This is a genomic window from Hyunsoonleella pacifica (assembly GCF_004310335.1).
Lineage (GTDB): Bacteria > Bacteroidota > Bacteroidia > Flavobacteriales > Flavobacteriaceae > Jejuia > Jejuia pacifica.
This window is the reverse complement of the sequence record NZ_SIRS01000006.1, coordinates 36,297-93,967: the sequence shown is the minus strand read 5'-3', so window position 1 is coordinate 93,967 and position 57,671 is coordinate 36,297. Positions and strand designations below refer to the sequence as shown.

Annotated in this window: 48 protein-coding genes (1 of these 48 only partly in view); 31 read left to right on the top strand and 17 right to left on the bottom strand. The window is 33.0% G+C overall.

Annotated elements, in window-relative coordinates; all coding sequences use genetic code 11:
- Together EYD46_RS14825 and mnmA are read right to left on the bottom strand one after the other, a co-directional pair.
- Nucleotides 1-26, bottom strand: the 5' end (the start) of a protein-coding gene (locus EYD46_RS14825) for a S8 family serine peptidase (RefSeq protein ID WP_130937954.1). It extends 1,582 nt beyond the left edge of the window; only the first 26 of its 1,608 coding nucleotides appear in the window; the start codon lies at nucleotides 24-26; the stop codon falls past the left edge of the window.
- A 25-nt stretch (nucleotides 27-51) separates the two neighbouring features.
- Nucleotides 52-1,239 carry a tRNA 2-thiouridine(34) synthase MnmA gene (gene mnmA / locus EYD46_RS14820; RefSeq protein ID WP_130937953.1) on the bottom strand — a complete coding sequence of 396 codons (1,188 nt, stop codon included), beginning with the start codon at nucleotides 1,237-1,239 and terminating at the stop codon, nucleotides 52-54.
- Nucleotides 1,240-1,370: 131 nt separating this feature from the next.
- Here mnmA and EYD46_RS14815 point away from each other — a divergent pair, with 131 nt between their 5' ends.
- Both EYD46_RS14815 and EYD46_RS14810 read left to right on the top strand, forming a co-directional pair.
- Nucleotides 1,371-2,774 carry a fasciclin domain-containing protein gene (locus tag EYD46_RS14815; protein ID WP_165454394.1) on the top strand — a complete coding sequence of 468 codons (1,404 nt, stop codon included), beginning with the start codon at nucleotides 1,371-1,373 and terminating at the stop codon, nucleotides 2,772-2,774.
- 415 nt (nucleotides 2,775-3,189) lie between these two features.
- The gene (locus EYD46_RS14810) at nucleotides 3,190-4,581 is read left to right on the top strand and encodes a fasciclin domain-containing protein (RefSeq protein WP_130937951.1); all 1,392 of its coding nucleotides are present in this window, start codon (nucleotides 3,190-3,192) and stop codon (nucleotides 4,579-4,581) included.
- A gap of 515 nt (nucleotides 4,582-5,096) precedes the next feature.
- Here the strand turns inward: EYD46_RS14810 and EYD46_RS14805 are convergent.
- The 3 genes from EYD46_RS14805 to EYD46_RS14795 form a co-directional block, all read right to left on the bottom strand.
- Nucleotides 5,097-5,792, bottom strand: a complete 696-nt coding sequence (locus EYD46_RS14805; RefSeq protein WP_130937950.1) for a toxin-antitoxin system YwqK family antitoxin — start codon at nucleotides 5,790-5,792, stop codon at nucleotides 5,097-5,099.
- A 92-nt stretch (nucleotides 5,793-5,884) separates the two neighbouring features.
- Complete coding sequence (gene yidC / locus EYD46_RS14800) at nucleotides 5,885-7,780, bottom strand: membrane protein insertase YidC (RefSeq protein WP_130937949.1); 1,896 nt, start codon at nucleotides 7,778-7,780, stop codon at nucleotides 5,885-5,887.
- Between the two features lie 88 nt (nucleotides 7,781-7,868).
- A complete protein-coding gene (locus EYD46_RS14795) occupies nucleotides 7,869-9,485 on the bottom strand; it encodes a CTP synthase (protein ID WP_130937948.1) in 1,617 nt (538 codons plus the stop codon).
- A 195-nt stretch (nucleotides 9,486-9,680) separates the two neighbouring features.
- Here EYD46_RS14795 and EYD46_RS14790 point away from each other — a divergent pair, with 195 nt between their 5' ends.
- The 7 genes from EYD46_RS14790 (at nucleotide 9,681) to EYD46_RS18010 (ending at nucleotide 15,022) form a co-directional block, all read left to right on the top strand.
- Nucleotides 9,681-12,128: a T9SS type A sorting domain-containing protein gene (locus EYD46_RS14790; protein WP_130937947.1), complete on the top strand. Its 2,448-nt coding sequence runs from the start codon at nucleotides 9,681-9,683 to the stop codon at nucleotides 12,126-12,128.
- A 70-nt stretch (nucleotides 12,129-12,198) separates the two neighbouring features.
- Entirely contained in the window at nucleotides 12,199-12,744 is a 546-nt protein-coding gene (locus EYD46_RS14785; RefSeq protein WP_229731358.1) for a CIA30 family protein, read from the top strand.
- Between the two features lie 198 nt (nucleotides 12,745-12,942).
- Complete coding sequence (locus EYD46_RS14780; protein WP_130937946.1) at nucleotides 12,943-13,488, top strand: RNA polymerase sigma factor; 546 nt, start codon at nucleotides 12,943-12,945, stop codon at nucleotides 13,486-13,488.
- Nucleotides 13,489-13,525: 37 nt separating this feature from the next.
- Complete coding sequence (locus EYD46_RS14775) at nucleotides 13,526-13,900, top strand: hypothetical protein (RefSeq protein ID WP_165454393.1); 375 nt, start codon at nucleotides 13,526-13,528, stop codon at nucleotides 13,898-13,900.
- Complete coding sequence (locus EYD46_RS14770; RefSeq protein ID WP_130937944.1) at nucleotides 13,890-14,147, top strand: hypothetical protein; 258 nt, start codon at nucleotides 13,890-13,892, stop codon at nucleotides 14,145-14,147. The genes EYD46_RS14775 and EYD46_RS14770 overlap by 11 nt, the downstream gene beginning before the upstream one ends.
- 90 nt (nucleotides 14,148-14,237) lie before the next feature.
- On the top strand, nucleotides 14,238-14,720 hold the full coding sequence (locus EYD46_RS18015) for a class I SAM-dependent methyltransferase (protein ID WP_229731357.1): 483 nt from the start codon (nucleotides 14,238-14,240) through the stop codon (nucleotides 14,718-14,720).
- Nucleotides 14,684-15,022, top strand: a complete 339-nt coding sequence (locus EYD46_RS18010) for a hypothetical protein (protein WP_229731356.1) — start codon at nucleotides 14,684-14,686, stop codon at nucleotides 15,020-15,022. Before EYD46_RS18015 ends, EYD46_RS18010 begins: the two co-directional genes overlap by 37 nt.
- A gap of 296 nt (nucleotides 15,023-15,318) precedes the next feature.
- On the opposite strand, the gene secDF is transcribed toward EYD46_RS18010, so the two are convergent.
- From secDF to gyrB, 6 genes are all read right to left on the bottom strand, one after another.
- A complete protein-coding gene (secDF, locus tag EYD46_RS14760) occupies nucleotides 15,319-18,312 on the bottom strand; it encodes a protein translocase subunit SecDF (RefSeq protein WP_130937943.1) in 2,994 nt (997 codons plus the stop codon).
- 179 nt (nucleotides 18,313-18,491) lie between these two features.
- Complete coding sequence (locus EYD46_RS14755) at nucleotides 18,492-19,109, bottom strand: hypothetical protein (protein ID WP_130937942.1); 618 nt, start codon at nucleotides 19,107-19,109, stop codon at nucleotides 18,492-18,494.
- Nucleotides 19,110-19,133: 24 nt separating this feature from the next.
- Nucleotides 19,134-20,087, bottom strand: a complete 954-nt coding sequence (locus EYD46_RS14750; protein ID WP_130937941.1) for a SecDF P1 head subdomain-containing protein — start codon at nucleotides 20,085-20,087, stop codon at nucleotides 19,134-19,136.
- 71 nt (nucleotides 20,088-20,158) lie between these two features.
- Nucleotides 20,159-21,085: a malate dehydrogenase gene (locus EYD46_RS14745; RefSeq protein WP_130937940.1), complete on the bottom strand. Its 927-nt coding sequence runs from the start codon at nucleotides 21,083-21,085 to the stop codon at nucleotides 20,159-20,161.
- A 385-nt stretch (nucleotides 21,086-21,470) separates the two neighbouring features.
- Nucleotides 21,471-22,487 carry a DUF6588 family protein gene (locus tag EYD46_RS14740; RefSeq protein ID WP_130937939.1) on the bottom strand — a complete coding sequence of 339 codons (1,017 nt, stop codon included), beginning with the start codon at nucleotides 22,485-22,487 and terminating at the stop codon, nucleotides 21,471-21,473.
- A gap of 154 nt (nucleotides 22,488-22,641) precedes the next feature.
- Nucleotides 22,642-24,582 (bottom strand): DNA topoisomerase (ATP-hydrolyzing) subunit B, encoded by a 1,941-nt coding sequence (gene gyrB, locus EYD46_RS14735; protein WP_130937938.1) that lies wholly within the window; start codon nucleotides 24,580-24,582, stop codon nucleotides 22,642-22,644.
- 353 nt (nucleotides 24,583-24,935) lie between these two features.
- Between gyrB and EYD46_RS14730 the strand changes: the two genes are divergently transcribed.
- The 7 genes from EYD46_RS14730 to EYD46_RS14700 all read left to right on the top strand — a co-directional run bounded on the left by EYD46_RS14730 (nucleotide 24,936) and on the right by EYD46_RS14700 (nucleotide 34,509).
- Entirely contained in the window at nucleotides 24,936-25,943 is a 1,008-nt protein-coding gene (locus tag EYD46_RS14730; protein WP_165454392.1) for a T9SS type A sorting domain-containing protein, read from the top strand.
- 78 nt (nucleotides 25,944-26,021) lie between these two features.
- Nucleotides 26,022-27,290, top strand: coding sequence for a porin (locus tag EYD46_RS14725; protein WP_130937936.1), 1,269 nt, complete (start codon nucleotides 26,022-26,024; stop codon nucleotides 27,288-27,290).
- 516 nt (nucleotides 27,291-27,806) lie between these two features.
- Nucleotides 27,807-28,061, top strand: a complete 255-nt coding sequence (locus tag EYD46_RS14720; RefSeq protein ID WP_130937935.1) for an Asp-tRNA(Asn)/Glu-tRNA(Gln) amidotransferase subunit GatC — start codon at nucleotides 27,807-27,809, stop codon at nucleotides 28,059-28,061.
- 3 nt (nucleotides 28,062-28,064) lie between these two features.
- On the top strand, nucleotides 28,065-29,465 hold the full coding sequence (locus EYD46_RS14715; RefSeq protein WP_130937934.1) for an amidase family protein: 1,401 nt from the start codon (nucleotides 28,065-28,067) through the stop codon (nucleotides 29,463-29,465).
- Complete coding sequence (gatB/aspS, locus tag EYD46_RS14710) at nucleotides 29,465-32,806, top strand: bifunctional amidotransferase subunit GatB/aspartate--tRNA ligase AspS (protein WP_130937933.1); 3,342 nt, start codon at nucleotides 29,465-29,467, stop codon at nucleotides 32,804-32,806. Before EYD46_RS14715 ends, gatB/aspS begins: the two co-directional genes overlap by 1 nt.
- A gap of 167 nt (nucleotides 32,807-32,973) precedes the next feature.
- Nucleotides 32,974-33,993 (top strand): 3-dehydro-L-gulonate 2-dehydrogenase, encoded by a 1,020-nt coding sequence (gene yiaK / locus EYD46_RS14705; RefSeq protein WP_206662897.1) that lies wholly within the window; start codon nucleotides 32,974-32,976, stop codon nucleotides 33,991-33,993.
- A 9-nt stretch (nucleotides 33,994-34,002) separates the two neighbouring features.
- A complete protein-coding gene (locus EYD46_RS14700) occupies nucleotides 34,003-34,509 on the top strand; it encodes a hypothetical protein (protein ID WP_130937932.1) in 507 nt (168 codons plus the stop codon).
- Between the two features lie 11 nt (nucleotides 34,510-34,520).
- Here EYD46_RS14700 and EYD46_RS14695 read toward each other — a convergent pair whose 3' ends face one another.
- Nucleotides 34,521-34,826 (bottom strand): DUF202 domain-containing protein, encoded by a 306-nt coding sequence (locus EYD46_RS14695; protein ID WP_130937931.1) that lies wholly within the window; start codon nucleotides 34,824-34,826, stop codon nucleotides 34,521-34,523.
- 201 nt (nucleotides 34,827-35,027) lie between these two features.
- Here EYD46_RS14695 and EYD46_RS14690 point away from each other — a divergent pair, with 201 nt between their 5' ends.
- Together EYD46_RS14690 and EYD46_RS14685 are read left to right on the top strand one after the other, a co-directional pair.
- Nucleotides 35,028-35,573, top strand: a complete 546-nt coding sequence (locus tag EYD46_RS14690; RefSeq protein WP_130937930.1) for a DUF2911 domain-containing protein — start codon at nucleotides 35,028-35,030, stop codon at nucleotides 35,571-35,573.
- A gap of 187 nt (nucleotides 35,574-35,760) precedes the next feature.
- Nucleotides 35,761-36,309, top strand: a complete 549-nt coding sequence (locus tag EYD46_RS14685; protein WP_130937929.1) for a GNAT family N-acetyltransferase — start codon at nucleotides 35,761-35,763, stop codon at nucleotides 36,307-36,309.
- 79 nt (nucleotides 36,310-36,388) lie between these two features.
- Here the strand turns inward: EYD46_RS14685 and EYD46_RS14680 are convergent, their stop codons facing one another.
- Nucleotides 36,389-37,018, bottom strand: a complete 630-nt coding sequence (locus EYD46_RS14680) for a 7-carboxy-7-deazaguanine synthase QueE (RefSeq protein ID WP_130937928.1) — start codon at nucleotides 37,016-37,018, stop codon at nucleotides 36,389-36,391.
- A 95-nt stretch (nucleotides 37,019-37,113) separates the two neighbouring features.
- Between EYD46_RS14680 and EYD46_RS14675 the strand changes: the two genes are divergently transcribed.
- The 8 genes from EYD46_RS14675 to EYD46_RS14640 all read left to right on the top strand — a co-directional run bounded on the left by EYD46_RS14675 (nucleotide 37,114) and on the right by EYD46_RS14640 (nucleotide 43,982).
- Nucleotides 37,114-37,872 carry a discoidin/SUN/FTP domain-containing protein gene (locus EYD46_RS14675; protein ID WP_130937927.1) on the top strand — a complete coding sequence of 253 codons (759 nt, stop codon included), beginning with the start codon at nucleotides 37,114-37,116 and terminating at the stop codon, nucleotides 37,870-37,872.
- Between the two features lie 238 nt (nucleotides 37,873-38,110).
- Entirely contained in the window at nucleotides 38,111-38,839 is a 729-nt protein-coding gene (locus EYD46_RS14670; RefSeq protein ID WP_130937926.1) for a hypothetical protein, read from the top strand.
- Nucleotides 38,840-38,904: 65 nt separating this feature from the next.
- Nucleotides 38,905-40,446, top strand: coding sequence for a helicase HerA-like domain-containing protein (locus EYD46_RS14665; RefSeq protein ID WP_130937925.1), 1,542 nt, complete (start codon nucleotides 38,905-38,907; stop codon nucleotides 40,444-40,446).
- 28 nt (nucleotides 40,447-40,474) lie between these two features.
- Nucleotides 40,475-41,032 carry a hypothetical protein gene (locus EYD46_RS14660; protein WP_130937924.1) on the top strand — a complete coding sequence of 186 codons (558 nt, stop codon included), beginning with the start codon at nucleotides 40,475-40,477 and terminating at the stop codon, nucleotides 41,030-41,032.
- 3 nt (nucleotides 41,033-41,035) lie between these two features.
- On the top strand, nucleotides 41,036-42,010 hold the full coding sequence (locus EYD46_RS14655; RefSeq protein ID WP_130937923.1) for a YitT family protein: 975 nt from the start codon (nucleotides 41,036-41,038) through the stop codon (nucleotides 42,008-42,010).
- A gap of 1 nt (nucleotide 42,011) precedes the next feature.
- Nucleotides 42,012-42,374, top strand: a complete 363-nt coding sequence (locus tag EYD46_RS14650) for a cupin domain-containing protein (RefSeq protein WP_130937922.1) — start codon at nucleotides 42,012-42,014, stop codon at nucleotides 42,372-42,374.
- 3 nt (nucleotides 42,375-42,377) lie between these two features.
- On the top strand, nucleotides 42,378-43,205 hold the full coding sequence (locus tag EYD46_RS14645; RefSeq protein ID WP_130937921.1) for an alpha/beta hydrolase: 828 nt from the start codon (nucleotides 42,378-42,380) through the stop codon (nucleotides 43,203-43,205).
- 18 nt (nucleotides 43,206-43,223) lie between these two features.
- On the top strand, nucleotides 43,224-43,982 hold the full coding sequence (locus tag EYD46_RS14640) for a pseudouridine synthase (RefSeq protein WP_130937920.1): 759 nt from the start codon (nucleotides 43,224-43,226) through the stop codon (nucleotides 43,980-43,982).
- Between the two features lie 99 nt (nucleotides 43,983-44,081).
- Here EYD46_RS14640 and folD read toward each other — a convergent pair whose 3' ends face one another.
- Nucleotides 44,082-44,957, bottom strand: a complete 876-nt coding sequence (folD, locus tag EYD46_RS14635) for a bifunctional methylenetetrahydrofolate dehydrogenase/methenyltetrahydrofolate cyclohydrolase FolD (protein WP_130937919.1) — start codon at nucleotides 44,955-44,957, stop codon at nucleotides 44,082-44,084.
- Nucleotides 44,958-45,037: 80 nt separating this feature from the next.
- Nucleotides 45,038-46,366, bottom strand: a complete 1,329-nt coding sequence (ffh, locus tag EYD46_RS14630) for a signal recognition particle protein (RefSeq protein WP_130937918.1) — start codon at nucleotides 46,364-46,366, stop codon at nucleotides 45,038-45,040.
- A 295-nt stretch (nucleotides 46,367-46,661) separates the two neighbouring features.
- Here ffh and EYD46_RS14625 point away from each other — a divergent pair, with 295 nt between their 5' ends.
- A complete protein-coding gene (locus tag EYD46_RS14625) occupies nucleotides 46,662-47,831 on the top strand; it encodes a tRNA amino-acyl synthetase (protein ID WP_130937917.1) in 1,170 nt (389 codons plus the stop codon).
- 643 nt (nucleotides 47,832-48,474) lie between these two features.
- On the opposite strand, the gene EYD46_RS14620 is transcribed toward EYD46_RS14625, so the two are convergent.
- Entirely contained in the window at nucleotides 48,475-50,205 is a 1,731-nt protein-coding gene (locus EYD46_RS14620) for a hypothetical protein (protein ID WP_130937916.1), read from the bottom strand.
- Between the two features lie 223 nt (nucleotides 50,206-50,428).
- Between EYD46_RS14620 and EYD46_RS14615 the strand changes: the two genes are divergently transcribed.
- The 4 genes from EYD46_RS14615 (at nucleotide 50,429) to EYD46_RS14600 (ending at nucleotide 55,455) form a co-directional block, all read left to right on the top strand.
- The gene (locus tag EYD46_RS14615; protein ID WP_130937915.1) at nucleotides 50,429-50,947 is read left to right on the top strand and encodes an RNA polymerase sigma factor; all 519 of its coding nucleotides are present in this window, start codon (nucleotides 50,429-50,431) and stop codon (nucleotides 50,945-50,947) included.
- Between the two features lie 151 nt (nucleotides 50,948-51,098).
- Nucleotides 51,099-51,998 (top strand): FecR family protein, encoded by a 900-nt coding sequence (locus EYD46_RS14610; RefSeq protein WP_229731355.1) that lies wholly within the window; start codon nucleotides 51,099-51,101, stop codon nucleotides 51,996-51,998.
- The gene (locus EYD46_RS14605) at nucleotides 51,991-54,345 is read left to right on the top strand and encodes a TonB-dependent receptor plug domain-containing protein (protein WP_241657679.1); all 2,355 of its coding nucleotides are present in this window, start codon (nucleotides 51,991-51,993) and stop codon (nucleotides 54,343-54,345) included. Before EYD46_RS14610 ends, EYD46_RS14605 begins: the two co-directional genes overlap by 8 nt.
- Nucleotides 54,346-54,363: 18 nt before the next feature.
- Entirely contained in the window at nucleotides 54,364-55,455 is a 1,092-nt protein-coding gene (locus EYD46_RS14600) for an SGNH/GDSL hydrolase family protein (RefSeq protein WP_130937914.1), read from the top strand.
- Between the two features lie 105 nt (nucleotides 55,456-55,560).
- Here EYD46_RS14600 and EYD46_RS14595 read toward each other — a convergent pair.
- Nucleotides 55,561-57,671, bottom strand: a 2,111-nt coding sequence (locus EYD46_RS14595; RefSeq protein WP_165454391.1) for a T9SS type A sorting domain-containing protein, incomplete at its 5' end; no start/stop codon positions are given.

Genomic DNA, 57,671 nt, shown 5'->3' with positions numbered 1-57,671 from the left:
AGTAAAAAAGTGTGTATCCTTTTCATAGCAAAATGATTTGGAATCACTAAGTTACGAAATAACTCCAGAACCTATAAGCTCGTCGTTAATATACCATGCTGCAAATTGCCCTTCAGTAATAGCCGATTGTAATGCAGTAAATTCTATATATAGTCCATCTACAACTTTATGTAGTATGGCCTTTTGTAACGGTTGCCTGTACCTAATACGCGCAAGAACCTCCATTGTTTCATTTGTATCTAATGTTAAATCTTCACGTATCCAATGTAGTTCTTCATTAGAAATAAAAAGTGCTTTCTTTAAAAGCCCAGGATGATTCTTACCTTGTCCTGTATATATTATGTTATCTTGAATATCAGTATCAATTACAAAAAGCGGTTCAGGTGTTCCACCAACTGCTAAGCCTTTACGTTGTCCTTTTGTAAAGTAGTGTGCCCCTTGATGCTTTCCAACAACTTTACCATTGTTTATAGTATATTCAATTTTTCTCGATAAATGTTGAAGTTCTTTTTCTTTAGAGTTAAACTCTTTTTTCTCGTTGTTATATATAGTATCACTTTCTGGAACCTCTACAATTACTCCTTCTTTTGGTTTAAGCTGTTGTTGCAAAAAGTCAGGTAGTTTTACCTTACCAATAAAACAAAGGCCTTGAGAATCTTTTTTTTCAGCTGTAACTAAATCTAGTTTTGCTGCTATTTCTCTAACTTCAGGTTTTGTTAGTTCTCCAATAGGAAATAAAGCTTTAAACAGTTGTTCTTGTGACAGTTGACATAAAAAATAAGACTGGTCCTTATTATTATCGATTCCTGAAAGCAATTGATAAATCTCTTCGCCTCCTTTTTGTATACTAGCTTTTCTACAATAGTGCCCTGTGGCGACGAAATCTGCTCCAAGCTCTAATGCAATATCCATAAACACATCGAATTTAATCTCTCGATTACATAATACATCTGGATTTGGTGTTCTACCTTTTTCATATTCATCAAACATGTAATCTACAATACGTTCTTTGTATTGCTCGCTTAAATCTACAGTTTGAAAAGGAATATTTAATTTATTAGCAACCAACATGGCGTCATTACTATCATCTAACCACGGGCATTCATTAGATATAGTAACAGAATCATCATGCCAATTTTTCATAAACAAGCCAATAACTTCATAACCTTGCTCTTTTAATAGGTAAGCTGCAACACTAGAATCTACACCTCCAGAAAGACCAATTACAACACGTTTCATTTAATATATTCCTTCGTTTTAAGGGTACAAAGATACATAATCTAATGACTTATATTGTTCAGCACAAGTACCGCATTTAATACAAAAATCATTATTTGTTTAATTTATTTATCTTTGTAAGAAAAATGAAAATGAATAGAATAAATGCTAAAATTGTTAGTTGTTTTTTAACTTTATTTTTAGTCTTATCCTGTACTAATGACAGAAATAGTTCTGATATACCCACTGGTCCTACGCCAAGTACAATCTCAGAACTAGTTTTTGTTAATACAAGATTGAGCCTACTAACTGAAGCTTTAGATAGAACTGGTTTACTCCAAACATTAGACATTGAAGGACCTTTTACCCTTTTTGCTCCCCCTAATGAAGTATTCGAACAATTTTTACGAGAAAATAGCTATACTGATTTATCTGAAGTACCTGTAGACTTATTACGAAACATCTTATTAAATCATGTAATTGATGGAGAGTTTGTTATAACTGATCTTTTTTCATTATCAATTAAAACATTAGCTACTCAAAATAATTCAGATTTAAATCTTAGTATGCTTATAGATGATTCCTCAGGAGGCTTCATTATAAATGGAGAAGTAAGCATAGATATAAATAATTTTGACGTTAGAGCAAGTAATGGTATAATACACATTGTAGATGGTGTTATAAACTTACCTACTGTTGCTACCTTAGTTAATGCAAATCCTAACTTGACTGCTTTAGCAGGAGTATTACCTTCAGAATTAATAAACACACTTAGTAGTGAAAGTAATTTTACACTTTTAGCTCCAAATGATAACGCATTTGCTAATACTTCTGAGATACCATCTGGAGACACTCTTGCTAATTTATTATCGAATCACGTTATTAATGATAATTTATCATCTACAGATTTTGTAGCAATGGGACCTACCTACTCTAAATCTATGGGGACTTATTTAGATACTAATAGTTTAAGTTTATATCACAGAATAGACGATAATGATGACTTAGTTTTTAATGGTATATCAAAAGTTCAACAAGCTGATATTGTTGCTACCAATGGTATTATACACATAGTTGATGAAGTAGTGGCTATACCAACTGTTGTAACATTTGCTACAGCAGATCCTGATTTTTCCACATTAGTCTCTGCTTTAACAACATTAACACCTGAAACCTCTTTTGTAGATATTTTATCTAGAACAGAAACTAATAATGGAGATATGATTAACCCTCCATTTACTGTTTTTGCTCCAACTAACATGGCTTTCGATGCTATTACTGTACCTGAGGAAGGCGTCTTAACCGAAGTATTATTACACCACGTTGCTAGTGAGGTAAATATAACTTCAGGAACATCAACACAAAACGGAAGCTCAACGGTAAGTACTCTAGAAGGTGATAATTTAATAATTACACTTCCAGGAACAGACAGCAACATTGCTGATGTAACTGATGGTTCTGGAAACACAGATTTGGGTATCATAAAAGTAGATATTCAAGCGGGCAACGGTATAATACATGTTTTGAATAAAGTAGCAATACCTAATTTAGATTAAATAATATACTACTATACCAATTTCATTAAGCTTTCCTAAATAAACATACTACGTAGCTTACCATCCTGCTATTTATATATAATCAAAATATATTAAATTACGATATTTAAAACCTAGCTTTTTATCATCTAGGGGTAAAGACTATAATTCTATATAGTTTTAACAACTGTACTTTGACTTCACGAATTTAATTTCTCAAAACCGATTAATATAGATATTAGTTTTTAAGAATTTAATATCAAAAATCACACTAGCACATAATCTAGTAACACTTTATACGAATAAAAACATCGATAAAATGCATAAAAAGAACTATTTTGTTTAATTTTTGCATTTTTTTATGAAACAAAATTTGTTTTTATGTTTAATTTATTGATATTTTTGTTAAACAAAAAAATTAAAATCAATAAATACTATGAAAACATTAACAGCAACAAAAAAATTAATAGTGCTTTTTTTAGCATCCGTATTTGTATTGTCGTGTAGTGACGACGATAATGACCCTATAGAATTTGTTCCAACAAATAATTTAGTTGAAATTGTTCAGGCTACATCACAATTATCAAGTTTAGAAGCTGCCCTTTTGAAGTATCCTGATTTGATTAATACTTTAAGTGGAAATGGTACATTTACAGTTTTTGCCCCTACCAATGACGCTTTTGCAGCCTTACTAACTGCAATTGGGCAGGATAGCATAGATGACATTCCAGAGGACGTACTAAGAAACGTTTTGGAGTATCACGTATTTGCTTCTGCAACAGTAACTTCAAACTTAGTAACTCCCGGAGACATAGAAATGGTTAATGGAGAAACTGCTACAATAACATCAGACGGTAACAGTCTTTTTATTGCTGGTGCTGAAATTATCGCAGTTGATGCGTTGGGAACAAATGGAGTAGCTCACATTATAAATAGTGTAATGGTACCACCATCAATAGCACCAATAGTTGGAACTATAGTGGCGCCTGCATACTTTAACAAAGATTTTACAACTCTAATTGCAGCTGTACAAAATGCAAATGCAGATTTATTAAGTGTTCTATTAGGGGATGGGCCTAGTGGGAATGGCATGACATTATTCGCACCAACTAATGCTGCTTTTGAAGCAGCAGGTATTACAGATGTAAATGGTGCTGATGCCATATTACTTTATCATGTTATTGATGGTGTAGTAAACGCAGCTGATTTACCAACTACAGCAGGATCAGCAGCAGAAATACCAACAGTTGGCGGAAACTTTTATTTAACCAATGCTGGTGGTGCTGTAACAATTAATGGCACAACTACTGTAACTAACACAGATATAGCTGGTTCTAATGGTGTAGTACATGTTATTGACAGAACTCTAATACCACCTACACAAACTATAAACGATATTGTAGGAGAGTTTGCAGGTGGCAACCCAGGAGAATTTACACTATTAGCTGTAGCTTTACAAAGAGCTGGTTTAGGAGATACATTTAGCACAGATGGTCCATTTACTGTATTCGCTCCAACTGATGCTGCATTTATTGCTGCCGGATTAACTGAAGAGGCAATAAACAGTACTGAGCCATCTGCTGTAGCTGGAATCTTAACACATCATGTTGTAAAGGCAAGTGCTTATGTATTTTCAAGTGACTTAGTAGATGGAGATGTTGAGATGTTGAATGATCAAAACGTAGGGATAAGTGTTAGCGCCTTAACAGTCCAAGATGCTGCAATGAGTGATCCTGCGGCAGGATTAATTCCTACTTTATTAAATGTACATGCAACCAATGGTGTTGTACATGTTATAGATAAAGTGTTGCTACCAGCAGCACCATAATTTAGTTTGGTTTGTTAAGATAGGCAAATTTAAATCTTATCGTTAGTTAAAGAATTGCCTATTAAAAAAGTCTCTTAAAAAGTTTAAGAGGCTTTTTTTGTCATATTTTTTTTATTACAATAAGTAATAATAAAACAACGGTCTATAATTGAATTTTAACGTATTATTAAACAATATAACAGCCAAATTATTTTCATTTTGTTTATTTTTTTATTAAATTTGTTAAACAAAATAGAAGTTATTCTAATAGAGAAAATATAGTATAAGGTGGATATAACAGCAAATATCTTGGGTGGTGCAACCTTGACTGATGCAAACAACAGGGTAAGCAACATAATTGCTGTTGATGTTCAAGCTTAAAATGGTGTTATAAACGTAATCAACAAGGTTGTTTTACCACCTTTACCTTAAAATATTTAGTTTGGTTTGTTTGGTATAGGCAAGTTTTAAAGTTTATAGTTAGTATAAAAATTGTCTATGAAGATGGCCCTTTGAGAAATCAAAGGGCTTTTTCTTTATGATTTATATTTCCCTTTTACAGTAAAATCTTTGGTCTCTATTAAATCTCCATTTTCATAATAACTCCATACACCATACTTTTTGCCTTTTTTATATTGTCCTTCCACAAGAAGTTCTCCTTTTGGATTATAAAATTTAGCTTCTCCATGTATTTCGCCTTCAACATAAATCATGGTTTTTAAAACAACATTGTTTAATGAATAATAAGTTGCCTTTCCGTCTAAAACACCATTCTTGTAATTTGTTGCTTCTGCTACTTGCTCGTTGTTATAATATACAAATCGTTTACCTTCAAGTTTTCCCAAACCATTATAATGTTCGAGCGTTAAAAGTTTATCAGAATCTTTTTGATAATACTTCCAAGTACCTACATAAATTTTTCCCCGCATCTTCCCCTCACTAATCACTTTTCCTTTTGAAGTAAAGAATATAACCTCGGCTATATTTGTACTATCACTAAATTGCCGTGTGGCACTTAAAACACCTTCTCCTTTTATATTTTTATAAAACTTGAAAAGCCCGATTTCTTTTCCGTTGCTAAAAGCGCCTTCATACCTTAAAACTTTAGTACCTTCAAAATACTTTCTCCAAACGCCATGACGTTTACCATTTTCATTAAATTGATTAAAGGTTTGTGTTAACACTGTATTAGAAATACCAAACAGAAAAAAGATAAAAAACAGCTTTCTCATAAGTAAACTATAATTTTGAAGTAGATAAAACCATAACGCCATTAATACCTTTTTGGTATAAACAAAAAAGCTGCCTGATGGCAGCTTTTATATTACTTCTTTCGTTTTTGTTGCATTTGTTTTTGCTGTTCTGCTTGCTCCATCATTTGTTTCATTTTAGTTTGAAACTTACTTTGCTTTTTTGGCTTCTTTTTATTCTCTTGAATTTGTGCATGAATTTTATCTTCATCTAAAATATAATTCTTTATCACAAGGATGATTCCTATACTAATTACGTTTGATATGAAATAGTATAAACTTAATCCTGAAGCATAGTTATTAAAGAAAAACAACATCATTATTGGTGAGAAATACATCATGTACTTCATCATTTTTCCCATGTCAGGCATTCCTTCTTGTTGCGGTTGCGCCTGCATATTTTGCCCAGTGGTTAATCTCATATAAAAGAAAATCGCCACTGCTGCTAATATTGGGAACAAGCTTACGTGACTACCATAAAATGGTATATTAAAAGGCAAATTAGCTATGGTATCATAAGATGATAAATCATCCGCCCATAAAAAACTTTTTTGTCTTAAATCAAAAGCCGACGGAAAAAATTGAAACAATGCGTAAAATACAGGCAACTGTATTAAAGCTGGTAAACATCCTGCTAACGGACTTGCACCTGCTTTGGTTTGTAACGCCATAGTTTCTTGCTGTGCTTTCATTTTATTATCCTTGTGCTTTTCACGAATAGCATCTAACTCTGGCTTTAATATTTTCATTTTTGCCTGAGATAGAAATTGTTTATACTGAACGAAAGACAAGCATATTTTTACTAAAATTGTCATCACAACAATTGCTATACCATAAGGCATAAAACCACCTAGAAAACTAAATAGAGGCATAAAAACATAGCGATTTATAAACCCAAAAATACCCCAACCAAATGGCACTATTTCGTCTAAATTTCTATTGTAACTATTTAAAATATCAAAATCGTTAGGCCCTATATACCAATCCATAGACTCGTTTAACTCCCCTCCTTTTAATTCTAGAGGAATTTTAGATGTAAACATTTTGGTATATACTGTATCTATGGTTTCTTCTTCTACTAAGTTCTTAGCAGTGATTTTCGCAGTTTTAAAAGGTGTATCAGTAAGTAATACTGATGAGAAGAAATGTTGCTTATACCCTATCCAAGCAACGTCATTTAGATCTTCATCTGCATCACGAGCACTTGTATAATCTGGATTACCTCCATCGTGCTCATAATGAATATCGGTATATCTGTTTTCGTAAGAAATACTTTTAGCATGACGATATCCTTTTAATTTCCAATCTAAGTTTATGGTTTGAGAACTATTAATAACATTGCTTAAACCTTGTGACCTTACACTAAAATCTATCATGTAATCATCTGGTTTCAACTCATAGCGATACTCCAAAAATTTGCTTTCGGAAATCTTAAACTTCATTGAAACGATGGTATTGTCTCCATTTTTTGAGACTGAAGGTGCAAAGTAACGCTCTTTGGTGTTGACAACCCTACTATCTGTAGTGCCAAACTCGATATTAAAAACAGCATTATTATCCTTAACGATATATATAGGTACGGAATCGTAATCTACAAAGTTTTTTAACTTTACTTCAGATAAATAACCGCCTCTGTTGCTAAACTTTAAAGCAAAAACATCTGTTTCTACTACTGTTTCTTCGTTATTGGCTAAACTTTCAGAATAGGCCAAAATCCCAAACTTATTCTTAAACTCAATCAGTCCGAGTGAATCTAAATCTGCTATATTGGTAAAATCGTTAGGGGTAGTAACCAGGGTTTGCACATCGGCTTTTACTTTTTTCTCAGCTTCAACTTTCTCTTGCTTTGCCTGTTCTTGTGCTTCTAGTTCTTCTGGCGTAGGTTTATTTTGCCAGAACATGTAAATCATTATTCCAAAAATGAGAACAAAACCTATAACCGAGTTAATATCTAACTTTTTTTCTTCCATAATTTTAAATTGTGCCCTAAATAAAAGAGAGGATGGTTTTTGTTTGTCAAAAAGCTATCCAATATACCATAAAATGCCACAATGGCACTTATTTAGAGTTTTTATGTTTTAACGCTGCTTTTACAAATCCAACAAATAAAGGATGTGGGTTTGCTACTGTACTTTTATATTCTGGGTGATATTGCACACCAATAAACCATGGATGCTCTGAAATTTCCACGATTTCCACCAAATCTGTTTTTGGGTTTAATCCCGTAGCTTGCATCCCTCCTTTTTCTATTTGATATCTGTAATCGCTGTTAAATTCATAACGGTGTCTATGACGCTCGCTTATATGTTCTTCTTTGTAAATTTTTGCTACTTTACTTTCTGGCATCAATACACAATCCCAAGCGCCTAAACGCATCGTACCACCTTTGTTTGTAATGGTTTTTTGTTCTTCCATTAAATCGATTACCGGGTGCAATGTATCTGGATCCATTTCAGTTGAATTGGCATTACTTAAATTCAGTACATTACGTGCAAATTCAATTACTGCCATTTGCATTCCTAAACAAATACCTAAAAAAGGCACATTGTTTTCCCTTACGTATTTTACTGCTGATATCTTTCCTTCTATTCCACGCTCTCCAAAGCCAGGTGCTACCAGTACACCGTCTAAATGTCCAAGCATTAACTCCGCATTCTCGTCGTTTAAATATTCAGAATGTACAGATTCTACATTTACTTTTACCTCGTTAGCAGCTCCTGCATGAATAAAGGCTTCTAAGATAGATTTATAGGAATCTTGTAGTTCTACGTATTTACCTATTAATCCTATATTAATTTCAGTTTTTGGATTTTTATGACGATGCACAAACTTATTCCAGTTTTTAAGATCTGGTTTTGTGCTATCTAATGCCAACTTATCTAAAACTACCTTATCTAAACCTTCTTTTAACATTAGGTTCGGCACATCGTATATAGTAGAAGCATCTATAGATTGAATTACAGAATCTGCAGTTACATTACAAAATAATGCTAATTTTCTGCGTAGATCTTTTGGAAGGTTATGCTCTGTTCTACATACCAAAATATCGGCTTGCACTCCACTTTCCATTAAGGTTTTTACACTATGTTGCGTAGGTTTTGTTTTTAGTTCTCCTGCTGCAGACAAATATGGCACTAAGGTTAAGTGGATAACTATACCGTTATGTTCTCCCAAGTCCCAACGCAATTGTCGCACTGCTTCAATGTAAGGTAGCGACTCTATATCTCCTACTGTTCCTCCAATCTCGGTAATTACAATATCGTAATCTCCAGACTTTCCTAAGATTTGTACACGACGTTTAATTTCATCTGTAATATGCGGTACTACCTGTACTGTTTTTCCTAAAAATTTACCTTCACGCTCTTTTTGAATCACACTTTGGTATATGCGCCCTGTGGTTACGTTGTTGGCTTGACTTGTAGGCACATTTAAAAAACGCTCGTAATGACCCAAATCCAAATCGGTTTCTGCTCCATCTTCGGTAACATAACATTCTCCATGCTCGTAAGGATTTAGTGTACCTGGATCTACATTAATGTATGGATCTAATTTTTGGATAGTAACCCGATACCCTTGTGCTTGTAAAAGTTTTGCTAAAGATGCGGCTATAATGCCTTTTCCTAGTGAAGATGTAACCCCTCCGGTTACGAAAATGTACTTAGTATTGGTTGTCATGTTGCGCTTATAAACGCAGGCAAATTTACAAAATTAAAATAGTTATTGCAGAATTGTTTTTTAACTATTTAGGTGGAGGTTATTAACAGTGGTTCTGGTTTACTAAATCTCATTAAGAATGTTGGTTTTACAGAAAAATTCTAATATTTTTGTTTAAAATTCAACATTCTTTATAGTAGCTAAATAACTTTACTAATGAAATTCAAATTATTTTTTTTATCATTTTTGATTTATTCCTGTGCCTTTGCAAATATTCACATCTTAGTTTCTACAAATCCAACATTGGAATCAAACACCCTTATTCCAAATACTCAAAGTAAATTTGACTCTGATAAAATATTTCCCTCTCTTGAAGTTGCTCACGATTCTATACTAAATTCTTATGGAACTAATATAGGAAGCAACTTAACGATTCATATTAGAGGTGGAGTATATTACCAAAAAGCTATATTTTGGAAAACAACCTCCAACAATTTTATTGTTAAAATAATCAATTATAATAACGAAAAAGTAATCTTTGACGGAACGGATTCTGATGGAACTTTACACTTAAAGTTTATCAGTTTAGCTCCAATAAATCGTAGAACAAATTTTTGGTTGGAAGGCTTAATTATACAAAATTATGTAAATGCCATTTCGTTAGGTCAAACATCATTGAGCACTGATTGTAAATATATTGAGACTATTCAGAATAGTCACAATACAATAAAAAATAATATTTTTAAAAATATTGGGGGTAAATATACAACAGAGCAATATACAACTGAAGATGGTATTGTAAAAGATGTAAATGGTTTTTCAGCTTTAGGGTTATCAAATTCAACAAATAATACTATTGAATCTAATGTATTCTATAGAATTGAAAATAAAGAAGACAGTGAAGTAGCCATACATGCTATGTACATAGTCAATTTTTCGAATAATAACTTGATAAAGGATAATTACATTTCGTTATGCGATAAAAGTCCTATTAAATTAAGAAATGCATGTAATAATAATGTGTTTGAAAGAAATTATATCGAGCAATCAGGTAATGCATATTCAAATGGTAATACAGGTTTTTTTGAAGCTTGGTATTGCAATTCAGGCGATGATGGCGACATTACTGATTGTAATGGTTGCTATGATCCAATTAAAGATGAGAATGGCAATCCTATTGAAGATGAGAGAAATAAAAACAGAATAGAATTACCTTCGACAAACAATCAATTATTTAAAAATGTATGTACATTTCCTTACCCAGATAGTAATACTGAGATAACATTACACCATTCTAAATGGGGTAATGATACGTTTGTAGATATTGATAATTTTGTAATTGGAACTCATCCTGAATGTGAAGAAATTTCGGCGACTACTTCAGGCGACATTAATGGGGATGGAAAAGATGAAACTTTCGTAGCTTACAATTATGATAATTTCACAAAATTAGTAAGAACTAGACCAGAAACACCTCATTATTTATCCAAAGTATTATACAAAAGTAAATTTTGGCATATAGGTGCATTAGAGATGAATAACTTTATAAATGGTGAAACTCCTGAATTAATAACAGCATTCAATGCTTTGACTTCTAACAAAGACAACACGCAAATATATATGGGAGATGGCGTAAATTCTGTTTCAAACTTTGGAAAGCTTTACAGCCATGTTTGGTGGAGAACAGCTGCTATTACATCTGGCGACTATGATAATAGTGGGTCTAATGAAATTTTCACAGCATTTAATGCTCCTAATGATAATGGAGATGATAATACTCAAATTTTTAAAGGAACAGGATCTGGAGTTAATCCAATTTCTAATCTTACGAGTAACGGAAGTCATGTTTACAATCATCCTTGGTGGTTAACAAAATCTATAACTTCTGGAGATTTTGATGGAGATGGATATGATGAATTATACATTGCATACAATGCTCCAGACACTACAGGTAATGACAATACTCAGATTTTCAAAGGAACAGGAACAGGAGCCCATCCTCTTGGATATGGTGAAAGTGATAAAAAATTTAATCATGCTTGGTGGCAAACTGCCGCAATGACTACTGGAGATTTCAATGGAAACGGATCTGATGATATTGTTATAGCTTATAATGCACCTGATAACGACGGGAGTTTTACAACTCAAATTTATCGTGGAAACGGAGATAACGCGATCAGTAATTATGGAAAATTATATGAAGATTTTGGATGGAGAACTGGAGCTCTTATTTCTGGGCAATTCGATCTTATTAATGGAGATGAACTAAAAACCACACTATTCACAAATACAAGCTCTCAATCATATACTTCTCAAGGAACAGGAGCTATTTCAACCCTCGGACAATATCATAGAACTGATAATATTACTCCATGTAATCAGAACTTATCAGCAAGACGTAACACTTCTAATAATATATTAAAGCCACTAAAAGAAAAGAATACTATTTTAATTTACCCCAACCCGATTTCTAAACCTGATGGATTTACTATATCAGGAACCACTAAAGATTATAAGATCGAAATTTTCTCTAGTGTTGGAGAATTAGTAATGTTCTCTCAAAATGAAAAGAATATTGAAACTAAAAATCTAGCTGCTGGTTTGTATATAGTTAAGATTACGGACTCTTCAAAAACGGAAATAAAAAAAGTTATAATAAAATAATCAGTTGCTAAAAATTTGCATAGTTTGTTTGCACCTGTGGGATGCTAAAGCACCATATATGAGGCGGTAAATGAAAACACAAAATTTCATTATAAACGTTATACTAATCACAGCAACCCTAACCATGCAACAACAACCTATTTTTAATTTCTGTAAAGCATCAAACATTGATAATTGGGTTATCATTGATGATGTAGTTATGGGTGGAAAATCCAATGGAACTTTTAAAATAGAAGATACTGGTCATGGGCTTTTCTATGGTGTCATTTCTTTGGAGAACAATGGTGGGTTTTCATCTGTGCGGTATCGAGGAAAAACTATATACATTAAAGGATACACAAAAATAATATTACGCATAAAAGGCGATGGTAAGCGGTATCAATTTCGAATTAAGGAAACAGTAGATTACCAACATTCTTATGTAAACTACTTTACAACGTCTGGATATTGGCAAACGATTGAAATAGCGTTGGCAGATCTATTTCCTAAATTTAGAGGACGCACTTTAAATATCCCAAACTTTGCTGGAGATACCATAACTGAACTTGGCTTTTTATTTGGTAATAAAAAAGCGGAAGATTTTAGGTTATTGATTGATACTATCGTATTACAATAATGTCTATGAAATCGAAATACGATATTATCTACCAATCATAAGTAAGCTTCCTATTCAACTGAGAAGTCATCTAAAACTTCTCTAAAATCTCTCGAAACATTTCCTCTTTCACATCGTCTTATTAAAAATGCCATAAAAAATGCAATGGTTTTGAACTTTTGCGTCTTTATAATTGAAGTGCTGATAAAAAGCCTTTGCATGAATCATCAATCAGAGAACAATAAAAAGCTTAATACGTTTTTTAGTGAGGAGTACCAATCACTTAAATCTTATGTGAACTCCAAACTGAAAGCTAGTGTTAACCGTGATGCCGAAGATATCATCCAAGATGTAGCTTTGAAATTATTTTCTGGAGCTGACCGATACTCTCCCATTAATAATGTTGCCGGGTTTGTATACCATGCAATAAAAAATAAAATTATAGATGTTATGAGAGCTGCTAGTAAAAAACCTCCCTATCCCATTGAAAATATAGAAACTAAAATGTACACACTTGCAGAATTATTATATGAAAACGACATAGAATCCTATTCAGAGGAAATGCAATCCGAATTAAAACAAGCCATTTTAAACCTAAAACCTGATTATAAAAACATCATTATTGCTGTAGATTTTGAGGGCTACAACTATAAGGAGATTTCTGTGGAAACTGGAATTCCTATTGGCACTTTAATGTCTCGGCGACACAGAGCTATTTCCTTATTACACAAATCACTTAAACCCAAAAAAGAAACTATTAATTAAAAACAATATACTCATGTCAAATTTCTTTAAACATAAAATGAGAGGTAAATCACCAGGCGAAATTGCTGGTATGATTATTTTCGGAATTATAGCCATTACTGGACTAGCTATACTCTTTGGTTTTGTACTAATGTGGCTTTGGAATTGGCTGATGCCAGAACTATTTGGTCTCCCCTCAGTAACATACTGGCAAGCTGCAGGACTGTTTATTCTTTTTAAAGTCTTAATTGGTGGCTGCGGTAGTAGTAGCAGAAAGTGTTCTTCTGACAAGGACAAATCATCACACAGAAAAGATGGTAAACGTGATTTCTCTAAATGGAAACACTATGATAAATTTTGGAAAGAAGAAGGCAATAAAGCCTATGAAGATTATTTAAATAGAATAAATCAAAAACAATCTAATGATGACTAACTTTCATTATTTTAACTACGAAATGAATACGCAACTTTTTATTCTTCGTACTAACATAGAAACTAAGCAGAGTATAAAACAAGTAAAATCTATTTTTGATGGCAATGCCGATATTATAAAATGGTCTGTTGATATTGAAGATATTGATAATGTTTTAAAAATTGAGGCTACTACAAATCTGAGCGAAACTGACATTATAAATCAATTAAAAACTCAGGGCATTTTTTGTGATGTTTTACCTAATTGAATTACAGAACAATCTTTTGAGAATAGCACACATTTTCACTTAGCAGATTAAAATCGTATTTTAGGTAATCCTAAACACCAAATATTAATAATGGCAGCAAAGTATGATACAATTGGTAGTAATTATAATTTAACACGAAAAGCTGATCCACTTCTTAGCAAGAATCTCTTAGATCACTTGAAGCCTAATTTTGATGGTGTTTATTTGGATATTGGTTGTGGTTCGGGAAATTATACGAATGCGCTACAACAATTAGGCTATCATTTTATTGGCATTGATCCATCTGCACTGATGCTTGAAAAAGCTAAACTGCTAAATAATTCTATAGATTGGCGTATTGGTACTGCTGAATATACGGGATTGGATGATGTATCGGTTGATGGAATTATTGGATCGCTAACTATTCATCATTGGACTGATTTAAAAAATGCTTTTATTGAATTGCATCGTGTTTTAAAACCAAAAGGACGTATCGTGATTTTTACCTCAACCCCAAAACAAATGCAAGGGTATTGCTTAACTACTATTTCCCAAAAATGTTACAAGATTCCATTAAGCAAATGCCCTCTTTAGAAGCAGTAACCACTTCTATTTTAAATGCAGGATTGGTTTTGAAAAATACTGACACCTATTTTATAAAACCTGATTTGGAAGACCAATTTTTATACTGTGGTAAGAACAACCCTGAGTTCTATTTTAATGAGCAGATACGTCATGGTATTTCATCATTTTCGCATTTGTCTAACAAAACTGAAGTAGAACAAGGGCTGGAACAATTAAGGGAAGATATTTCTAATGATACTATAAAAGACGTTATGCAATCTTATAACAATGATCTAGGCGATTATTTATATATAATCACTGAAAAGACTTAGACAAATACTTACATAATTTAGGTTTTGGAATTGAAATAAACGAATGGATTAGGGATTGCAGCAACATCCTTTTGTTTTATTCAAATAAAAAAACAAGATTACTTTATACACCTTTATTGTATTATGGATTCCTGCCTTCGCAGGAATGACAAAACAAAAGATCAGCACAATGTTAGGCTCGACCCCGAGGAAAAAACCCTTTCTCTTATAAATAAAACTAGAGAATTATATATTCTCGCTACAAAAAGAGCCCACTAACTATCGTTAATGGGCTTTTAAAGAAAAATAGTTTTGAGTTAGTTTTTCTTTTTTCCTTCTAATTTTTTTACTGAATCGTACATTATTGGTGTTGCAATAAATAACGATGAATAGGTACCTACTATAACACCTACTATAAGTGCGAACATGAATCCTCGGATGGAATCTCCTCCAAAAATAAAGATGGATAGTAATACTACCAATGTGGTAAGCGATGTATTTAAGGTTCTACTTAATGTACTGCTTAATGAGGAATCCACCACACGATTGAATTCCCAACTAGTATGCTCGTTAAAGAATTCTCGAATTCTATCGAATACTACCACGGTATCGTTTAATGAATACCCTATTACTGTTAGGATTGCCGCTATAAATGCTTGATCTATTTCCATATTAAATGGCATAAACTTATAGGTTAGCGAGAAGATCCCCAATACGATAAGTACATCGTGGAATACCGCTGCTACTGCTCCTAATGAGTATTGCCATTTTTTGAATCGGAACAAGATGTATAAGAATACTACAATTAACGACCCTAAGATTGCCCAGAATGATGCTTTTTTGATATCATCTGCAATAGTTGGACTTACTTTATCGTTACGCATTAATCCTACAGTTTTATCTTCTGCGTCGCTTATAAAATCTTCATAAGTCATTCCATCAAAATAAGGCTGTAAGGCTTTAAATAATGATGATCTTATTTCTTCATCAACCTCAGCTCCTGTTTCATTTACCTTATATTTTGTAGTGATTTTTAATTGGTTAGCATCTCCAAATGTTTTGGCATTGGCACTACCAAATACTGCTGGGCCTGATAAAACATCCGTAATTTCAGAAGCATTCATATCTTGCGCAAAACGCACTTGATAGGTTCTACCTCCAACAAAATCTACACCTTGATCTAAACCATTTGTGAATAATGAACTTAAACCTACTACTATTAATATTCCTGAGATAATGTAAGCTATCTTTCTTTTCTTTAAGAACTCTACATTGATGTTTCTAAACAAGTTTTTAGTAATTCCTGTTGAGAATGTTAATTCTCCACCTCTGTTGGTGTACCAATCTACTAATAGTCTTGTAATAAAGATAGCTGTAAATAATGATGTTGCGATACCTATTAACAGGGTTGTTGCAAATCCTTTAATTGGGCCTGTACCAAAAATGAATAAAATCAATGCTGTTAATCCTGTAGTAATATTGGCATCTAATATAGAGGACAATGCATTACTAAACCCGTCTTGAATAGCTTCTTTTTGTCCTTTTCCTTTTGCTAATTCTTCTCTAACACGCTCAAAAATTAGTACGTTGGCATCTACCGACATACCTATTGTTAATACAATACCTGCAATACCTGGTAGTGTTAATACTGCTCCCAATCCTGATAATACACCAAAGATTAATAAAATGTTTAACAACATAGCAATATCTGCAAATCCACCTACTTTTCCGTAGTAGAAGATCATCCATAACAATACTACTGCCAATGCTATTAAGAAAGACATCGTACCACTATCTATAGCTTCTTGACCTAGTGATGGTCCTACAACTTCACTTTGTATAATGTCTGCTGAAGCTGGTAATTTACCTGCACGTAAAACGTTTGCTAAATCTATAGCTTCATTCAACGTAAAGTTTCCTGATATTGAAGAATTCCCACCTGAAATTGGTCCTGAAGTTACACCTGGTGCCGAATACACTACATTATCTAAAACTATAGCAATTTGACCGCCTTGTTGATAGGCTCTACCTGTCATTTCTTCCCAGATCTTTGCACCTTTACTATTCATTTGCATAGACACTTCTGGTTGTCCTGTTTGTCCAAAAGTATGTCTCGCATCTGTTACTACAGCGCCACTTAGCTCTGGTGTACTATCTCTATTCCCTTTTAAAGCATATAAATCTACGACCTCGCTATTTTTTTCTGGCTTGCTAAACGCAAACTTTACATAACGTAATTCCGCTGGCAACAAAGCTCTTACTTGAGGTTTGTTTAAATATTCAAGTACCGTTGCTTTATCTTTTATTGCAAAAGAGGCTACTACTGGTCCTCCTTGAAATCCAAAACCTTTTATTAAGCTTCCTAATGGGTTTGCAGATAGCACATCAACTTCAGTTGAGTCTGTTGCAGCTTCTCCTAAAAGCTCATCAATTTTGTCTTCAGTTGCATCTTCTTGATCTTGTGGCTCAACTTCTTCTGTTTCTTGTTTTACTTCAACAATATCTTTTAATACTTGATCTGCCTGAAATAAAAACTGTTGTAGTTGTTGCCCTTTATATACATCCCAAAATTCTAATTGTGCTGTACTTTGTAATAATCCAGTTGCACGCTCTATATCTTTTACACCTGGTAATTCTACTAAAATACGACCTGAATTTCCTAAACGTTGAATATTAGGCTGAGTTACACCAAACTGGTCAATACGCTTACGTAATACTTCAAATGCTGAAACTATTGATTCATCAATTTTAGTTTCAATGATGCCTTGCACTTGCTCATCAGACATCCCTCCTGTAATTTCTCCATCTAAGGCTTTAGTGTAAAATATATCTGGAGATGCTAGCTTTGTATCGCCTTTAATCGCATCAAAAGCGATAAAGAAATCCTCCAAATATGTATTTTGACTGTTTTTTTGAAGTTCTGAAGCATTTTCTAAAGCTGTATTAAATACAGGGTCTTTAGTATTGTTAGCTAATCCTTTTAAAATGTCTTTTACTGATACTTGAAGAATTACATTTAAACCTCCTTTTAGGTCTAATCCCAAGTTCATCGCTTTTTGCTTTACCTCGTTATAGGTATAATCAGCTACTAGTATATCAAAAACAGTATCCGTTGCTTTCGCATCCAAATAGTTTATTTCTTCTAGACTTCGCTTAGCACGATAGTCGTCTTCTGTTTCAGGAAACTTGCTTATGGCTAGTTCTTCTGCTTCTCTTTCAATTTGATTTGCTTTAAATGTGAATGATAGTTGGTAGATACTTACCAAACCAAACAAAATAGCAAATAATTTAACTACTCCTTTATTTTGCATTTTTAAATGTTTATGGTCAAAATTTTTCTAAACGCGCAAATATATATTTTGCCTTTAGATTTGACAACTTTTATAATTATTGTGATTTGAGCAACTTTTAAGGTTTTAGGTTGCTTGTTTATAGGTATTTCTGAAACACCTAAACAGAGGTATATTAGGAAAATTAAAACCTTTTTCCTTTAGCAGCGAGGTCCTGCCCTAACTTCAGGTATTTGCTGTAATGCTTTTTTTAATGCATGTACATTTTTTTTATGAAGATTGAATGCCTGTTTTGAATTGACACTATCTTTATCTAAGTAATCATGTATTAGGTATAAGCTTGTTTTAGGTTTAAAAAACCTGTCAGCCTTGGGCTTTAATTCTAAAACTACTATACCGTTAAGCCCGGGATTTGTTTCATGTCCATTTTGAATTTCATGAACATCTAAATTATAGACTACTTCATCATGATCTTCAAAAGGTAAATTAAACGGTAAATCTTCTTCATTTGAAGTATTTAACTCTGATTTTATTCGTTTAATTAAAATGCGCTTTACAGAAGATACATCTACATTACTAAAATATGTGATTTTTAATTTTCCATTCCCTTTTTCAACAACCTTAAAATCAGTAACACCAAGAGTTTTAAGTTCCTGTTTTAATAATGAAATTGTGGATTGGCTATCTACAGATGTATGCTTAGCAGTATTAAACTCCAATACAATTTCTTGGTTATGTACATCAACCTGTTGTTGGTCTACAATACCAAGTAAAGTAAGTATAACGACGATTACGCCTATGTACTTTTTTAGAGTCATGCGGCAAATATAAAAAAATAAAGGTTATTTATTCCCTATGGTTGTTTGTTCTAATAATTTTAGTTTCGGAATCGTTTTTTTAGCTGTTAAAATTGCAGCCAAGTCTTGCGCTTGATCTAGTGTAAAATTACCCGAAATAGAAGAATTCCCTCCTTTTATCGCACCAGAAGTTACACCAGGAGCAGAATATACAATATCATTTAAAGTAATAGCTATACTTGTTCGATTTTGAAACGCTTTTCCTGTAATACGTTCCCAAATTAAAGCACCTTCTTCATTCATTTTTATTGCTATTTCAGGTTTACCCGTGACTCCAAATACTTGTCTAGCCCTGGTTATAACCTCTCCTGTTAAAGGTGGTTTATTTTCACTATTTGATTTAGCCGCATATAAAGCAACATTTCCAGAAGCATCAGGAATCCCCCATAAAAATTCAACTTTTCTTTTAGCATATGGTAAAGTGACTTTTGAAGAGTTATTAAATAAAACATTATTAATGTAAGTTGTATCACTAACATTAAAGTAAAATATTTCAGGTCCAAAATTATATCCATTTGAAGTCACTAAATTAATTAACGAAACTTTATCTCCAATAATAGTATCAATTGCAGTACTGTTACCTAATTTTTCCTTATCGATTTTGAAATCATTCAAAAAAACACGAAACTCATTACCAGGGTATAACTCCCAAAACTCAAGTTTTCCTCTGTTTGCAATTAATCTATCTACTCTTTTAATATTAAGTTCATTTGCTTTAATCTTTACCTCTATTTGATTTTTTCCGAAACGCTCAACAGTTGATGCAACACCAAAATTCACTAATCTTTCTTGAATTACTGCTATGGTATTTTTAATCTCTATACCAGACAACCCAATATCATTTTCAAAACCATATACAAATCTATACTCTTGTTTAGGTTTTATCAATTCACAGGAAAACAAACAAAACACAAAAGCAAATACTATTATTTTTTTCATAATATTTTTGAATAAAAAAAGGCTATCAAAATTATTTTGATAGCCTAAATATATTTAAAATCTTATTGGTATTACAATTCTAACAACCCGTTAGTTTTAGAAACACCTTCTGCACTTGCTTTCATGTGCTCTTTTTCAGCATCGCTTAATGGTACATCCACAATTTTCTCAATACCATTTCTTCCTAAAATTACAGGTACACCAATACAGATATCATTTAACCCGTATTCTCCCTCTAAATATGTAGAACATGGGAACATTTTCTTTTGGTCACAAGCAATAGCTTGTACCAAACCACTTACTGCAGCTCCTGGCGCATACCAAGCCGAAGTTCCTAATAATTTAGTTAGAGTTGCCCCACCTACTTTAGTATCTGCTGCAACTTGTTCTAAACGCTCTTCACTTAAAAACTCAGATACCTTAATGCTATTTCTCGTAGCATGGCTTGTTAATGGCACCATACCTTTATCACTATGCCCACCAATTACCATACCGTCTACATCACTAATTGGTGCTTCCAACGCTTCTGCTAATCTATATTTAAAACGTGCAGAATCTAAAGCGCCACCCATACCTATAATTTTATGCTTTGGTAAGTCTGTAGTTTTATGTACCAAGTAAGTCATAGTATCCATTGGGTTACTTACTACAATAAGTATAGTATTTGGAGAATGCTCAATCAAACTAGCAGATACTGTTTTTACAATACCAGCATTAATCCCAATTAATTCTTCTCTAGTCATCCCTGGTTTACGAGGAATACCTGATGTTATTACACAAATATCACTTCCTGCTGTTTTAGAATAGTCATTTGTTACTCCTGTAATTTTGGTATCAAAACCATTTAAAGAAGCTGTTTGCATTAAATCCATAGCTTTACCTTCGGCATAACCTTCTTTAATGTCTAACAATACAACTTCAGATGCAAAATCTTTGATAGCGATATATTCGGCACAACTTGCACCTACTGCTCCTGCTCCAACTACGGTAACTTTCATAATTTTATGTTTAGATTGTTTGTGATTTATGTTTTTAACACAAAAACATAAGATTGCAACTAACTCAATCTTATGATTTAAGTCATGCAAAATTAGTTAATTAAAGCACTTTAAACAATGAAAAGTGACACAAACATTAAGTTAAATCTGCGAATACTAAATCTATAAAAACCCAGCCTATTTTAGAGCAAAGCTTTAAAAATTTCACAAAAAAATTAAGATTAATTCAATTTGAAGTTTTAAACTACAGAGGATTCTATAAAAACTAAGTATTAAACAAGAAAAAAGTGCAACCAAAATAGCTGCACTTTTTAACTAAATTAAATAAAAACTAACTAAAAAAACTAAATAATTATTTATGAAAAAATAATGTCGTTATTATATTTTACCTGAATCCGAAATTGATCCCTAATGAAAAGGCATTAAAATCAGATAAATGATATTCTGCATTAAGCCTAAAAAAGCCTAATTTTAATTTTGTTCCTAGTGTTGCTCTTACTGCTGACACTTCACTTTCTACTGAAAATGGGTCTACAATAGGGTCTGCGGATATTATTCCGTTTGTTACGATATAGGTTCCTAATAAATCAGATTCTGATTTACCTTTAATGTAACCTAAACCTCCATAAAAATTAATTACTGGAAGTTTTGTAGATGCTACTAATGATAAGAGCAAAGTATTTGTTTTATTTTCTATACGTTGATCGCTACCGTTAATTCCTGAAGAATCAGTTAAATCATACTTACCATCTAAGTGTGTATATGCTACTACACCAGAAACAGCAACAGGCCATAATTTGTCTGCTGGTAACCAATCTGTAAATTCAATTTGCAATCCAGCACCATACATACTTAATGAAACTTCATCTGTATCTATAGTTGGCACAAATCGTGCTTTTACCTCTATTCCTTTACTTAAACCTAAAGCTCCTTGAATAAATGCAGTTGGCAATAGATTACCTGTTCCATCTCCAATACCGTCAGGTAATTCTAGGGTTTGACTTTGGTTGCCAAAAATAGGATCTTCATATTCTATATCAACAAATACTGTAGGGTTATTTTCTCCTAACACACTAGCTACCATCTGAGGGTTTCCACCTTGCGTAAAAGAAATGTTATTATAATCAGATGTATTCATATTGAACATCTTCTGATCGTCTCCATACTGAGCTGCACTGGCAATAACAGAAATCTCAAAACCACCAAGTGGTTTTGCCTTACCTGAATTAAACCAGTTAGCGTTCATACTATGCATTAAACCATTTGTTCCTGGTGCTAGATAATCGTTAGCAAAGCGTTCGGCGTCTTCAACACCTGCGGCTAAAAGAGCATCTAAATCATTTTGAGCTTTTGCAAGCGATACTGAAAGCGTAAGTACTATTAGTAAGGTTAATTTTTTCATTATAGTTTTTTGATTTGGTTTTACAAATGTATAAAAAAAATCATACGAAACAACATTTTATCGAAAAAAAATGCATTTCATCGTATTTTTAAACAAAAAATAACCCTAACACTTACGTATTAGGGTTATAATTGGTGTATTATATAGTGTCTATTTACGCATCAATATTCGCATAAATAGCATTTCTTTCGATAAAATCTCTGCGCGGCGGTACTTCGTCTCCCATTAACATAGAGAAAATTCTATCTGCTTCGGTACCATTATCAATTTGTACTTGACGCATAGTTCTAAATTCTGGATCCATAGTGGTATCCCATAATTGTTCAGCGTTCATTTCTCCTAAACCTTTGTAACGTTGAATTTTTGAACCGTCTCCAAATTTTCCTATAATTTCATCTCGCTCTTTATCACTCCAAGCATATTGTTTTTTTGCGCCTCGCTTTACAAGATATAAAGGTGGTGTAGCAATATACACATGCCCATTTTCAACCAACTCTCTCATATATCTAAAAAAGAACGTTAGAATTAATGTAGCAATATGACTACCATCAATATCCGCATCACACATAATAACGATTTTATGATAACGTAATTTAGATAGATTTAAAGCTTTACTATCTTCTTCTGTTCCTATAGTAACTCCTAGTGCTGTAAAAATGTTTTTTATCTCTTCATTCTCAAACACTTTATGTTGCATGGCTTTTTCAACATTTAAAATCTTACCCCTAAGTGGTAAAATAGCTTGAAAATTTCTATCCCTACCTGCTTTTGCTGTACCACCTGCAGAATCTCCCTCAACAAGATACAATTCGCATTTTTCAGGATCTTGCTCAGAACAATCACTTAACTTTCCTGGCAAACCACCAATACTCATTACCGTTTTTCGCTGCACCATTTCACGTGCTTTCTGTGCTGCATGACGTGCTTGGGCTGCAAGTATTACCTTTTGAACTATGGTTTTAGCATCATCTGGATGTTCTTCTAAGTAATCCGTTAACATTTCTGATACTGCTTGACTTACAGATGCAGATACTTCACGGTTACCTAACTTCGTTTTAGTTTGCCCCTCAAATTGTGGTTCTTGTACTTTTACAGAAATAATTGCTGTTAACCCTTCACGGAAGTCATCTCCAGAAATATCAAACTTTAATTTATCTGTTAAACCAGATGAATCTGCATATTTCTTCAAAGTATGAGTCAATCCACGTCTGAATCCTGATAAATGTGTTCCTCCTTCATGCGTATTGATATTATTTACATAAGAATGTAAATTTTCAGAATAAGATGTGTTATAAATCATTGCTACTTCAACAGGAATATTATTTTTTTCTCCTTCAAAAGCAATGACATCTTTCATCAAAGGCTCTCTAGTAGCATCTAGATATTTGATAAATTCTTTAAGACCTTCATCAGAATGAAATGTTTCACCTTCAAACGAACCATCTTCTTTCGTTGCTCTTTTATCCACCAAATGCACTGTAATACCTTTGTTTAAGAATGCTAACTCTCTTAACCTACTCGCTAAGGTATCGTAATTATACTCTAGAGTTTGTGTAAAAATAGTATTGTCTGGCTTAAACGTCACAATAGTTCCATTCTTATCAGAATTACCAACAGTTTTTACAGGATACAATGGCTTACCACGCTCATATTCTTGTTCCCATATTTTACCTTCTCTGTGAACCGTTGCTTTTAAATGTTCGGATAATGCATTTACACAACTTACACCTACACCATGTAACCCTCCTGATACTTTATAGGAATCTTTATCAAACTTACCTCCCGCACCAATTTTAGTCATTACAACTTCTAGTGCAGAGACACCTTCCTTTTTATGAAGACCTACTGGAATACCACGACCATCATCTTCAGTAGTAATTGAGTTATCTTCATTTATAGTTACAGTGATATTATTACAGTGTCCAGCTAAGGCTTCATCAATAGAGTTATCTACAACTTCATATACTAAATGGTGTAAACCTCTAACACCAACATCCCCAATATACATGGACGGACGCATGCGCACATGCTCCATACCTTCTAAAGCCTGAATACTATCAGCTGAGTAATTATGTTTTTTAGCTTCTTCGCTCATATTTTTTCTTAATTTTACTTTAGTTCAGTTCATAAAAAAATGACGCAATTGCATCATTCTCATCTCTAACAAATATACGAAATTCTTAGGCCTTAAAATAGCTTTTTAACGAGTTTATACAATAATTATCAACAATTGTTAATTACACAAAAGTGGCTTAAATCGCTTAAAAAGCATCTTAAATCAAATTTTAGCATGTATTTTTTTAATTTGAAAACTAAAAAATAGAAAAAACACCTTAGGAGTGTAATTTTTAATTCTAATTATTTAAATATTAAGAAAAAAACATCCTTTTTTCTATAATGTTTGGTAGCTTTATAGCGCATTGCTATCAATCTATAAAAACAATACACATGGAAAAGAAATTAATTTTACCTCTATTTTTTGTATTCAGTCTTGGTTACTCTCAAAATATAACCAAATTTACAAGCAATCCATTGACTGATTTTACTATTGTTAATCCGTCTTCCGGTATCGATCAATTACCTTCGGGGATGGATGCTATGTGGACATTTGACAATTTAAATGCCACGGGAACTAACATAGATAGCTACGCTGCTCCCAATGGATCTCAATCTACCACTTTTCCGGGAACAACAACTATTTTAACTGTAACTACACAGGATGGCACACCAACTACTAATGATCTTTTATTGAGAGTGGACGGAACCGGCACATACATAACCGGAATTATACAAGAAGATCTTACACTAAATTACAATACTACAAACGCTTTTATAGGCGTATTCCCCCTTAGTTTTGGAACAAATAATTCTGGCAACGTATCTGGAACATTTAGTTACCAAGGTAACAGTGGCACATTTACAGGAACATTTACTGCTACAATTGATGCTTATGGTATATTAACAATTCCCGGAGATTATTCTGAAACTGTAACACGTTTAAGTATTACTCAAAATTTAAGTTTTAGCATTCCTCCACTATTCAATAATATTGGCACATTATCCCAAACGAGTTATTATTACTACGGAAACACTTCAGATAATATTGATTTTAGGTATAACAATATATCTCTAGTATCTGGTTTTTTAGGTATTAATGTAACTAATGAAACGTATGAACGTAATACTGTCGAAACACTTTCTAACAGTACAATTAACGCAAATACGTTTAGCTTCTACCCTAACCCAGTAAAAGATGTTATTACCATTAATTTAGATAGTACCCTATGGCAAAACATTGATTCTGCTTCAATTTTTAACGTTGAAGGCAGAAAAATCACTAAAAAAACCAACGATTTAAATTCTATATCTGTACAAGGTTTAGAAAAAGGCATTTATTTTCTTGCGCTTAAATCTAAATCTGGAACTATTACCTCCAAAGCTTTTATTAAAAATTAATAATTAAATATGACAGATGTCACTTTTTGCTTGTAAAGTCCAAAGTAATTTTGCTTTGAACTTTACAAGTAAATAGACATGATACTTAAAAAAAGGGTATTAAAAATATGGTTGATATCCATAGCCCTAATTACGCCTCTGTTATTATTAAGTCAAACCGAAAAAAAACGAACACCAAAAATAAAATGGAACATCACTTCTCAAATATGGTTGCGTTATTCTGATTTAAATAGCGGGTCTTTAATTCAGGAAGAGCCCACCTCTGATTTTTTTGATATATCAATTAGAAGATTACGAATTCCTGTGTCTTCTCAAGTAACCCCGAAGATATTTCTATATGCGATTTTTGGTGGAAATAATTTTAATTTTAAAAAGAAGGATCCTCCGCTTGAGGTTTTAGATCTTTACGCTGAATATACATTTGGAAAATATTTTGAAATTGGCGTTGGTAAATCTGGTTGGCAGGGATTAAGTCGCTGGAATATACGCTCTAACAAAACCTTAATGGGACTAGACTCTCCATTATTTACATTAAACTCAGTTGAAAAAAATGATGATTTAGGTCGTTTATTTGGGGTATGGGTAAAAGGACAGATTGGTAAATTTGATTATAGAATGGCATTTAACAGACCCTTTTTTGTAACCGTTATCCCAGATGGCTCAGTAAATTTTGCAAACAATAAACCCCGTGTAAAAACATCTGCTTATTTGAAATATCAATTTTTTGAACACGAATCTAATAAATCTGCCTACCAAGTTGGCACTTACATGCAACACAAAAAAGTTTTTAATGTAGGTGCAGGATTTCAATATCAACCTGAAGCGATGAGCGATGGTGATGCAAGATTGGAGTCTACCACATTTTATGATATGACCCATTTTGCTGTGGATTCATTTTTAAATTTACCACTTGTAAACGGAGATGCTATTACTGCTTATTTAGGTTTTTATGATTACGATTTTGGAGCTAATTATATACGAAATGTTGGTGCAAACAACCCAACATCTGGTGGTGGTACAGATTTTAATGGCCCTGGTGTAGCATTCCCAATGATTGGTACAGGAACAACCTGGTACGGACAATTTGGATACGCCTTTGAAGAAACAAATGTTTTTAATCAAAAAATAGTTATTCAGCCTAATATTTCCATACAACATTCTGATTGGGATAAGTTAGAAGATAAAATGACCGTTTATGATGTTACAATAAACTTTTTTGTAAATAGTTCTCATGGCAACAAATTGAGTTTAGGCTATCAACATAGACCTATATTTGATGCTGAGAGTTTACAACAAAAAAGCTATAAAGGCATGGCTGTATTACAATATCAAATCTCATTGAAATAAGGTTTTAATATACAACAAGCTATGAGCTAAAACTAAAGTTCGCAAATACTCCCAAGTAAAAATTGTGGGAAGCCCACAGCTCAGCGGGAACTTGTAACGGAAAGCCTGCCGAGAGACAGATTCGTTTCTTCTTGTCCTGAAACTGTAGAAAAGTGGGGGTAACGCCATCACACAAATGCAATAAACACATATAATTTAGCCTATTGAATAACAATTTATTACACTATAGACTATATATAATGTTAACAATTACCCTAATTAGTGTAAAAACTTAAAAATTAAAATCAATTTTTTTATCAATTTAGCAATAATGCAATGTGAGGGTAAAAAAAACAGGGATGCTATGTATATTCTGTATATATTTGGCTTTTTAAAACAATGGAAAACAACAATAACAATAATAATTTCAATAATCCTAATTTTTAGGGTTCGGAAGGTTATTGTTCAAACATATAAAAAAGCCTTCCAATTATGGAAGGCTTTTTTTAATATAAAATTTCAGCTATGAGTAAAATTATGACAGTCGACATATTGTCGAGCATTAAAGGAGCGCGGCCTTCTGAGGCTGTGAATAAATTATTTGAAGTTATTAAAAAAGCAAACACATCAAATAATAATTCTTTTAGTAATCATAATAATGCCATTTCTTTAAATGATTTGAGAGACGATGTGATTGTGGATAGTTCTGAAACTGAAAAGCAAATTATCATTGAAAATTTCCCAAAACAAAAAAATAACTACTTGGTAGTTTCTAAAGTAATTGAAAGTTAAATTATGGACTCTCAAATTAGAAAAATCCACCAACTGCTAGTGGATAAGAAAATAACGTGTACACAACTTGTACAAGAAAAGTTAGAAGCTCTAAAACCTAATACGCACAACACTGTTAATGCACTATTAGATGAATTAGCACTTACTTTAGCTGCTAAAGTAGATACAAAAATTGCCAATGGGAAAGCTATTGGTATTTTAGAAGGTATTCCTTTTGGAATTAAAGACGTGTATATGGTACAAGGCACATACACTACTGCTAGTTCAGATTTACTTAAAAAGTATAAATCGGCTTATACAGCAACAGCAATTCAGAAATTATTGGATGCAGGTGCTATACCATTGGTAAAAGAAAATTGTGATAGCTTTGGTCATGGTTCTTCAAGTGAAAACACCATTTTTGGTGCTGTTAAAAACGCTATAAATCCCAACTTAGTTGGTGGAGGTTCTAGTGGTGGCTCTGCTGTTAACGTTGCTAAAGATTACACTGTATTTTCTATAGGAGGAGACACAGGAGGATCTATTCGTCAACCTGCTGGATATAATAATGTTTATGGTTTAAAACCAACCTATGGGCGCGTATCTAGATACGGATTAATGGCTTACGCCTCGTCTACTGATTGTGTTGGACCTATTGCCAAATCTATTGAAGATATTCGCATCGTTTTAAATGTGATAAGCGGACAAGATGGAAAAGACCAAACCTCTTATAGTTCTGATATAATTGCTGAAGACAGCTTATTACATACTGAAAGCATAAAAACTGTTGGTTATTTTAAAAACTTTATTGAAAGTGAAGCAATTGATGTAAAAATAAAGTCGGATTTCTTAACCACTATAGAGAAAATAAAAGCTAAAGGTATTACAGTAAAAGCTTTAGATTTCTTTGAATCTAACACACTTGTTTCAACATATTATACCTTAGCTATGGCTGAAACTGCATCAAACCTTTCTAGACTTGATGGCACAAATTACGGCAATCGTATTGAAGCCGAAGATTTAAAAGAAACGTATGCAATTACACGTTCTGAAAATTTTTCAGAAGAAACCAAACGTAGAATAGTTGGTGGCAATCAAGTATTATCTCAAGGGTTTTCAGATGAAATTTACCTAAAAGGTTTAAACCTTAGAGATCAAATCTCAGAAAATTTTGAACATGATTTTAAAGAGGTTGATATTATTATATCTCCTGTAACACCTAATACTCCTCCTAAAATTGGCGATAGTTTAAAAGACCCATTAGCTATGTATTTATCTGATGCTTATACCGTAGGATTTAGTTTAGGGCAGTTACCAACATTAACCATTCCGCAAGGTACAGATACTGGTTTACAAATTACCGCAGCAAAAACGAATGACGAACTTGTTTTGAAGTTTGCTAACTTCTTAAAAGAGACGATATAATGGAGCTACAACAATTAAATGAGTTGCTAAAAGCACACGAGATAGAGTTGGTAATAGGTCTGGAAACTCATGTTCGATTAAATACCAAAACAAAATTATTTTGTTCCTGTGCAAATGCTGGAGATATCGAAATTCCAAACCATAATATTTGTTCAGTATGTACGGGACAAATGGGTGTCTTACCTGCTATAAATAAAGAAGCGATAGTTAAAGCAATTCACTTTGGAAAAGCAGTAAAATCTACCTTTGAAAATGAAGTGATTTCTTGGGACAGAAAGCATTATGAATACCCTGACAACCCAAAGAATATACAAATTACACAGTTTCATAACCCTGTAATTCCTGACGGACAAGTATCTTGTTTCAGAAATGATGGGTCTCAATTTACAGTGAGTTTAACACAAGTACATATTGAGGAGGATGCTGCAAAGTTAATGCACGAAAAGAAAGTGTCTTTAGTAGACTTCAATAAGGCTGGAGTACCACTAATAGAAATTGTTACAGAGCCTTGTATTCGCCATATTGAAGACGCATCCATTTATGCACAATACATTCAGCGTATTGTTCAGAATTTAGGAATTTCTGAAGCTAATCTTGAAAAAGGAGAATTTAAATCCGATGTTTCTGTGTCGCTTCGTAAAAAGCACACCTACGATTTAAATCCCCGTACCGAAATAAAAAACCTTAACTCGTTTAAGTTTATGGTTGAGGCTTTAAAAGAAGAAGTTGAAAAGCAACTTAATTATTATTTAGAACACAAGGAATTTAGACCAGACCAAACCACGGTGCTTTTTGATGCTGATTTAAAGCAAACTAAGACAATGCGTAAAAAGGAGTTTGAAGCAGATTATCGTTTTATATCTGAACCAGACCTTCCTTTTGTAAACATTAAAGATGTAGTTGATAGTATTGATGTGGATTTAAGCACGCTCCCTTTTGCTGTAGAATCTATTTTAATAAAAGGAGGTGTTTTGCCACAAGACGCTAAATTTTTTACTGGCGATGCTTTACGCTCTTCAACATTTGTAACGATAAACAATATTATAAAAGAACCTTCATTTGTTGCTAAAACATTAACAAATAATATTAAGCCAGAAAATTATTCTAAAATTGAACATATTTCTGATTTTATTGAAATTTTCAGTTTGTTTAAAGCTGAAAAAGTAACACCTGTTTTAGTACAAAATGCTATAAAGTCTTTATTAGCTGACTCAAAATTCGATTATAAAACGTATTTTGATTCTAATACTATTTCCGAAGAAACAATCAAAGAAGCTATTACTAAAGTTATTGTTGAAAATGAAGACGTTGCAAATGATATTAAGGCTGGCAATCAAGGAAAAGCTGGAATATTAGTAGGGAAAGTTATTGGAATTATTGGCAAAGGTGCTTCTGGAAAAGTAATTCGAGAACGTATCTTAGAGCAATTGAAAGGCTCTAATAGTGAATCTATCACTAGTAATTCAGTAAAAAGTGATAAACCAACAACCAATAACCAGCAACCAGCAACCAATAATGAAGAGGAACTTCCTGAAATTCCTATCGTTATCAAGGAACAATATAGAACACATAAGGCTTCTGATTTAAGTGAAGCTTCCATCTCGGAAAAAGTAACTTTAGCAGGTTGGGTATCTAGTGTTCGCGATCATGGAGAATTGATGTTTATTGATTTGCGAGATTCCAGTCATGAAATTTTCCAAGTTCGTATTAGTAGAGAATCGTTTCCTAATCTCGATGAATTAGTAAAACTTAAGCCAGAATCTGTTATCACTGTAACAGGAGAAGTTGTGCAACGTAAAGAAGATGATTACAACCCTTCTTTAAGGACTGGAACTATTGAACTAGAAATTTCAGAATTAGATATTTTAAACTTATCTAAAACATTACCTTTTGAAATAAAACGTGCTCACAAATCCAATGAAACGGTGCGTTTTCAATATAAATATTTAGACCATAGGAATGATGCTGTTAGAAAGGCCATTGTAAATCGCCATAAGGTTATTAAGTTAATGCGTGATATTCTTGATGAACAAGAATTTTTAGAAGTAGAAACCCCTATTTTAACAGCTGGAACTGACGAAGGTGCAAGAGAGTTTATTGTACCCACCCGTAAAAAAGCAGGGTCTTTTTACACGCTTCCACAAGCACCCCAACAATTCAAACAAATTTTGATGGTAAGTGGTTATGAAAAATACTTCCAAATTGCGCGTTGTTTTAGAGATGAAGATTCTCGTGGCGACAGACAACCAGAATTCACACAACTAGATATTGAAATGGCTTATGCCAGTATGCAGGATATTATAGATTTGAATACTAAAATGTTCAATACTATTGTTTCTAAAATCTATGGTAAAAAATGGATTTTACATCCGTTTGAGGTATTGACTTATAAAGAAGCTATGGATTATTACGGTTGTGACAGACCTGATTTACGCTTTGGATTAAAACTTCAGGATATTACAGCTATTGTTAAAGAAACGTCCTTTCAAGTATTTAGCAAACCTATTGATGAAGGTGGTATTGTAAAGTGTATTAAAGTTTCTGCTAAAGAACAAGGAAACAAAAGATTATCTAAAGGTCAAATTGAAAAGTTAACAGCTATTGCTCAAAACCATGGTTTAGGAGGACTAGCATATATTATTGTAAATGAAAACGATTTACAATCTCCCATCATTAAATTTTTAGGAGAGTCTATTGCAGAAAATATCATAAAAACCACCAATGCACAAGTTGGAGATATTGTATTTTTCTCTGCTGCAGATTATGATACTGCCAATAAAGCTTTAGATGCAGTTAGACAAGAATTAGGCAGCATGCTAAAGCTTATTAATCCTAAGGAATTGCGACCTGCTTGGGTAGTAGATTTCCCAATGTTTGAAAAAACTGATGAAGGTAATTGGACATTTACTCATAATCCATTTTCAATGCCTGCTGTTTACGACATTGAAAAACACATTAATGGAAAAGAAGAAGAAATTGGGAGTATTATTGCGCAACAATACGATTTGATTCTTAATGGTTACGAAATTGGCGGGGGCTCAGTGCGTGCACACAAACCTGAAATTTTAGAAGCCACATATAAAAATATGGGCTATGACAAAGATGAAATGATGAAAAGTGTTGGTACAATGTATAATGCTTTTCATTATGGCGCTCCACCCCATGGTGGTATTGCTTGGGGTGTTGATAGGTTGATGATGATTTTAGAGAAAAAAGCATCCATTAGAGAAGTAATGGCATTCCCGAAAACAGGAACTAGTGAAGATTTGTTGTTTGGTTCTCCTTCTCCCCTTTCTGATAAAAAAGTAGAAGAAATGAACGTGAAGGTAATACAGAAATAAACTTCATTCAAATACACAATTTCAATAAAGCCTCAGATATATCTGAGGCTTTTGTTTTTAGGTTATATATTGTAACTTAGACACATTGAGCAATTAACTATTACACCCTTTTTCTAATGAAATATGAAGGACTAATTAATTCTTAATAAGTATAAATAATATTTGATGTGACAGAAAAAAACATACGTATTTCAGAACGAGAAATACAGAATACGCTTTATAAACTACTAGTTAAATATAAATTTACAGAAGAAAAAGCCAGATTAATCGCTAAAACACATACTGAGAGCTCCTTAGTTGGTGTAAATTCTCATGGTATCAATCGCATACCGCTTTTTATAGATTATATTAAAAAAGGAGTTGTAAACGTTAACGCTAAAGCAGAAAAGGTAGAAAGTTTTGGGAGTATAGAACGTTGGGACGGTAATTTTGGATCTGGTGTTATTAATGCGATAACATGTACAAATAGAGCTACTGAACTTGCAAAAACGCACGGCATGGGTTTGGTAGCACTAAGAAACACCAACCACTGGATGAGAGGTGGTACTTACGGTAACCTTGCTGCTGATGCTGGATGCATCTCAATTCTTTTTACAAATACGCAACCTAACATGCCGGCTTGGGGTGGTAAAGACAGCCGAATAGGCAATAATCCATTTATTGCAGCTATACCACGTAAAAATGGACATGTTATTTTAGATATGGCTATATCTCAGTTCTCATTTGGAAAGATAAACGAATACAAATTAAGAGGAGAAAAACTCCCCTTTTATGGTGGCTGGGATGATAACGATACACTCTCAAAAGATCCTGAAAAGATATCATTAAAAGAAAGAGGATTGCCTATAGGCTTTTGGAAAGGTTCTGCTTTTTCTATAGTTTTAGATATGTTAGCTACATTGTTATCCGCAGGAAATTCTACCTATAAAATAAGTTTAAAACCTATTGAAACTGGTATTTCACAAGTATATTTATGCATCTATCCTGAGGTTTTTAATGACAATGGACTTCAAGAGAAGCTTGTAAATGAAATTATTGATTATACCCATAACGTTGAACCAATACACCCTGATGATAAAACGTATTATCCTGGAGAAAGAAGTTTACTTAGAAAAGCTGAAAATTTAAAAAATGGAATTTCTGTAAATAAAAACATCTGGGATAAAATTATAATGCTATCTCAATAAGTTGATGAAATGAAAATTGTAATTATCTTCATTACATTATTAGCCTTCAAAAACCTGGCATATAGCCAGACCAAATTCATATATAATGAAAATGGTTTATTGCCTCAATATGTGGATACTTCAATCGATAGCTTATCTAAAACCAAACTTTATAATAGCACACTAAATTGGATAACAAAAACCTATAACACTCCTGACATTAAAATTAATAATCAAATTATCCTCTTATCTGGTGTAAAAGAAAACTTAATAAAAGTAGATAAACGTTTTTTACACATAAAATACACCATAGAAATTAGCTTTGAAGAAGGACTTTACTCCTTCAAACCTTTGCGAATACAATCAAAAACCAATAGTAAATATGATATGGGTTGGAAAGATTTTAGTTTAACAGATGGGAAGGTCTATTTCAAAAAAGGAAAAGTAATTAAAAAGACGAAACCTTATGTTAAAGATATTCCTGCGCTTTTAAACGAAATTAACACAAGCCTTTATCATATATTGACATCAGAATAATAAAGTGTTTATCAAACTTTATTTTCTAAGTCCTCCGACATATAGTACAATCGTTTTAGACTTCTTTTTAAAGTAGTAAACCTGTAGATACCAATAATAAAAAACAAAGCACTAAAAATTAAGGATGCCAATGCTAAGTATTTAAAATTTGGAAACTCCTTTAATTGATATAAGGCAATACTACCTATTAACAAGTATAAGGAAGATCTAATGTAAGATAAGAGTGTTCTTTCGTTAGCCAAACGCGTGCGCTCAATAGCCAAATAATCTCTTAAAATAACTTTTTCGTCTGGTTTAAAGTCCCTACTAAATTTCAAAACCTTGTTTTTAGTGTTCTTATATCATCAAAAGTACTATAAATTTTGTCAGTTCTCAGGTAATTTATGCATTGTAAGCACTAATAATTCTGATAAATCTTCTAAAAAGATGTAAACTTTAACAAAGCTTAACGACTTTTACCAAAACTTTAAAGGTATTCCTTCTTAAATTTGAAAAAATCAAAAATCTTAAAATTTAATATGAAAAAGTCAAAACTTATAGCAGTACTTACTTTTGCATTTATCATGCTATTTAGTACGAATATTGAAGCACAAAAATTCTCTAAATTAGATAAAAGTCCTATGGATGCTGCTGCTTTCCCAAGAGATTATAAAGTATCAGACAAACTTATAAAAATTGTATATAGTAGACCTCAACTTAAAGGAAGAGCATTATCTAAGTTAGCTCCAAATGGAAAAGTTTGGAGAACAGGAGCTAATGAAGCTGCTGAATTAACTTTATATACAGATATGAAATTAGGAGATACTAAAATTAAAGCTGGTGCTTATACCTTTTATGTAATTCCTGGAGAGAGCGAGTGGACTGCAATTTTAAGTACAGATTTAAATGTTTGGGGGTCTTACTTCTATAACGAAGAAAATGATGTAGCTCGCATATCGGTTCCTGTAAATTCAGCTGATGAATCTATAGAAGCCTTCTCTATAACATTTACTGAAGTAGAAAACGGTGTACATATGCACTTAGGTTGGGGAGCTGTTAGAGTAGCCGTGCCCTTCACTAAATAATTTTAATCAGTTTAGTTCAATAAAAAAAGCCTTGATAACTCAAGGCTTTTTTTATTTCGATATCTGAAAACACTCATTAATTTCAAAATATATTTTCTGCTCCTAAAACTACTGTATTGCTATTGTCATGATAATTTAAGATTCTAAATTTACAGGATTAGATGAATACAAATTCTTTCAAAACTTTATGATACTAAAACTAACAGAATCAAAAGACGAACTCCATCAAATACTTGAACTACAAAACAAAAATTATTACAAAAGTATTTCTCATGAAGTTAAGACTTCAGAAGGTTTTGTAACAGTAAAGCATTCGTTAAAGGTATTAGAAGAAATGAATTGTAAGTCCAAACATGTTATTGCTGTTGATAATGGGAAAGTAGTAGCTTATGCTTTAACTATGCTAAAAGACTATAAAAATTTAATTCCAATTCTTGTTCCTATGTTTAACACATTTGAGCATGTATTATATAAAAACTCGAAACTTAGTGATTTGAATTATTATGTTATGGGACAAATATGTATTGCTGAAGACTATCGTGGTAAAGGTGTATTTAAATCTCTATATAATAAGCATAAAGAAACATATTCAGATCAATACAACCTTTGCGTAACCGAAGTTTCTGCTAGCAATCCTAGATCACTTAGAGCTCATGAAAAAACAGGATTTAAAATCATACATACTTTTAGAGATACTACAGACGAATGGAATATTCTATCTTGGGATTGGGAATAAGAACAAATACTTTTTCACAAAATTATTTTGAATAATTTGGTGTTAAAGAAGTAAACTAACCTTACTATCAATTTATCAATTAAGGTATATTCAAGTATTTATGTGTTTGAAGAGACACCTTCCATTTTGGATGCTTCATTACATAATCTACAATTAATGGAACTACCTTATCACGCTTACTCCATTCAGGCTGCAAATATAGTATGCAATCTTTATTCACTTTGGCCGCTTGCTCTTCGGCGAAACGCAAATCGTCTTTATTATAAACAATAACCTTTAATTCATCAGCTTCCTTGTACACCTCGTTAGTAGGTAATTTCATCTTCTTTGGAGATAAACATATCCAATCCCACTTACCTGTTAATTTATACGCTCCAGAGGTCTCAATATGTGTTTGAAGTCCGTTTGCTTTTAGCTGGGCGGTTAACTCTGTCATATCCCAAGTCAACGGTTCACCACCAGTAACTACAATGGTATCACTATATTTTTTAGCATTTTCCACGATTTTAGTAGTTTCTGTTGGTGGATGTAATGCTGCATTCCAACTTTCTTTTACATCACACCAATGGCAACCTACATCACAACCTCCAATACGTATAAAATAAGCTGCAGTACCTTTATGGTAACCCTCGCCCTGTATTGTATAGAACTCTTCCATTAATGGTAACATGAGTCCTTTTTCTACTAATATTTCTATGTCCTTATTCATGAGCGCGCAAAGATACAAATTCAAATATTTTAAATTTGTTTTGTATTTCGTCGATTTTTTTTAGCTTTACATCGATTTTTAATCTGTAAGTTGTTATGCTCTCAAACATAAAAAAAATAATTGTTTTGATATTATTGTTTAATATCAAAAACTTTTCAAGTTACGCACAAGTTGGAATAGGAACTACTTCTCCTGATCCATCCTCTGTTTTGCATATTTCCTCATCTAATCGAGGACTCTTACCTCCAATAGTAAACTTAACAGGCACTTTCGACGTTACCACAGTACCATCTCCCGCTGAAGGCTTAATGGTTTATAGCCCTTCTTCCAACACTGCTATTCAATCGGGAATTTATATTTTTAATGGAATACAATGGTTGAGACTTATGACTGAAGTACCAACACAACAACGATTAATAAGAGATATTATAGGCATAAGTAATGTTAGTTTTTCCGCTTACAACTCATATAACAGCTATGGTGGTTATACATCCTTATTCGATGATATTGATAATACAGGTGCGGCAACCTTTCATTCTTCCAGAAACCCAAGTACTACTGTAGATTGGGGTTTTGGTATTAACTTACCTTCAGCATACACTATAAATCAAATTATACTTAACGGCAGAAATGACTGTTGTACCAATAGAATTGAGAATATTATTATAGAACTTTACAATGCTGGTGCATTGGTACATACAACTACAGCAATTAACACATCTGTAACTGGCGACAATACACTAAACATACCAAGTGTATTAGCAGATGAGATAAGATTAGTAGTCGAGAATGGCGGCAATGCTGGAGGTGGTGGTGTTATAAATTTTTCTGAGTTGACGATTTATGCCCAATAGAGAATCTAACTTCCTTAAATACCTTTTTTCTCCTTATGTAAAACCTCTCTTTTATGACATAGTTACATACACCACCTTTTTTCTAGTAATGGTTCCATAACTTAATTCATGAGTAAACAAAAACATAAATCTAAAGTAATTTTATACGAAACTCATTTTAATGTATTTTTTTCGCTTCGTCGTGTTTTCTTATATTTGTTATTGTTAATTGCTAAAAAACACCTCAAAGTCTCTCAAAATGAATAATATAGTATACATATTTCTGTTGTGTATAATCATCAGTTCTAGCTCTTATGCCCAAGTAGGCATTGGCACAACAAATCCTGATGATTCTTCTGTTTTAGATATAGAATCTACTGATAAAGGTGTTTTAATCCCTAGGCTTACCACGGCACAAATTAATGCAATTATAGATCCAGCTAATGGTTTAATGGTATATAATACTGATCTTAAAGAATTTCAATTTAATTGTGGATCTATAGCTACTCCAGATTGGAGCAAGATTTCGCACCCATCATCGGTTAAATATAGTAATTCAGACACAACAACAAATATTAATAATAATGGTTCTTATGCCAGCATTCCTATTTTTGGTACTTTAAGCTGGAATGATGATACCACATTATATACTCAAGCTGGAAATACTTTAACAATTAATACCACTGGGCGTTATAAAATTACAGTAAATATAGCCTACAGAGTTCCTACTGTTAATAATAATTCTGATCAAAGAGTATCAGTTGAAGCCCAAATAGCCATAAATGGAACACCAACTGGCACAATAGGAAATACAGGTTATGTGAGACATAATGCTGGACATGTAGAAGCTTCACTGCATATTACTGAAGTATTTAACATTACCGCAGGACAAACCATTAGTGTACAAACCATTAGAGGAGGAAACTCTGCACCCGCAGTTTTTAGAAGTGCTGGCACCTCAAATATCTACATAGAAAAAATAAAATAAAGTTTAATGCCATAAGCAATTTTTTGTTCTTCATTTTTCCTGTATTTTTATACAAAATATAAGGTATGAGTACAAAAGACACTTTTTTTAAATATATTACTGAAGGCAATACAACCAAAGGTGACTACATACCTATAGGGGCAGCCATGTTAGATGGAGAAACCGTAACTGGCGCACATGTAAAAATACCACTAAAAACCTTGAACCGTCATGGGTTGATAGCAGGAGCAACAGGAACAGGTAAAACAAAATCGCTACAGGTTTTGGCTGAAAATCTGAGCGACAAAGGAATTCCTGTATTACTAATGGATATTAAAGGAGATTTAAGTGGGTTAGCGCAACCAAGTCCTGGGCATCCAAAAATTGATGAGCGTCATGAAAAAATTGGTTTACCCTTTGAAGCAAAAGCTTTTCCTGTTGAAGTTTTAACATTATCCGAACAAGACGGTGTACGTTTAAGAGCAACTATTAGCGAATTTGGGCCTGTATTATTATCTAGAATTTTAGATTTAACTGAAACCCAATCAGGAATTGTCTCAGTAATTTTCAAATATTGTGATGATAATAAATTACCTCTACTCGATTTAAAAGACTTTAAAAAAATATTACAATATGCTACCCAAGAAGGTAAAGCCGAATTTACTGAAGCTTATGGACGAATTTCAACTGCTTCTACAGGTGCAATTCTTCGTAAAATTATAGAATTAGAACAACAAGGTGCTGATTTGTTTTTTGGCGAAACATCTTTTGATGTTGATGATTTATTACGTGTTGATGATGAGGGCAGAGGCTACATAAATATTATTAGATTAACAGATATTCAAGATAAACCTAAATTATTCTCAACATTTATGCTGAGTTTATTGGCCGAGATCTATTCAACATTTCCAGAACAAGGCGACAGTGGAAGACCTGAATTGATACTATTTATAGATGAAGCACATTTAATATTTAATGAAGCTTCAAAAGCACTCTTAGATCAAATTGAAAGCATTGTAAAATTGATTAGAAGTAAAGGCGTAGGTTTATATTTTGTTACACAAAACCCGGCAGACGTCCCAGAGGAAGTATTAGGTCAGTTAGGTTTAAAAGTACAACATGCTTTAAGAGCATTTACTGCAAAAGACAGGAAAGCTATTAAGTTAACTGCCCAAAACTATCCAGATTCTGAGTATTATGATACTACAGATGTTTTAACCTCGCTAGGAATTGGAGAAGCTTTAGTATCTGCTTTAGACGAAAAAGGGAGACCAACACCTCTTGCAGCAACAATGATGCGGGCACCAATGAGTAGAATGGATGTTTTAACAAATACTGAATTAGCATCATTACTTTCTAAATCAAAGCTGACTAAAAAGTACAATGAAACAATAGATAGAGAAAGTGCTTATGAGTTATTAAATGAAAAAATAAAAAAAGCCGAAGCTGAAGAAGCTAAAGAAAAAGCGAAACAAGAAAAAGAAGCACTTGAAAAGGCAAAGGCAAAAAAAAGGACCACTTCTTCCCGTCGAAAAAGTACACGCATGAATCCTGTAGTAAAAGTACTTACCAGTGCTACTTTTATAAGAAGTGTTTTTGGCATTCTTACTAAAGTAATGCGTAAATAATTCAATACCCCAACTTAATTTTATCAAAATGCATAAATCAACTATATATTCTCTTTGTGTTTTTCTAGTCTGTTTATTGGCTTGTAATAAAGCGCAAAATCCATTTGAAATTTCAAAACAACATGTTGGTCTGCTTACAGATTCAACTCAAGTAAAAGATTTAGAACTTGTATTTCCTAATGATTCGATTGTAAAGCGTATTGGTGGCGATGAGTTTATAGGAAACAAAAATAATATTGAAATTATAGATAAAACAGGTAAACAATTACTTATTCTAGAACCTGCTGAGGCTTTAGATTCTACCTCAGTATTCCAAACAGTTCAAATTATTGATGAGCGTTATAAAACTGATAAAAACATTAATATATTAAGTACATTTAAAGACATTGCTGACAATTATAACATTACAAGAATTGATAATTTAATTAACTCAATTGTAGTAACAGTAAAAAGTATTAATACTAGTTTTACAATTGACAAAAAAGAATTACCATCAAATTTACGATTAGATATGGATCTTCAAATTGAAGCTACCCATATTCCTGATAACGCAAAAATTAAATACTTTTTCATAAACTGGCACTAATATTTGAATCCATTTATATCAAAAATATTAATAGATGTAGCTCGTAAAAGACTACAAAAAAAACAAGCTAACACTCCCGTAAGCAAAAAGGACGTTTTGCCATTAGCCAGACGTTTGTATGTTGAATTATCGCATGCTATTGGAGAGTACATCTTTATAATTATTGGTGTGTTTTCAGCTGGCTTTGGTCTTAAGGGATTTCTGCTTCCAAATAGTTTTATAGATGGCGGTGCCACTGGTATTTCACTTTTGTTAGAAAATATTACATCTCTAAAATTAGGCGTACTCCTTATTATAGTTAATATTCCATTTATCATTTTAGCCTCAAAAACGGTAAGTTTAAAATTTGCACTACGAAGTATTGGAGCTATAGCTTTTTTAGCCATTGTAGTGCACTATGTAAATTATCCAAAAATAACAGAAGACAAGCTACTCATTGCTATTTTTGGAGGCTTTTTTCTTGGCTTAGGAATAGGAATGTCCATGAGAGGTCGTAGCGTTATTGATGGCACAGAAGTATTGGCTATTTATTTAAGTAGAAAATTATCTGTTACTGTTGGCGATGTTTTACTTATCATTAATATCATCATCTTTTCGTTTGGTGCATATATTTTGTCTATTGAAACTGCTCTTTATGCCATTTTAACTTATTTGGCCGCTGCTAAAACCGTAGATTTTGTAGTAGATGGCGTAGAAGAATATGTTGGGCTTACCATTATCTCCGGTAAACACGAAGACATTAAAAGAATGTTAACCAAAAAACTAGGACGCGCCTGTACGGTTTACAAAGGAAAAGGGGGCTACGGAAAAGAGGGAGAGAGTGATGAAAAAGATATTATTTATACAGTGATTACACGTTTAGAATTGCCTAGAATAAAAACCGAAATTGATAAAATTGACAGAAAAGCTTTTTTAATTATGGGTATTGTAAAAGATATAAAAGGTGGTATGATTAAGCGAAAACCCTTTAAAGATTAAAATGAAGAAGTACACCATTCAAAACAACCCTTTTGTGGTTCCAACTAACGACGGGAAAGTAATTAAAGAACATTTTGGCATACCAACCACTGGAGATTCTAAAATTAGCATTGCCCACATGATAGCTCCTCCAGGTTGGAGTGAACCGTTTCAAACACCAGAATTTGATGAGTATACTTTCATCATCAAAGGCAAAAAACAGTTTATTATTGATGGAGATACTGTTACATTAGAAGCAGGGCAATCTATTAAGATTGAAAAACACACTCGGGTTCAATATTCTAATCCGTTTACCGAGCCTTGTGAATACATTGCTATTTGTACACCTGCTTTTTCAATGGAGAAAGTGCATAGAGAAGACTAACTAATGGAGAAATTTATTGTTAAGCTCATTGGCACTTATTTAAATATTTTGAGCTATGTAACTGGCGATTATGCGGCAAATAAGGCTCTGCATTTATTTTCTACACCTAGAAAAGGCAAATTAAGACCTACAGATATCGCTTTTTTAGACACCGCTGAACAAGAATTCTTAACATACGAAAACCTTAAAATTGCCACTTACCATTGGAAAGGTAATAAAGCCACCATTCTTTTGGTTCATGGTTGGGAAAGCAATTCTGCAAGATGGAAAAACAAAATAAATCATTTTATAAAAGAAGACTTTAATATCATTGCTTTAGATGCCCCAGCTCATGGTGCTTCTGGAAGTAAACTATTTAATGCGCTTCTATATGCAGAATTTATTAACGTGGTAGCTAAGACACACACTCCAGAAATCATTATTGGGCATTCAGTTGGTGGTATGGCATCCGTATTTTTTCAACAGAAATACCAATTGGCTACTCTAAACAAAATGGTATTACTTGGTGCGCCTTCAGAATTCTCAAGTATACTTAAAAATTACATCAAACTTTTAGGCTACAATAAACGGATTGAAAAACAACTTCATCGTGTCATCCTAAAGAAATTTGGTGCAAAACCTAGTGATTTTTCAACCTCTAAATTCTCTAAAGACATTGAGGCTAAAGGCCTTATTATTCATGATATAAAAGACATGATAATTCCTTATACTGACGCTAAACGCATCAACAAGACTTTTAAAAACAGTAAACTAATTACCACTGAAGGGTTGGGACATTCTTTAAACAGTACATCTGTAACCAAAAATATTTTAGACTTCTTAGAAGAATAAGATGCTTATTTTTGCACTATGGAAATACCTTTAAAACGTATTAATAAATTTTTGAGTGAAGCTGGGTATTGCTCACGTAGGGCCGCAGATAAACTTATTGATGATGGTCGTGTTACCATTAACGGTTCTATACCCGAAATGGGTACAAAAGTAGGCCCCAATGATGTAGTTGCTGTAGATGGCGAAATTGTAGGCGCTAAAAAAGAAGCGTTTGTTTACTTAGCTTTTTATAAACCTGTTGGTATTGTATGTACTACAGACACACGTGTTGAAAAAGACAATATTATAGATTTTATTGGTTATCACAAACGCATTTTTCCAATTGGGAGACTAGATAAACCCAGTGAGGGTTTAATTCTTCTCACTGACGATGGAGATATAGTAAATAAAATTCTTAGAGCAAGTAACAACCATGAAAAAGAATATGTGGTTACTGTTGATAGACCCATTTCGCAAACGTTTATTGAACGTATGTCTAGAGGTGTTTTCTTAGAAGAGTTAAAACAAACCACCAAACCTTGTAAAGTTAAAAAGATAAATTCTAATACCTTTAAAATAATACTCACACAAGGGTTAAACAGACAAATACGTAGAATGTGTTCGCATTTAAATTATGAGGTACAAACACTTAAACGTGTTAGGATAATGAATATTAACTTAGATGTACCAATAGGTAAATACAGAGAACTTACTAACAAAGAGTTTGCAGAGTTAGACAACCTAATAAAAGACTCCTCAAAGACATACAAACCCGTTAAAAGAAACCTAAAAACTTAACTATTAAAGTTTATAGCGCATTTACCTCTCAGCAATAATATAATTTTGACTGATTCGGATCTCAAAAAACACTTTTTTTAATAAGAGTAGTTGCTGATATTAACCGTGTCGCTCTCTGGCTAACAACGTATTTTTAAGCAACATAGCAATCGTCATAGGCCCTACACCTCCTGGAACTGGTGTTATGTAACTTGCTTTCTTACTTACACTTTCAAAGTGTACATCTCCAGCAAGTCGGTACCCATTCTTCTTAGTTTGGTCTGGTACACGAGTAATGCCAACATCAATTATTACAGCATCTTCTTTTACCATATCGCCTGTTAAAAACTCAGATATTCCTATTGCAGCAACTACGATATCAGCTGCTTTAGTTATTTCTTTTAAATTTTTAGAACGACTATGTACTACAGTAACTGTGGCATCTCCTGCTGGACGTTTTTGGCTCATTAAAATACTCATTGGTCGTCCAACTATATGACTTCTACCCATTACCACAACATTCTTTCCAGAGGTTTCAATTTGGTAACGTTCTAGTAACTCCATAATACCATAGGGTGTAGCTGGTAAAAATGTTGGTAAGTCTAGTGCCATACGCCCAACATTGGTTGGATGAAAGCCATCTACATCTTTATCAGGGTCTATGGCCATCAACACTTTTTGCTCATCAATCTGATCTGGTAACGGTAATTGTACAATAAAACCATCAATGTCGCTATCAGTATTTAATTGATGTATCTTTTCCAATAACTCTTCTTCTGAAGTATACTCTGGCATTTCGATGAGTGTAGACTTAAAACCAATACGTTCACAAGCTTTTACCTTAGCACCAACATACGTCATACTTGCACCATCAGAGCCCACTAAAACAGCAGCTAAATGCGGTACTTTTTCGCCTTTAGCAACCATGGATTGTACATGTTCGGCTATTTCGTTTTTTATATCGTTACTTATCTTTTTACCGTCTAGTAGTGTCATTTTCAGGTTTTAGTTTTTTGGATAATAGGTATTGGATATAGTTTTTACTAAAGGCTAAGAGCCAAGAGCAAAAACCTAAGTTATCTCATATTCTGCATCATCTGCATCATCTTTTTGCCTCCGCCACCTTGCATCATTTTCATCATCTTGCTCATTTGGTTGAACTGCTTTAACAGTTGATTTACTTCTTGAACCGAAGTACCAGAACCTTTAGCAACACGTTTTTTTCTACTTGCATTTAATACTGATGGGTTAGAGCGTTCTTTTGGTGTCATAGAATGAATTATCGCTTCAATACCTTTAAAGGCATCATCATCAATATCTACATCTTTCATCATTTTTCCTGCTCCGGGAATCATACCAACAAGGTCTTTCATGTTTCCCATTTTCTTAATTTGCTGTATTTGCTTTAAAAAATCGTCAAATCCAAATTGGTTTTTAGCAATTTTCTTTTGAAGTTTTCTAGCCTCTTCCTCATCAAACTGTTCTTGGGCACGTTCTACAAGAGACACTACATCTCCCATTCCCAAAATACGATCTGCCATACGAGACGGATAGAATACATCAATAGCTTCCATTTTCTCGCCTGTACCAATAAATTTTATAGGTTTGTTTACAACCGATTTAATAGAAATAGCTGCACCACCACGTGTATCTCCATCTAATTTAGTTAAGATAACCCCATCAAAATTCAATATATCATTAAAGGCTTTAGCTGTATTTACAGCATCTTGCCCAGTCATAGAATCCACTACAAATAGTGTTTCTTGTGGCTTGATGGCTTTGTGGATGTTTGATATCTCATCCATCATCGCCTCATCTACTGCTAAACGCCCTGCGGTATCTATAATTACCACATTAAACCCATTTGCTTTTGCATGTGCAATACCAGCTTGAGCTATGGCTACAGGATTAGTATTACCTCTATCACTAAATACCTCAACATTAATTTGCTCTCCAACTACATGCAACTGATCTATCGCTGCAGGACGATATACATCACAGGCTACCAATAAAGGCTTTTTTGTCTTTTTATTTTTAAGATAATTAGCAAGCTTTCCTGAAAATGTGGTTTTACCAGAACCTTGTAGACCAGACATTAAAATGACGCTTGGTGTGCCCGACAAATTAATCCCTTCTGCATCACCTCCCATTAACTCAGTTAGCTCATCTTTTACAATTTTTACCATAAGTTGCCCTGGTTGTAACGTAGTTAATACGTTTTGTCCCAATGCTTTTTCCTTAACGGTATTAGTAAACTGTTTGGCTATTTTAAAGTTAACATCGGCATCTAAAAGCGCACGTCTTACTTCTTTTAAGGTTTCGGCTACGTTTACCTCGGTAATGCTGCCGTGTCCTTTAAGAACGTGTAGGGCTTTATCTAGTTTATCGCTTAAATTATTGAACATAATTTTTTAGTATTCAGTAGGCAGTTGCAGTATGCAGCACGCCTTTTATATTACATTTTTTGAATTGCAAAAATAGCGAAATATTTGGTTTTTTACAGGGTAGATTTGGGGTTTTACAACCTAATTTAAACTGATGTTTTACAGAGAACACTATTTGATTTTGTAAAAATTTTCTACTAACTTCGTTTAACGGTGGATATAAGCCACCTGTGCTGAACTGGTTTCAGTATCACAACGGCGCATATCCGTGGTACTGTTGGCAACAAGCTAGAGCAACAAACATCTGAAATAATTAATGACCATTCTTTTTATTTCTAACCAGCAAAATTTTACAAAAGAAGAAGCACTAAGAATATTTCAGCCTTATACTGAGGAACGAGATTTTCATCATTTTAAATCTTTAACAAAAGCGAAAGATTTTCTAACCAAAAATTTAGTTGAAAAAGATAAGCATCTTGATTTCATAATATCGGATTGGAAATTTCAAAATAGCAACTCTAAAACCATTCTGAACTGGATTAGAGATTCATTAGAAAATTATTCATCTCAAAATTTTCAATTAAAATCTATACCATTTTTGTTAATAGAAGATAGAGAAAACCAATCTGCTACAATTTCAGACGGATTCGATGCTGTAATTGAAAATTTCCCTAATAACTACATTAACTTAAAACATAATATTACGAGTTCAGTAAAAAAATGGAGAACATCATTTGCTGACGATTTAGAACTAATTGGGCTTGACCCAAAAACTCACAAAAGTTATTCAATTCATCGTAAATCATTTATATCATACTACAAATTAAAAGTTTTATCAAGACAGTTTGTAGATAAAAAATCGAACTCGCTGAATTATATCTGGACTGATTTCAATTATAAAAACCTTTTAGATTCAAATGAACTCTTCGAAAAGAAAATGAAAGAAACTTTAAAAAGACCAACAAAATACCTTGAAAAAGAGTTTCACGATTTTTTACGAGATAACCCAACTTTTGTCAAAGGAGAAAACTTCAACAAACTACTTTACGAAAAACATCTTTATATAAATAATACAAGAAGATATAACGAACCTGATTTTATCAATAAACCCTTTGATTATGCGATTAGATTTCCCGAAATTTTTGAGGTTAAACGACAATCTCAAAGGCTGTTATGGAAAAACAGAGACCAACTTTTATCCAAAGCAAAAAAAGGATTTGAACAAGTAATTCGTTATAAAAATTATATGGAATCCAAAAATGAGGCGAACGAATATTATATAAGGAAGTATTTAGGTAAAATATACAATCAATATGAATACACGCTTTTGATGGGTTCTTCTGAAGAAAAAAGATATAATGAAAATCTGATTGAAGAACTAAAAAGCGATTTTAATTTTACAGAAGTGAGTTTGGTAACATATGAGGATTTGTTAAATAAGCATATTCGACTTTGTAATAGGTTAAATGATTTTAATATATTCTAACATTTGAAAGGAAAAGCCAGTTGCCAACCACGTGTATATTCAATTGCTAGTTTCTTGCCTACTTTGGAAAATCCTCGCGGATTTTCCATTCAGTAATTATTTGCTATTTTAGTGCTTAAACCACGCAACTGAAACATACACAAAACCGTTAAACGAACCTCCCAAAACACAATTATACTTTAGGTTAAAACTAAAGTTAGCAAATTAGCTATTATGAGGTATAGTAACTACATCCTTAAGCTTTGATTATTAATAATACTTAGCTTTAAAGTTGATTAGCATTTTTATGTGGATTCCTGCCTTACTGAAACAAGTTCAGCACATGTCGCAGGAATGACAGAATCTAAAAGACTTGTCGTTAGGTATATCAGATAGTCCGCCCTTTTAAGTAACTTGCCTACAACATGTAGTAGTTCGACAAAAAAACTTAATTACACTAAATGATCCCGCTCCTCAGCGGGATTAGTTCAACCAACAAACTTGAGTGCGCTCTACAAGCCGCTCAAGTTTGGGTTTCACTAAAAAAAGGCTGCCAAATTAAATTTAGCAGCCTTTACAAAGGAATCTTAGTTAACTAACCTACAATTGAATACTTAAGAAGTTCCTTTATCAACCAAAAGCAATATGTATTCTCTTTTTCAAATTACTGTATGTTTTCTAGAACTAATATGCGCTCTATTTCTCCATTAGAATTATAATCTTTTAACTCAATTCTATTTGGTGTGATTTCTTTAATTTTCCATCTGTGTCTTAATTCGAAAAATGGTGCATCATCGGTTCCGAAGTTTAAACCTAAGTTTAAGCCTTCGTATCTGTAACCTCTCCAAGACCCAACATAATTATTACCTTGACCTTCTGCAAATAATCTTCCGTTTTCGTTGAAGCCTATTACATAACCTTCAAAGTTTTGAGTTAAATCTGCATCAAGAACCATATAAGATGCTACTTCCCAAACGCCACTTATCAATACCTCTGTAATGTAATTTACATCTTCATCGTTATCAGGACAGTCTCTCTTTAAAATCATTTGGTTATTTTCATTATTTAGCTTGATTAAATCTTCTCCTAAGAATGTAATTAACCATTGTAATTTTAAGTTTGGCCTTCCTTCTAAATTTATTTCTAAACCAATTCCAGCATTTCTTACTAACACTTCGTATGTACCTTCTACTAATTCTCCATTAATTCTAATTTTCACAATGTTATCTCCAAAGAATTTAAGTGGTGTACCGATATATTTCTTTTCATCATCAGCACCTACAACTTGTAATCTTGCTACTCTCCATAAACATTCTTTTAAGAAGTTTTCTACACGTTCTTTTGTAATATCAACTACTACTTCACAGTTTCTTTTAAGAATAATTCTGTTTCCTCCTGCTTCGAATACTTTAATCTTTCCATCTTCAAAATCGTATAACAACCATTCTAAAGTAAAATCAGCTAAATTCTCAAACGCCATCTTTAAAAGTACACCGCGTCTTGTACGTCTTAATCCCCATTCTCCAGTTAACACATCGCCATTTCTAGAACGCATTGTTACTACTCCATCATCTTTAAAATTAATAGCATATTGTGCATACTCATCATTATCTTGGTTATCTCTTTTAAATTCGTAAACTATCCAAGGGCATCTTTTTAAATAATTTTCTAAACGCTCTTTTGAAAAATCTTCTTCTTCCTCGCAACTATCTTTTGCTACCGCGATAATACGTCTTAATTGCTCGTTATTTTCAGCTGTTAACACAGTGCCGTCTTTTAACACCATATTTACTGGAAAGTTAAGACTAGCAAATACTTCTGAATTTTTAACACGTTTCATAAAACGGTGCAATTGTCTGTTATTTTCAATAGTTACAACTTCAATCGTTTGAAAATCTCTATCGAATATTGAAAATGCAATTGGGAATTGAAAATCTACACATCGTATTTCTTTTTCTTCTTCTTCGTCATCATCTTTACATTCCGCAATAAACTCTGATAATGCTTCTGCATTTTCTATTGTAATTTCTTCATGATCTGAAGTGATGATGGTAATTGGAAATATAATATCTAAACGGTCTATGTCATCTGCAACTTCGTCATATAAACGCTTTATTTTTATATAGTCTGCTTCAGAATCAATTCTAATCTCTACCCCACGAACTTTTACAACAACTGGCAGTTTTACAGAGATACAACTTGTACCATCAATAATATTGTCTTTAGAACCGTCGTTTTTAGACGTAGCACTAATAAAGCTTGTAAGCTCTGAAGTTGCAGTAAGTGCTTCAGTCTCGTCTGGAGAAGAAATCTCAACTGTCTCCTCCTGACAAGAAGTGAATAGTAAAAGGGCAAAAAATGGTAATAATACTAGAAATTTAAACTTGGTTTTCATGGTATATGTTTTTGGGTTAAACTTGTAAAATCTTTTTTTCTTTTTTTGTTTCTTAAAGAATAGTTGTACTAAACGTTAAGATGTGCTCAAGCATTTTATTATAAAACATGCTATCTTTAAAAACTCCTACCCTTGTATCTAAAAAAAATTCAAAAAATAAATTCTAAATTCCAAAACCTAAAACCAAAAAACCTTTATTTTAGTGGCGTTAACCAACAAACCAATGGCCAAACAATTACATGAAAATATTTGTGAGGAACATATATTTTCTTCAATATTTAACAAGCATTCTAAAAATTTACACGACTTTTTATATTATAAGTTTGGTGAATTACTAAACCCAAAGGATAAAGTACAAGAGGCTTTTGTAAAGTTGTGGCAAAACTGCGCCAAGGTATCGCCCGATAAAGCAAAGGGTTTTGTGTTTACTACTGCAAATAATTTAATGCTAAATGAGGTAGCGCATCAGAAAGTTGTATTAAAACATCAGCAAACTTCAAAACCGAAGATGAGCACCAATGAAAGTCCTGAGTTTTTAATGCAGGAATCTGAATATAATGATAAACTGCAACGTGCTTTGGCAAATTTAACCGAACCACAACGTGTTGCTTTTATGATGAATCGTGTTGAAGGAAAACGTTTTAAGGAAATCGCTGAACTATTAGATATTTCTACCAAAGCGGTTGAAAAACGTATTTATGGAGCATTAACTAAACTACGGAAGGAGATTAAAGAACTTTGATTAGTAAACAGCATTCAATTACAATTAGCAGATATCGAACACTGAACACTGAACACTGAACACTGAACACTGAAATTTAAGTTTTTGAAAAAAAAATAAATGATAGGGTAGGAAAAAAATAAATTCACTTGTTATATAATTGAATAACGACATGATGAACAGAGAAGCACTCATATTAAAATGGTTAAATAACGATCTAAACGATCAGGAACTTGAGGTATTTAAAAAACTCGAAGACTATGATGAATTAGTGAAGTTACATACCAATCTGCAACACTTTAAGGCAGATACGTACGATACTTCTGCTGAGTTAGAAACCGTTTTATCTACCATTAAAGGCGATAGCAAACCAAAAACGCATTGGTTAAAACCTCTTATGCGAGTTGCTGCTGTTATAGCTATTTGTTTTAGTGTGTATTACTACACTACTACACTAGATACTACTATTTTAACTGAAATTGCTGAAGTTAAAACAGAAGTTTTACCAGATGCATCTACCGTTTCCCTCAACGCAAAGTCGTTGTTAGCTTATAATAAAAATGATTGGAAAACACAACGTGATGTAGAATTGCAAGGCGAAGCTTTTTTTAAGGTAGCCAAAGGCTCTACATTTAACGTAAACACAACATCAGGAACCGTTACGGTTTATGGTACTCAATTTAATGTAAAACAACGGGACAATTATTTTGAGGTTATTTGCTACGAAGGATTAGTTGGGGTAACACACAATTCTCAAGAAACAAAATTAAAACCTGGAGACAGTTTTTTGGTTATCGATGGGAAAATTATTGCTAAAGAAAAAGAGTATCGCTCCACACCTTCGTGGTTAAATAACGAAAGTGAGTTTAAAAGTATTCCGTTTAAACAAGTTGTTGCCGAATTTGAAAGACAATATGGAGTTAACATTACTTTAGTTGGTGTAGATTCTACGCAACTCTTTACGGGATCATTTACTCATAAAAATATTGATGTAGCATTAAAATCTATTGCATTACCTTTACAAGTAACGTATAGTAAACAAAACAATACGATTATTTTAAAGCGTGAATAGAAAAGGACGCCTTCTTCTTCTAAGTATCTTATTTTTTTTGATTGGCTTACAAGGTTTCTCACAGACCAATCAAAAAACGCAACCGCTTATTGCTATTTTAAAAATACTTTCTGAGCGCTATGATATTAGCTTTTCTTATGTTGATGAAACAATTGCTGATGTTGAAGCTATTTTACCAGAAACAGACTTAGAACTAGCGGATGTACTTTTTGAACTTGAACTGGATACCAATTTAAAGTTTAATATTATAAGTGAACGCTTTGTATCCATTGTAAAGCCCTCTAAAAACGATAAAACTATTATTAGAGAACAACTTGAAGAAGTGGTTGTAAATAACTATTTAACTTCTGGTATTACTAAACTTAATGACGGTTCTCTTACTGTAAAACCTGAAAAATTTGGAATTCTCCCTGGGCTTATTGAACCTGATGTATTACAAACTATTCAAGCATTACCAGGTGTGTTTAGTGTTGAAGAATCTGTGTCCAATATCAATATTCGTGGAGGCACTCATGATCAAAATTTAATGCTTTGGGATGGCATTAAAATGTACCAATCTGGACATTTTTTTGGATTGATTTCAGCTTTTAATCCTTATACGACAAAAAAGGTAAACGTATCTAAAAATGGTACTAGAGCTAGATTTGGAGATGGTATTTCTGGCGTTATCGATATGCAGTTATCTGATGATATTGACGGAGAGTTTACAGCAGGAATTGGTTCAAACCTAATTAATGCTCATGGTTATGCTAAAATACCCTTAACTCAAAATACAGAGCTGCAAATTTCAACTAGACGCTCTATTACCGATTTAATTGTAACCCCCACCTACGATCAATATTTTAAACGTGTGTTTCAAGATTCTGATTTATCAAATAATGCGCAAAGTGATGCAATTATTTCCCAAAACGAGGATTTTTCGTTTTATGACATCACAGCTAAATTTCTATACAATATCACAAAAAAGGACAAACTTCGACTTCATTTCATGAACATCAACAATTCTTTAAACTATGAAGAGCGTTCTACCATAAACAATAGAGCTGAAGCTCTTAATAGTAGCCTATCACAAAAAAACTCTGCTTATGGCATAACTTATACAAGAAATTGGAGTAATGTACTTTCTACCAGAGCACAATTTTATGTAACTAATTACGATTTAGACGCTACTAACTTTGATATCATTAACGAGCAACGCTTAATCCAAGAAAACGAAGTAATTGATGGGTCGGCAAGATTGGATATAGATTATAAACCAAACCACAACTTCAAATTTAATTTGGGATACCAAGCTTCTGAAATAGGCATTAGTAATTTAGAGGATGTTAATAATCCTAATTTTAGGAGTTTTATTCGTGATATTGTTAGAAGTAATTCAATTTATGCAGAAAGTGCATTCCTTTCTACCAATGCAAAAACTAGATTAAATATTGGTGTTAGAGCAACCCATTTAGATATTTCTGATGATATACTGGTAGAACCTAGACTTAATTTTAGTCAGCGGTTTTTAAATAATTTTAGATTTGAACTTTTAGGAGAGTTTAAGAGTCAAACCACTACACAAATCATCGATTTACAAAATGATTTTCTTGGTATTGAAAAGCGAAGATGGATAGCTTCAAACGATAAAACTGAAGTAGAAATAAATAATGGAAAATCGCTTTATCCCGTGCCTATTGTAAAAAGTAAACAAGCTTCAGCAGGCATTCATTTTAATAAAAATAGTTTTTTGATCAGTGCCGAAGCTTTCATCAAAAAAGTAGATGGCATTACCACACGAAGCCAAGGGTTCCAGAACCAATATCAATTTGAATACGAAATTGGAAGTTATGAAATTAAGGGTGTTGATATACTTATTAATAAACAGTTTCAAAATGTAGTAAGTACTTGGTTAGGCTATTCTTATAGTATAAATAATTATATTTTCCCAGAGCTTAATAACGGACAACCATTCCCGAATAATGCAGATGTGAGACATTCTTTAACGTTTGCGAGCACTTATACCTATAAGGGATTTAAACTTGCTGCAGGTTTTAACTGGTTTTCTGGCAGACCAACAACGCTGCCTACTTTTAATCAAAATGAAGGAGACACACGTATAAATTACTCCATACCTCCCAATGCTTCTAATTTGGAAGATTATATGCGTGCCGATATCTCTGCTACTTATAACTTTAATATTTCAAATGCCTCAAAAGCTGTAATCGGCGCCTCACTTTGGAATATTTTAAATAAGAAAAACATCCTGAATAGATACTATATTTTGAATACTGATAATGATATAACTCCTATTGAAAACATCTCTCTGGGCATAACACCAAATGTAAGTTTTAGAGTGATTTTTTAATATAAAACCGATTACTCCATGAAATATATGATAGGGCTTTTATTTGTTATAACTCTTGGATGTAAATCAAAACACAAAGAAGGTAATAGCATTATAGCCAACTACAATCACCCTAATTTAAGCTATGAAGGCAGAATAGATTCGCTTTCTTCAGAATCAACAAAATTATATTGGCCTGGAAGCTCTGTTACCATAAACTTTGAAGGCTCTTCGATTGCTGCTTTACTTAAGGACGATACTGGTAATAGTTATTATAATGTTATTTTAGATAGGGATAGTATTTATATTCTACGACCAGACAAAATAAAAACCTATTACACATTAGCTAAAAATTTAAAAGAGGGTAAACATAGCATTGAGATTTTTAAACGTACAGAACCGCATTACGGCACTACATCGTTTTTCAATTTTAAAATAAAAGGAAAACACGCTAAAATTTTACCAAAGTCGCCTCCTAAAAAAAGAAAAATAGAGTTTTACGGAAATTCTATTACTGTGGGTTATGCTGTGGAAGATTTAACAGGTAAAGATTCTCCCGACAGCACTTATACAAATAATTATTTGAGTTATGCTGCTATTACCGCACGCCATTTTAATGCTGAATATCATGCCATTTGTAAAAGTGGCATTGGAATTATGGTAAGCTGGCACAATATAATCATGCCTGAAATGTATGATAGATTAGATCCATTTAATCCAAACAGTAAATGGGATTTTTCTTTGTATCAACCTGATGTAGTAGTAATCAATTTATTTCAAAACGATTCTTGGCTAGTAGAAATGCCTGAAAATGAAAATTTTAAAATAAGATTTAATGATAAACGTCCCAATGCATCAGAAATAATAGAAGCTTATAGGGTTTTCGTTAACAAAATAAGAGGCCATTACCCTGAATCCCATATCATTTGTATGCTTGGAAATATGGACGTAACAAGAGAAGCATCATTATGGCCAGAGTACATTACATCTGCGGTAAAAAAATTGAATGACTCTAAAATCCACACCTATTTTGCACCCTATAAAAAAACTGGCAGACACCCTTCTGTAAACGAACAGAAAGTACTTGCCAATGGTTTAATTTCATTTATTGAAACTCATATTAATTGGTAAATACAAATATTAAGTACAAGCTAAAATAAGAAGAAGCCACTATGGTAGTGGCTTCTTTGTTTTAACTATTTCCATCACTAAGATAGTGATGTTAACGTTTATCAATTATTTCTCAATAATTATCTTCTTGGTTACTGTTCTAAATTCTGATACAAAATTCACAACATACATTCCTTTTGCAAATCGGTTTGTATTTATAGTAAATTTACCAGATTTTAATGCTTCTGCAGAACCACTCATAATCATTCTTCCCCTTACATCCATGATGCTATAGCTCATTTCCTCGTTATCAAATAATCTAATCTCAACATTCAAATTATTTACAACTGGATTGGGATAGAATCTTACTTCATCATTTTGATCTACAAATGATGCCTCAAACTCTTCATAACTATTGTAAGTATCTATGTAAGCAGCTAAATCATTATCATTAGGACCTTTTCCATTTCTATTGTTCCAATGGCTTGCTCTGTATTTATTAAAGAAATAACAGAACCATTTAGAACCAATTACCAAATTAATTGCTCCTCTAACATCTAATGATGCACAAATATTATTTTCAGTTACTAAGTTTACTACATCAAAACCTGTTGTTTTCCCTAATTGAACAATACTTAAATCTAAAGTATTAGGATTGTACACTAGGCTATGAATTCTATAAAACCCTTGATGGTCAACAGTAAACTCTGGTAATTCTGATACTTGTAAAATTGTTAAAGAGAAGGCCTCTGTTAACACATATAACTGTGCGTATCCTTCTGGAACATTTGGTTGTTGATAGAACTTAGCGGCAATTGTTGCTCCATTTCTATCTAAACATTGAATTGGCTTTGGAGAGTACATTTTACCCGAAGATGCTTCACAAATTTCTTCCTCATTTTCTACCATCACAGGAGCACCCGTTACATCTAGCGATGCACATAAGCTTCCTCCTCCTTGAATTAAAAGTCCATTTACATCAAAACCTGTCGTTTCATTTGGCACTACTCCACCTAAATCTAAATCTGTTGGATATACCAATGTATGAATTGTATAATTTCCTGCTTCATTTACTGTGAACTCAGGAGCACCTCCTACTTGGCGTATTAATAATTCATTACCTTGAGTAAGAAAATACAACACGCTATATCCTGCTGGAACATTAGCATCTCCATTAGGTGTAGCTGATAATATTGCAGAACCTCCTGATAAAGTTACAGCGTTAGAGGCTGCAGTTAATGTTCCTGCATCTGGATTTATTATACTTACTGATGCACCTGCTACGTCTAGAGAAGCACATAACTCTCCTCCTCCTTGGATTAAAAGTCCATTCACATCAAAACCTGTTGTTACATTTGGCACAACTCCACTTAAATCTAAATCTGTTGGATATACAAACGTGTGAATTGTGTAATTACCACCACCGGAAATAGTGAATTCAGGTGTATCAGCTATTTGACGAATAATCAACTCATTTCCTTCGGTCAGTACATATAATACAGAATAGTCTTGCGGTACATTAGCATCTCCATTTGGTTGAGCAGATATTACCACCTCTCCTGTTGAACATACTTCTGTAGCATTAGCTGCCAAAGTTCCTGCATTTGCAGTACATTCTTCTGGTGCTATTACTGTAATCATTGCTCCTGAAACATCTAACGATGCACATAAACTATTATACATAACTACCTCTAAAACATCTCCTCCTGTAGTCTCACCAAAGTTAACAATACCTAAGTTTAAGAAGTTAGCACTGTCAGGTCTGCCATCGTATACTAACGTGTGGATGGTATATTTTCCTGGTGCTGTTACTGCAAAGCTTGGTGCTGAGTCTACTGCTTCTATTACTAAATTATCGCCTGAGGTTAGTACAAAGATTTGACTGTAATAATCTGGTACTACTATGTTACCATCTGGGGTAGCATTTATGGTTACACTATCTCCTGTTAAGGTTACTGTATCGGCATCGGCGGTTAACGTTCCTGCATCGGCTGTACAGGCTTCTACCATTACTGGTGCACCTGCTGCATCTAAAGACGCACAGATACCTGCTGATCCTACTAGGTTTAATACATCTACTCCCGTAGTTACGCCAAACTCTACTACTCCTAAGTCTAAGAAGTTAGCACTGTCAGGTCTGCCATCGTATACTAACGTGTGGATGGTATATTTTCCTGGTGCTGTTACTGCAAAGCTTGGTGCTGAGTCTACTGCTTCTATTACTAAATTATCGCCTG

Excerpts from the sequence above, each read along its gene's own strand:
- EYD46_RS14615 (WP_130937915.1), top strand. The coding sequence starts at position 50,429 with ATGGCCAAACAATTACATGAAAATATTTGTGAGGAACATATATTTTCT.
- EYD46_RS14660 (WP_130937924.1), top strand. The coding sequence starts at position 40,475 with ATGCATAAATCAACTATATATTCTCTTTGTGTTTTTCTAGTCTGTTTA.
- EYD46_RS14780 (WP_130937946.1), top strand. The coding sequence starts at position 12,943 with ATGAATCATCAATCAGAGAACAATAAAAAGCTTAATACGTTTTTTAGT.
- EYD46_RS14715 (WP_130937934.1), top strand. The coding sequence starts at position 28,065 with ATGGACTCTCAAATTAGAAAAATCCACCAACTGCTAGTGGATAAGAAA.
- mnmA (WP_130937953.1), bottom strand. The coding sequence starts at position 1,239 with ATGAAACGTGTTGTAATTGGTCTTTCTGGAGGTGTAGATTCTAGTGTT.
- secDF (WP_130937943.1), bottom strand. The coding sequence starts at position 18,312 with ATGCAAAATAAAGGAGTAGTTAAATTATTTGCTATTTTGTTTGGTTTG.
- EYD46_RS14690 (WP_130937930.1), top strand. The coding sequence starts at position 35,028 with ATGAAAAAGTCAAAACTTATAGCAGTACTTACTTTTGCATTTATCATG.
- EYD46_RS14725 (WP_130937936.1), top strand. The coding sequence starts at position 26,022 with ATGATACTTAAAAAAAGGGTATTAAAAATATGGTTGATATCCATAGCC.
- EYD46_RS14640 (WP_130937920.1), top strand. The coding sequence starts at position 43,224 with ATGGAAATACCTTTAAAACGTATTAATAAATTTTTGAGTGAAGCTGGG.
- EYD46_RS14610 (WP_229731355.1), top strand. The coding sequence starts at position 51,099 with ATGATGAACAGAGAAGCACTCATATTAAAATGGTTAAATAACGATCTA.
- EYD46_RS18015 (WP_229731357.1), top strand. The coding sequence starts at position 14,238 with ATGGCAGCAAAGTATGATACAATTGGTAGTAATTATAATTTAACACGA.
- EYD46_RS14600 (WP_130937914.1), top strand. The coding sequence starts at position 54,364 with ATGAAATATATGATAGGGCTTTTATTTGTTATAACTCTTGGATGTAAA.
- EYD46_RS14770 (WP_130937944.1), top strand. The coding sequence starts at position 13,890 with ATGATGACTAACTTTCATTATTTTAACTACGAAATGAATACGCAACTT.
- EYD46_RS14665 (WP_130937925.1), top strand. The coding sequence starts at position 38,905 with ATGAGTACAAAAGACACTTTTTTTAAATATATTACTGAAGGCAATACA.
- EYD46_RS14675 (WP_130937927.1), top strand. The coding sequence starts at position 37,114 with ATGCTCTCAAACATAAAAAAAATAATTGTTTTGATATTATTGTTTAAT.
- EYD46_RS14680 (WP_130937928.1), bottom strand. The coding sequence starts at position 37,018 with ATGAATAAGGACATAGAAATATTAGTAGAAAAAGGACTCATGTTACCA.
- EYD46_RS14795 (WP_130937948.1), bottom strand. The coding sequence starts at position 9,485 with ATGACAACCAATACTAAGTACATTTTCGTAACCGGAGGGGTTACATCT.
- EYD46_RS14805 (WP_130937950.1), bottom strand. The coding sequence starts at position 5,792 with ATGAGAAAGCTGTTTTTTATCTTTTTTCTGTTTGGTATTTCTAATACA.
- EYD46_RS14785 (WP_229731358.1), top strand. The coding sequence starts at position 12,199 with ATGAAAACACAAAATTTCATTATAAACGTTATACTAATCACAGCAACC.
- EYD46_RS14650 (WP_130937922.1), top strand. The coding sequence starts at position 42,012 with ATGAAGAAGTACACCATTCAAAACAACCCTTTTGTGGTTCCAACTAAC.
- yidC (WP_130937949.1), bottom strand. The coding sequence starts at position 7,780 with ATGGAAGAAAAAAAGTTAGATATTAACTCGGTTATAGGTTTTGTTCTC.
- EYD46_RS18010 (WP_229731356.1), top strand. The coding sequence starts at position 14,684 with ATGTTACAAGATTCCATTAAGCAAATGCCCTCTTTAGAAGCAGTAACC.
- EYD46_RS14740 (WP_130937939.1), bottom strand. The coding sequence starts at position 22,487 with ATGAAAAAATTAACCTTACTAATAGTACTTACGCTTTCAGTATCGCTT.
- EYD46_RS14810 (WP_130937951.1), top strand. The coding sequence starts at position 3,190 with ATGAAAACATTAACAGCAACAAAAAAATTAATAGTGCTTTTTTTAGCA.
- EYD46_RS14750 (WP_130937941.1), bottom strand. The coding sequence starts at position 20,087 with ATGAAAAAAATAATAGTATTTGCTTTTGTGTTTTGTTTGTTTTCCTGT.
- EYD46_RS14670 (WP_130937926.1), top strand. The coding sequence starts at position 38,111 with ATGAATAATATAGTATACATATTTCTGTTGTGTATAATCATCAGTTCT.
- EYD46_RS14745 (WP_130937940.1), bottom strand. The coding sequence starts at position 21,085 with ATGAAAGTTACCGTAGTTGGAGCAGGAGCAGTAGGTGCAAGTTGTGCC.
- folD (WP_130937919.1), bottom strand. The coding sequence starts at position 44,957 with ATGACACTACTAGACGGTAAAAAGATAAGTAACGATATAAAAAACGAA.
- EYD46_RS14775 (WP_165454393.1), top strand. The coding sequence starts at position 13,526 with ATGAGAGGTAAATCACCAGGCGAAATTGCTGGTATGATTATTTTCGGA.
- EYD46_RS14645 (WP_130937921.1), top strand. The coding sequence starts at position 42,378 with ATGGAGAAATTTATTGTTAAGCTCATTGGCACTTATTTAAATATTTTG.
- EYD46_RS14815 (WP_165454394.1), top strand. The coding sequence starts at position 1,371 with ATGAATAGAATAAATGCTAAAATTGTTAGTTGTTTTTTAACTTTATTT.
- EYD46_RS14730 (WP_165454392.1), top strand. The coding sequence starts at position 24,936 with ATGGAAAAGAAATTAATTTTACCTCTATTTTTTGTATTCAGTCTTGGT.
- EYD46_RS14700 (WP_130937932.1), top strand. The coding sequence starts at position 34,003 with ATGAAAATTGTAATTATCTTCATTACATTATTAGCCTTCAAAAACCTG.
- EYD46_RS14620 (WP_130937916.1), bottom strand. The coding sequence starts at position 50,205 with ATGAAAACCAAGTTTAAATTTCTAGTATTATTACCATTTTTTGCCCTT.
- EYD46_RS14790 (WP_130937947.1), top strand. The coding sequence starts at position 9,681 with ATGAAATTCAAATTATTTTTTTTATCATTTTTGATTTATTCCTGTGCC.
- EYD46_RS14625 (WP_130937917.1), top strand. The coding sequence starts at position 46,662 with ATGACCATTCTTTTTATTTCTAACCAGCAAAATTTTACAAAAGAAGAA.
- gatB/aspS (WP_130937933.1), top strand. The coding sequence starts at position 29,465 with ATGGAGCTACAACAATTAAATGAGTTGCTAAAAGCACACGAGATAGAG.
- gyrB (WP_130937938.1), bottom strand. The coding sequence starts at position 24,582 with ATGAGCGAAGAAGCTAAAAAACATAATTACTCAGCTGATAGTATTCAG.
- EYD46_RS14685 (WP_130937929.1), top strand. The coding sequence starts at position 35,761 with ATGATACTAAAACTAACAGAATCAAAAGACGAACTCCATCAAATACTT.
- EYD46_RS14755 (WP_130937942.1), bottom strand. The coding sequence starts at position 19,109 with ATGACTCTAAAAAAGTACATAGGCGTAATCGTCGTTATACTTACTTTA.
- EYD46_RS14720 (WP_130937935.1), top strand. The coding sequence starts at position 27,807 with ATGACAGTCGACATATTGTCGAGCATTAAAGGAGCGCGGCCTTCTGAG.
- ffh (WP_130937918.1), bottom strand. The coding sequence starts at position 46,366 with ATGTTCAATAATTTAAGCGATAAACTAGATAAAGCCCTACACGTTCTT.